53 protein-coding genes, 6 tRNA genes, 1 other RNA gene, 1 pseudogene and 1 riboswitch (2 of these 62 cut by a window edge) are annotated in these 57,671 nt (G+C 42.3%); of the genes and pseudogenes, 23 read left to right on the top strand and 38 right to left on the bottom strand.

Annotated features, from left to right (window positions below; translation table 11 throughout):
• Positions 1-2,350, top strand: partial view of an ATP-binding protein gene (locus GTU69_RS10885; protein ID WP_166170447.1) — the 3' portion only. It extends 482 nt beyond the left edge of the window; only the last 2,350 of its 2,832 coding nucleotides appear in the window; its start codon lies beyond the left edge, outside the window; its stop codon occupies positions 2,348-2,350.
• 51 nt (positions 2,351-2,401) lie between these two features.
• Here GTU69_RS10885 and GTU69_RS10880 read toward each other — a convergent pair whose 3' ends face one another.
• The gene (locus tag GTU69_RS10880) at positions 2,402-5,296 is read right to left on the bottom strand and encodes a valine--tRNA ligase (protein ID WP_166170445.1); all 2,895 of its coding nucleotides are present in this window, start codon (positions 5,294-5,296) and stop codon (positions 2,402-2,404) included.
• Between the two features lie 184 nt (positions 5,297-5,480).
• Here GTU69_RS10880 and GTU69_RS10875 point away from each other — a divergent pair, with 184 nt between their 5' ends.
• Both GTU69_RS10875 and GTU69_RS10870 read left to right on the top strand, forming a co-directional pair.
• A complete protein-coding gene (locus tag GTU69_RS10875; RefSeq protein WP_166170443.1) occupies positions 5,481-6,167 on the top strand; it encodes a hypothetical protein in 687 nt (228 codons plus the stop codon).
• 20 nt (positions 6,168-6,187) lie between these two features.
• The gene (locus GTU69_RS10870; protein ID WP_166170441.1) at positions 6,188-6,994 is read left to right on the top strand and encodes an SDR family oxidoreductase; all 807 of its coding nucleotides are present in this window, start codon (positions 6,188-6,190) and stop codon (positions 6,992-6,994) included.
• Between the two features lie 90 nt (positions 6,995-7,084).
• On the opposite strand, the gene GTU69_RS10865 is transcribed toward GTU69_RS10870, so the two are convergent.
• The 8 genes from GTU69_RS10865 to sdsA all read right to left on the bottom strand — a co-directional run bounded on the left by GTU69_RS10865 (position 7,085) and on the right by sdsA (position 17,759).
• On the bottom strand, positions 7,085-7,519 hold the full coding sequence (locus tag GTU69_RS10865) for a heavy metal-binding domain-containing protein (RefSeq protein WP_166170439.1): 435 nt from the start codon (positions 7,517-7,519) through the stop codon (positions 7,085-7,087).
• A gap of 3 nt (positions 7,520-7,522) precedes the next feature.
• On the bottom strand, positions 7,523-7,879 hold the full coding sequence (locus GTU69_RS10860; protein WP_166170437.1) for a YbjQ family protein: 357 nt from the start codon (positions 7,877-7,879) through the stop codon (positions 7,523-7,525).
• Positions 7,880-7,984: 105 nt separating this feature from the next.
• Entirely contained in the window at positions 7,985-9,445 is a 1,461-nt protein-coding gene (adeK, locus tag GTU69_RS10855; RefSeq protein ID WP_166170487.1) for a multidrug efflux RND transporter AdeIJK outer membrane channel subunit AdeK, read from the bottom strand.
• Positions 9,445-12,627 carry an efflux RND transporter permease subunit gene (locus GTU69_RS10850; RefSeq protein ID WP_166170435.1) on the bottom strand — a complete coding sequence of 1,061 codons (3,183 nt, stop codon included), beginning with the start codon at positions 12,625-12,627 and terminating at the stop codon, positions 9,445-9,447. Before GTU69_RS10850 ends, adeK begins: the two co-directional genes overlap by 1 nt.
• A 12-nt stretch (positions 12,628-12,639) precedes the next feature.
• Positions 12,640-13,908: an efflux RND transporter periplasmic adaptor subunit gene (locus GTU69_RS10845; RefSeq protein WP_166170433.1), complete on the bottom strand. Its 1,269-nt coding sequence runs from the start codon at positions 13,906-13,908 to the stop codon at positions 12,640-12,642.
• Positions 13,909-13,939: 31 nt separating this feature from the next.
• A complete protein-coding gene (locus GTU69_RS10840; RefSeq protein WP_166170431.1) occupies positions 13,940-14,545 on the bottom strand; it encodes a phosphatase PAP2 family protein in 606 nt (201 codons plus the stop codon).
• A gap of 147 nt (positions 14,546-14,692) precedes the next feature.
• Positions 14,693-16,747, bottom strand: coding sequence for a site-specific recombinase (locus tag GTU69_RS10835; protein ID WP_166170429.1), 2,055 nt, complete (start codon positions 16,745-16,747; stop codon positions 14,693-14,695).
• Between the two features lie 34 nt (positions 16,748-16,781).
• The gene (gene sdsA / locus GTU69_RS10830) at positions 16,782-17,759 is read right to left on the bottom strand and encodes an All-trans-nonaprenyl-diphosphate synthase (RefSeq protein ID WP_166170427.1); all 978 of its coding nucleotides are present in this window, start codon (positions 17,757-17,759) and stop codon (positions 16,782-16,784) included.
• A 436-nt stretch (positions 17,760-18,195) separates the two neighbouring features.
• Here sdsA and rplU point away from each other — a divergent pair, with 436 nt between their 5' ends.
• The 7 genes from rplU to GTU69_RS10795 all read left to right on the top strand — a co-directional run bounded on the left by rplU (position 18,196) and on the right by GTU69_RS10795 (position 24,357).
• Positions 18,196-18,507: a 50S ribosomal protein L21 gene (rplU, locus tag GTU69_RS10825; RefSeq protein ID WP_086196864.1), complete on the top strand. Its 312-nt coding sequence runs from the start codon at positions 18,196-18,198 to the stop codon at positions 18,505-18,507.
• Between the two features lie 18 nt (positions 18,508-18,525).
• Positions 18,526-18,783, top strand: coding sequence for a 50S ribosomal protein L27 (gene rpmA, locus GTU69_RS10820; RefSeq protein ID WP_086196863.1), 258 nt, complete (start codon positions 18,526-18,528; stop codon positions 18,781-18,783).
• Between the two features lie 218 nt (positions 18,784-19,001).
• Positions 19,002-19,700, top strand: a complete 699-nt coding sequence (gene lolA / locus GTU69_RS10815) for an outer membrane lipoprotein chaperone LolA (RefSeq protein ID WP_131274099.1) — start codon at positions 19,002-19,004, stop codon at positions 19,698-19,700.
• 493 nt (positions 19,701-20,193) lie between these two features.
• A complete protein-coding gene (locus tag GTU69_RS10810; RefSeq protein ID WP_166170425.1) occupies positions 20,194-20,982 on the top strand; it encodes an RsiV family protein in 789 nt (262 codons plus the stop codon).
• A gap of 119 nt (positions 20,983-21,101) precedes the next feature.
• Positions 21,102-22,373: a serine--tRNA ligase gene (gene serS / locus GTU69_RS10805; RefSeq protein WP_166170423.1), complete on the top strand. Its 1,272-nt coding sequence runs from the start codon at positions 21,102-21,104 to the stop codon at positions 22,371-22,373.
• Between the two features lie 90 nt (positions 22,374-22,463).
• The gene (cysG, locus tag GTU69_RS10800; protein WP_166170421.1) at positions 22,464-23,840 is read left to right on the top strand and encodes a siroheme synthase CysG; all 1,377 of its coding nucleotides are present in this window, start codon (positions 22,464-22,466) and stop codon (positions 23,838-23,840) included.
• A gap of 37 nt (positions 23,841-23,877) precedes the next feature.
• Positions 23,878-24,357 carry a tRNA (cytidine(34)-2'-O)-methyltransferase gene (locus GTU69_RS10795; protein ID WP_166170419.1) on the top strand — a complete coding sequence of 160 codons (480 nt, stop codon included), beginning with the start codon at positions 23,878-23,880 and terminating at the stop codon, positions 24,355-24,357.
• A gap of 58 nt (positions 24,358-24,415) precedes the next feature.
• Here the strand turns inward: GTU69_RS10795 and GTU69_RS10790 are convergent, their stop codons facing one another.
• The 6 genes from GTU69_RS10790 to rpoD all read right to left on the bottom strand — a co-directional run bounded on the left by GTU69_RS10790 (position 24,416) and on the right by rpoD (position 31,000).
• Entirely contained in the window at positions 24,416-25,810 is a 1,395-nt protein-coding gene (locus GTU69_RS10790) for an APC family permease (RefSeq protein ID WP_166170417.1), read from the bottom strand.
• 267 nt (positions 25,811-26,077) lie between these two features.
• Positions 26,078-27,262 (bottom strand): iron-containing alcohol dehydrogenase, encoded by a 1,185-nt coding sequence (locus tag GTU69_RS10785; protein ID WP_166170415.1) that lies wholly within the window; start codon positions 27,260-27,262, stop codon positions 26,078-26,080.
• A 1-nt stretch (position 27,263) separates the two neighbouring features.
• A complete protein-coding gene (locus GTU69_RS10780; RefSeq protein ID WP_166170413.1) occupies positions 27,264-27,797 on the bottom strand; it encodes a hypothetical protein in 534 nt (177 codons plus the stop codon).
• Between the two features lie 77 nt (positions 27,798-27,874).
• Positions 27,875-28,534 (bottom strand): lipoyl(octanoyl) transferase LipB, encoded by a 660-nt coding sequence (gene lipB / locus GTU69_RS10775; RefSeq protein ID WP_166170411.1) that lies wholly within the window; start codon positions 28,532-28,534, stop codon positions 27,875-27,877.
• Positions 28,535-28,696: 162 nt separating this feature from the next.
• Positions 28,697-28,984, bottom strand: a complete 288-nt coding sequence (locus tag GTU69_RS10770) for a DUF493 domain-containing protein (protein WP_086196931.1) — start codon at positions 28,982-28,984, stop codon at positions 28,697-28,699.
• Between the two features lie 117 nt (positions 28,985-29,101).
• Complete coding sequence (rpoD, locus tag GTU69_RS10765) at positions 29,102-31,000, bottom strand: RNA polymerase sigma factor RpoD (protein ID WP_166170409.1); 1,899 nt, start codon at positions 30,998-31,000, stop codon at positions 29,102-29,104.
• Between the two features lie 369 nt (positions 31,001-31,369).
• On the opposite strand from rpoD, the gene GTU69_RS10760 reads away from it, so the two are divergent.
• Positions 31,370-31,579 carry a hypothetical protein gene (locus tag GTU69_RS10760; protein ID WP_086176283.1) on the top strand — a complete coding sequence of 70 codons (210 nt, stop codon included), beginning with the start codon at positions 31,370-31,372 and terminating at the stop codon, positions 31,577-31,579.
• A 69-nt stretch (positions 31,580-31,648) separates the two neighbouring features.
• Positions 31,649-32,173, top strand: a complete 525-nt coding sequence (locus tag GTU69_RS10755) for a YecA family protein (RefSeq protein WP_166170407.1) — start codon at positions 31,649-31,651, stop codon at positions 32,171-32,173.
• 105 nt (positions 32,174-32,278) lie between these two features.
• Here GTU69_RS10755 and GTU69_RS10750 read toward each other — a convergent pair whose 3' ends face one another.
• The 4 genes from GTU69_RS10750 to GTU69_RS10735 all read right to left on the bottom strand — a co-directional run bounded on the left by GTU69_RS10750 (position 32,279) and on the right by GTU69_RS10735 (position 35,151).
• Positions 32,279-32,698 carry an ABZJ_00895 family protein gene (locus GTU69_RS10750; RefSeq protein ID WP_166170405.1) on the bottom strand — a complete coding sequence of 140 codons (420 nt, stop codon included), beginning with the start codon at positions 32,696-32,698 and terminating at the stop codon, positions 32,279-32,281.
• 21 nt (positions 32,699-32,719) lie between these two features.
• Entirely contained in the window at positions 32,720-33,334 is a 615-nt protein-coding gene (locus tag GTU69_RS10745; protein WP_166170403.1) for a DedA family protein, read from the bottom strand.
• A gap of 85 nt (positions 33,335-33,419) precedes the next feature.
• Entirely contained in the window at positions 33,420-33,704 is a 285-nt protein-coding gene (locus GTU69_RS10740; protein ID WP_166170401.1) for an FUSC family protein, read from the bottom strand.
• Positions 33,705-34,218: 514 nt separating this feature from the next.
• Positions 34,219-35,151, bottom strand: coding sequence for a rhodanese-related sulfurtransferase (locus GTU69_RS10735; RefSeq protein WP_166170399.1), 933 nt, complete (start codon positions 35,149-35,151; stop codon positions 34,219-34,221).
• Positions 35,152-35,357: 206 nt separating this feature from the next.
• Between GTU69_RS10735 and GTU69_RS10730 the strand changes: the two genes are divergently transcribed.
• Entirely contained in the window at positions 35,358-35,846 is a 489-nt protein-coding gene (locus GTU69_RS10730; protein ID WP_166170397.1) for a DUF1289 domain-containing protein, read from the top strand.
• Positions 35,847-35,985: 139 nt separating this feature from the next.
• Here the strand turns inward: GTU69_RS10730 and ribB are convergent, their stop codons facing one another.
• From ribB to GTU69_RS10670, 12 genes are all read right to left on the bottom strand, one after another.
• Complete coding sequence (gene ribB, locus GTU69_RS10725; protein WP_166170395.1) at positions 35,986-36,645, bottom strand: 3,4-dihydroxy-2-butanone-4-phosphate synthase; 660 nt, start codon at positions 36,643-36,645, stop codon at positions 35,986-35,988.
• A gap of 94 nt (positions 36,646-36,739) precedes the next feature.
• Positions 36,740-36,900: riboswitch (FMN riboswitch) on the bottom strand.
• A gap of 175 nt (positions 36,901-37,075) precedes the next feature.
• Entirely contained in the window at positions 37,076-37,456 is a 381-nt protein-coding gene (gene panD, locus GTU69_RS10720) for an aspartate 1-decarboxylase (protein WP_086196843.1), read from the bottom strand.
• A 143-nt stretch (positions 37,457-37,599) separates the two neighbouring features.
• A complete protein-coding gene (pth, locus tag GTU69_RS10715) occupies positions 37,600-38,181 on the bottom strand; it encodes an aminoacyl-tRNA hydrolase (RefSeq protein WP_166170393.1) in 582 nt (193 codons plus the stop codon).
• Between the two features lie 19 nt (positions 38,182-38,200).
• Complete coding sequence (gene rplY, locus GTU69_RS10710; RefSeq protein WP_086196841.1) at positions 38,201-38,497, bottom strand: 50S ribosomal protein L25; 297 nt, start codon at positions 38,495-38,497, stop codon at positions 38,201-38,203.
• A 100-nt stretch (positions 38,498-38,597) separates the two neighbouring features.
• Entirely contained in the window at positions 38,598-39,551 is a 954-nt protein-coding gene (locus tag GTU69_RS10705; RefSeq protein WP_086196840.1) for a ribose-phosphate pyrophosphokinase, read from the bottom strand.
• Between the two features lie 36 nt (positions 39,552-39,587).
• Positions 39,588-39,662: transfer RNA gene (locus GTU69_RS10700), tRNA-Gln, on the bottom strand.
• 91 nt (positions 39,663-39,753) lie between these two features.
• Positions 39,754-39,828 (bottom strand) — tRNA-Gln (locus GTU69_RS10695).
• Positions 39,829-39,869: 41 nt separating this feature from the next.
• A tRNA-Gln gene (locus GTU69_RS10690) sits at positions 39,870-39,944 on the bottom strand.
• Positions 39,945-39,971: 27 nt separating this feature from the next.
• Positions 39,972-40,046, bottom strand: a tRNA-Gln gene (locus GTU69_RS10685).
• Between the two features lies 1 nt (position 40,047).
• Positions 40,048-40,878, bottom strand: a complete 831-nt coding sequence (gene ispE, locus GTU69_RS10680; RefSeq protein ID WP_166170391.1) for a 4-(cytidine 5'-diphospho)-2-C-methyl-D-erythritol kinase — start codon at positions 40,876-40,878, stop codon at positions 40,048-40,050.
• 24 nt (positions 40,879-40,902) lie between these two features.
• A complete protein-coding gene (lolB, locus tag GTU69_RS10675; protein WP_166170389.1) occupies positions 40,903-41,484 on the bottom strand; it encodes a lipoprotein insertase outer membrane protein LolB in 582 nt (193 codons plus the stop codon).
• An 8-nt stretch (positions 41,485-41,492) separates the two neighbouring features.
• On the bottom strand, positions 41,493-43,205 hold the full coding sequence (locus tag GTU69_RS10670) for a tetratricopeptide repeat protein (protein WP_166170387.1): 1,713 nt from the start codon (positions 43,203-43,205) through the stop codon (positions 41,493-41,495).
• Between the two features lie 78 nt (positions 43,206-43,283).
• Here GTU69_RS10670 and hemA point away from each other — a divergent pair, with 78 nt between their 5' ends.
• Positions 43,284-44,573, top strand: a complete 1,290-nt coding sequence (gene hemA / locus GTU69_RS10665) for a glutamyl-tRNA reductase (protein ID WP_166170385.1) — start codon at positions 43,284-43,286, stop codon at positions 44,571-44,573.
• A 22-nt stretch (positions 44,574-44,595) separates the two neighbouring features.
• Here the strand turns inward: hemA and GTU69_RS10660 are convergent, their stop codons facing one another.
• Positions 44,596-46,503 (bottom strand): CHC2 zinc finger domain-containing protein, encoded by a 1,908-nt coding sequence (locus GTU69_RS10660; RefSeq protein WP_166170383.1) that lies wholly within the window; start codon positions 46,501-46,503, stop codon positions 44,596-44,598.
• Between the two features lie 241 nt (positions 46,504-46,744).
• Positions 46,745-47,734, bottom strand: a complete 990-nt coding sequence (locus GTU69_RS10655; RefSeq protein WP_166170381.1) for an outer membrane protein assembly factor BamD — start codon at positions 47,732-47,734, stop codon at positions 46,745-46,747.
• Positions 47,735-47,805: 71 nt separating this feature from the next.
• On the opposite strand from GTU69_RS10655, the gene rluD reads away from it, so the two are divergent.
• Genes rluD through GTU69_RS10640 form a run of 3 tightly spaced genes read left to right on the top strand, consistent with a single transcriptional unit; the run spans position 47,806 to position 50,241 of the window.
• Entirely contained in the window at positions 47,806-48,858 is a 1,053-nt protein-coding gene (gene rluD / locus GTU69_RS10650) for a 23S rRNA pseudouridine(1911/1915/1917) synthase RluD (RefSeq protein ID WP_166170379.1), read from the top strand.
• Positions 48,859-48,906: 48 nt separating this feature from the next.
• Entirely contained in the window at positions 48,907-49,647 is a 741-nt protein-coding gene (gene pgeF, locus GTU69_RS10645; protein ID WP_166170377.1) for a peptidoglycan editing factor PgeF, read from the top strand.
• Between the two features lie 42 nt (positions 49,648-49,689).
• Entirely contained in the window at positions 49,690-50,241 is a 552-nt protein-coding gene (locus GTU69_RS10640; RefSeq protein WP_166170375.1) for a flavodoxin family protein, read from the top strand.
• Positions 50,242-50,303: 62 nt separating this feature from the next.
• On the opposite strand, the gene smpB is transcribed toward GTU69_RS10640, so the two are convergent.
• Complete coding sequence (gene smpB, locus GTU69_RS10635) at positions 50,304-50,780, bottom strand: SsrA-binding protein SmpB (protein ID WP_086196831.1); 477 nt, start codon at positions 50,778-50,780, stop codon at positions 50,304-50,306.
• A 140-nt stretch (positions 50,781-50,920) separates the two neighbouring features.
• Here smpB and coaD point away from each other — a divergent pair, with 140 nt between their 5' ends.
• The 4 genes from coaD (at position 50,921) to GTU69_RS10615 (ending at position 52,236) form a co-directional block, all read left to right on the top strand.
• The gene (gene coaD, locus GTU69_RS10630) at positions 50,921-51,412 is read left to right on the top strand and encodes a pantetheine-phosphate adenylyltransferase (protein WP_086196830.1); all 492 of its coding nucleotides are present in this window, start codon (positions 50,921-50,923) and stop codon (positions 51,410-51,412) included.
• A 1-nt stretch (position 51,413) separates the two neighbouring features.
• Entirely contained in the window at positions 51,414-51,677 is a 264-nt protein-coding gene (locus GTU69_RS10625) for a YfhL family 4Fe-4S dicluster ferredoxin (protein ID WP_166170373.1), read from the top strand.
• Positions 51,678-51,703: 26 nt separating this feature from the next.
• An RNA gene (gene rnpB, locus GTU69_RS10620) (RNase P RNA component class A) lies at positions 51,704-52,087 on the top strand.
• Positions 52,088-52,159: 72 nt separating this feature from the next.
• A tRNA-Met gene (locus tag GTU69_RS10615) sits at positions 52,160-52,236 on the top strand.
• A gap of 98 nt (positions 52,237-52,334) precedes the next feature.
• Here GTU69_RS10615 and GTU69_RS10610 read toward each other — a convergent pair.
• Complete coding sequence (locus GTU69_RS10610; RefSeq protein WP_240921622.1) at positions 52,335-52,598, bottom strand: hypothetical protein; 264 nt, start codon at positions 52,596-52,598, stop codon at positions 52,335-52,337.
• A gap of 285 nt (positions 52,599-52,883) precedes the next feature.
• On the opposite strand from GTU69_RS10610, the gene GTU69_RS10605 reads away from it, so the two are divergent.
• Positions 52,884-52,960: transfer RNA gene (locus GTU69_RS10605), tRNA-Met, on the top strand.
• 129 nt (positions 52,961-53,089) lie between these two features.
• Here the strand turns inward: GTU69_RS10605 and GTU69_RS10600 are convergent.
• The 3 genes from GTU69_RS10600 to GTU69_RS17195 all read right to left on the bottom strand — a co-directional run bounded on the left by GTU69_RS10600 (position 53,090) and on the right by GTU69_RS17195 (position 56,864).
• Positions 53,090-54,115 (bottom strand): hypothetical protein, encoded by a 1,026-nt coding sequence (locus tag GTU69_RS10600; RefSeq protein ID WP_346764483.1) that lies wholly within the window; start codon positions 54,113-54,115, stop codon positions 53,090-53,092.
• Complete coding sequence (locus GTU69_RS10595) at positions 54,108-55,733, bottom strand: NAD+ synthase (RefSeq protein ID WP_166170369.1); 1,626 nt, start codon at positions 55,731-55,733, stop codon at positions 54,108-54,110. The genes GTU69_RS10600 and GTU69_RS10595 overlap by 8 nt, the downstream gene beginning before the upstream one ends.
• 657 nt (positions 55,734-56,390) lie before the next feature.
• Positions 56,391-56,864 carry a hypothetical protein gene (locus GTU69_RS17195; RefSeq protein WP_240921625.1) on the bottom strand — a complete coding sequence of 158 codons (474 nt, stop codon included), beginning with the start codon at positions 56,862-56,864 and terminating at the stop codon, positions 56,391-56,393.
• A 435-nt stretch (positions 56,865-57,299) separates the two neighbouring features.
• Between GTU69_RS17195 and GTU69_RS10590 the strand changes: the two are divergent.
• Positions 57,300-57,671: pseudogene (locus GTU69_RS10590) on the top strand (transposase); it runs 299 nt beyond the window's last position.

Raw genomic sequence — 57,671 nt, 5'->3', positions numbered from 1 at the left:
TATTCAGTTACTTGCAGAGTGGTATCGTAGAAAGCATCCAGAAAACTCTGCCAAAATTGTTCAAAATCCATTACAAGAAATAGGTTTAGATTCTCCGCGTAATGAATTACTACCTAATAGATTATTTCGTGTTGTAGCTAATATTTGTCGTGCGCATGGCGACAGTTTTGATGATGTAATGAAATTGCCTCATGCAGAAGCAGGAATGGCTTCGGAAGATTGTCACCCGAGATATGTAGCTTGTTTAATTAGAATGGGTGATTTATTAGATGTAGATGATAATAGATTTTGTCCTGTAATGATGAATATGTGTGGGAGTCATATGCCACATTTAAGTCATATACACAATGAAAAACACCAATCGATTAGGCATTTACGTTTAGATTCAGAAAGAATTGAAGTTGATTCAGTATGTCCTAATCCTGATGCTTATGAGGTAACACATGATTGGTTTGTATGGTTGCAACAGGAATACCATAATCAAACCCAAAGATGGAATGAAATTGTACCGAGTAAAGAGTTAGGTAGACTACCTACACTAACTACACCAAAAGTTGATATAGAAGAGCCATACTTAATTTTAGAAAAAGGGAAAAAACCTAACTTCAAGATTAATCAGGATGCTGTGTTAGATATCCTTCGTAGTACAGGATTGTATACATCCAAAGTAGATAGTATTCGCGAAATTTTGCAAAATGGTGTAGATGCAACCCTACAAAGAATTTGGTTAGAAGATTCCAAAATTGTTAATGAAGCGCAAAGCCCATTAGAATCATCAATTCAAAATTTATATGCAAAATATCCTATTGAAATAAATTTTGAACATAAAAAAGATGATATATGGACTTTAGAGGTGACTGATCATGGTATTGGTATTGATTTTGACACTTTAAAATTTATGCTTGAGGTTGGGGGGTCAAGAAAGAATAAGAAAAAATTGGAAATTATTAAAGATATGCCGGAATGGTTTAGACCTTCAGGTATGTTTGGGATTGGTTTACAAAGTGCTTATTTATTAGCTGATAAATTTTCAATAATTACAAAATCTATAGTCAATAAAGAAACTCTAAAGATAAAGTTTAATAAAAATAAAGGTAGTGTTATTATAAAAAAAGTTAATCAAAATATACTGTCTGATTATGGAACACGTTTTATTATTGATATGAAAATAAAAGATTTTCCACAAAGAATTTCTTTACCTTTTGGAGAGACTGAAATCTCAACAAAGCTTAATGGCTATGATTTTACTAAATCAGGATCAAATTTACGTGATTATGAGGTTTTAAGTATAAAAAATAGTTTTATAAATTTTTTTATGGAAAGTCCTATTGGTAGTAATTTATTAAGTAAAAATAATAATCAAGGTTCATATTATTATGATAAAGAAACAGGTATTCTAATTTCAAAAATTAGATTTGGTGATTTTAATTATGGTAATTTTAATACATTTTTTAGGGGACAATCTTTTAAAGAATTAAATTTATATAATGATTTAAGTTTCTGTAGCGCAGTTATAGATTTTTATGGTGAAAGAGCTGATAATTTTTTGACCTATAATCGAGAGAAAATTTTAAATGAAGCAAAAGGTAAGGCAAAAAGTAAGGTTAAAATAGCTGTTAGAAATTATATAAAAACAAAATATGAAGAAATTTTGGATGATGAAAAACCTTATGCTGTGGCTTGCTTTACAGCACTTTATAATTTCGAGAAAATAGGTGAAATAATGCGTTCTGATTTAAATAATTTAAAAGTATTAATAAATCAGATTGAGTTTAAGTTAGAGGATTTAGTTGAAAAGATAAGAGAAAATGAAATATCTGAATTATCATTGGTTGAGGCTCAAAGAGAAGATTTATCAGAATATAAAATTATTAGAAATAAATCTAATAGAGATATTTTAGATTTAGTACTTTTTTTGATAACTAAAGAAAACATTTATTATCAAATTGATTTGATTGACTCTTCTTTGAGTAAATATAGTTTTTCAAAGGAAGATATTCAGCCAATTTCAGATAATTATTTCAAAAAAGTACTGGAGCTTAAAATAGGTTCTGGGTTCTATGAAATTGGATGTAGGAAAATTTTCCCTGCTTGGGGCGAATTTAGGAAATTAAGTTTTAAAGCTACTATACAATGGCCTGATCGTTTTCACTACCAAGATAGTAGAGGAGATGTATTGGTATTACCTTATTTATTTAATCAAAACATAGAGTTGAAAGATCGTTTTGATAATAGTGAGGAATTTATTCAGTGGATTTATGATAATAGGAAAGATGAACAGGTAACACTTAATGAAATTCGTGAGCTTAACTCTAAATTAATTAGCCATTTACAAAGTATTTTAAAATGATTCAAAAAAATCCCCTCATTCGAGGGGATTTTTTTGAATCAAACTACAGTATTAAAGCGCCGCAATCTGCTCCATATTCGCTTTAATCTTCGCTAGCTGATCAGCAAACTCAGCAAGTTTCACTTTCTCGCCTTCAACCACAGCAGCAGGTGCTTTTGCTACAAAACCTTCATTCGAAAGTTTGTTAGCAATCTGATCATGTTGCTTTTGAACCTTGTCCAAGTCTTTTTGTAGACGCCCCAATTCCGCTTTAGGGTCAATTAAGCCCTTCATTGGAACGTATACAGACACGTGACCGACTACAGATGAAGAAGATAATGGTGGTTGCTCGCCATCCGCCAAGAAGGTGATGCTTTCAACTTTCGCCAATGCTTTAAACAATGCTTCAATACGAGTGATCTGTGCTTTTTCAGCTTCAGTAGTATTTTGCAGAAGAACAGGCAACAAACGTGCATTACCTAAGCCCATCTCGCCACGGATGTTACGAACCGCACCAATCAAACCTTGCAGCCATTGCATATCTGCTTCAGCCTGGTCATTCATCAACGCTTCGTCAGCCGTTGGGTACTGCGCCAGCATAATCGTTTCGCCAGAGATGCCAAGTTTCGGCGCAAGCGTTTGCCAGATTTCTTCAGTCAGGTAAGGCATTAACGGATGAGCAAGACGTAAAGATGCTTCCATTACCGCAAGCAACACACGACGAACTTCAGCTTTACGCTCTTCAGATACGTTTTCATCGTTTAATACAGGCTTGGTTAATTCAACATACCAGTCACAGTATTCATTCCAGATGAACTCGTAAATCGCTTGTGCAGCCAAGTCTAAACGATAGGTCGCAAATGCAGTTTGTACCGCAGCAGTCGCTTTTTGTAGACGGCTGACGATCCATTGTTCAGGCAATTCCCAAAGATCAGGACGCGCTGTTTGACCAACGGTTTGACCTTCCACGTTCATCATTACGAAACGTGTACCGTTCCAGATTTTGTTGGCAAAGTTACGGTAGCCTTCAACACGTTTCATATCGAACTTGATGTCACGACCGGTGTTGGCAAGCGCACAGAATGTGAAACGAACTGCATCCGTACCGTAAGCCTGAATACCTTCAGGGAATTCTTTACGGGTTGATTTTTCAATCTTCGAAGCCTGTTTCGGGTTCATCAGACCTGTGGTACGTTTTTGTACTAGGGTTTCAAGATCTACACCGTCAATCAAATCTAATGGGTCAAGCACGTTACCCTTAGATTTCGACATCTTCTGACCTTCGCCATCACGTACCAGACCGTGAACGTACACCGTTTTGAACGGCACTTGAGGCGTACCATCTTCATTTTTCATGAAATGCATGGTCATCATGATCATGCGGGCTACCCAGAAGAAGATGATGTCAAAGCCAGTCACCAAGACATCAGTCGGGTGGAAAGTATTTAAGAAATAGTTTTCCGCATCTTTCTTGGCATCGCCAGTCCAGCCTAAGGTTGAGAATGTCCAAAGACCTGAAGAGAACCAGGTATCCAATACATCTTCGTCTTGGTTTAACTCAATATCGGCAGGGATGTTGTTTTTCGCACGCACTTCAGCTTCGTCACGACCAACGTAAACATTGCCTTCAGCGTCGTACCAAGCAGGGATACGGTGACCCCACCACAATTGACGAGAGATACACCAGTCTTGGATGTTGTTCATCCATGCCATGTACATGTTGCTGTATTGTTCAGGAACAAACTTAATACGACCGTCTTGAACTGCTTCAATCGCAGGTTTCGCCAGTGGTGCAATTTTCACATACCATTGGTCTGTCAATAGCGGCTCAACGATCACGCCTGAACGGTCACCGCGAGGTGGCTTAAGCGTATACGGTTGAATTTGGTCTAACCAGCCTTCAGCTTCCGCTTGCTCAACCAGTTTTTTACGTGCTTCAAAACGCTCTAAACCAATATAGTCTGCAGGTGCAGGGATGGTTTTAGAAATTTGTTCGCCCGCTTTTGCGATGTATTCAAATTCAGCAAGAACTTCAGCATTTTTGTTGAAGATGTTGATGATTGGCAATTCGCAGCGCTTACCCACTTCATAGTCATTGAAGTCATGCGCAGGGGTGATTTTTACACAGCCTGTACCGAATTCTTTGTCTACATATTCATCTTTAACAATAGGAACCGCACGACCGGTAATTGGCAGGATGATATTTTTGCCCACTAAGTCTGCATAGCGTTCATCATCCAGTGCCACCGCAACTGCGGTATCGCCTAATAACGTTTCAGGACGAGTAGTGGCTACGACGATGTAATCTTTACCATCGTGCGTGCGCAGGGATTTATCTTCAAAGAAATATTTGAAGTGCCACAGAGAACCTGCTTCTTCTTTATCAGACTCAACTTCCAGGTCAGAAAGGGCAGTTTGTAATTTTGGATCCCAGTTAACCAGGCGTTTACCACGGTAGATCAAACCTTCTTCGTGAAGTTTTACAAACACTTCTTTTACTGCGTTTGAAAGACCTTCATCCATAGTGAAGCGTTCACGAGACCAGTCAACCGAAGAACCTAGGCGACGGATTTGACGGGTAATGTTACCGCCAGACTGTTCTTTCCATTCCCATACTTTTTCGATGAACTTTTCACGGCCCAGGTCATGACGGCTAATACCTTGTGCACCCAACTGACGCTCTACCACCATTTGCGTTGCAATACCGGCGTGGTCCGTACCCGGTTGCCATAAGGTATTTTTGCCTGACATACGGTTAAAACGAGTCAGAGCATCCATGATGGCATTGTTAAAACCATGACCCATGTGCAAGCTACCGGTGACGTTTGGTGGCGGAATCATGATACAGAATGATTCGCCTTTTTCAGACGGCTTGAAGTAACCGCGCTCTTCCCAAGTTTGGTACCATTTTTTCTCGATCTCGGTAGGATCGTAGGTCGTAGCAATATTTTGCGCAGAATCAGTCATAGTGAAAACAGATCAAAAGTGAATAAAAAATTGCAGTTATTGTAGCAAAAAAAATGACAGATGAGACAGCTAAAGAAAATGCAAAAATAAGCGATTAGCACATACACAATTCGGTTCTATGATGAGAGTATTATAAAAACAGCGCAGATGATCGCAGAACAATACTAAAAAGGAGATGATCACCATGAATTATATGATTTCTTTAAAATTAAAATCAGAAACACATCAACGGTTCCAGCAGATTCATCAGCAACTCAATCAGGGCAAAAGCGAAAGTCTGGCGAAACCGCTGGGTGAAGTGCTGGCGGATATCTCCTGTGAAATTGTTGATCAGGTGTTTGGTGAAATTGCCCGTTTATCTACCTCCAGTGACCGGGAATCTGAAAAAGTGGTGCAACAGATTTTAGATACGGTACGTAAATATATGCCGTGGTCGGTGTCATTTTTTGGTAATGACCGCCTCACTCCAATGGTCAATTATTTGATTGAAATGGCACATGAAAAAAATGATCAATACTATATTTCCTATCGGGTTGATCATGTGCTGGTGGTGGAACTGTTAGGTTGTGTGGAACAAGTCAAGAGTGGAAATAGCCAATATGTTTCGCCTGCCTTGAAAGCTTTTACCGAAATGGTCGATCAAGGCGTGACCTATTTGCTACGTGAGCCTAAAAAAATGTTGAAATTCAATTTGGTGGTTGATAAAACCCTGAATGGTGTGATTCATTTGACCACGCAAATGGGCTATAAACGTTTGGAAAAAATTGGAACTTATTATGATGCTCAAGATACTCATCGTTATCTTGATCATTTTCTGATGTTTTTGAACCCAGAGCCTAAAACTGGCAGATCAAACAATTCTGAAACCTAATTTAAAACAGGAAGCATAACATGGCGCAGCAGGACAGTTTAAACAACAAAGTGGTATGGATTACCGGTGCATCTTCAGGGTTAGGCAAGGCTCTTGCTCAGGAGTGTGCTTTGCAGGGTGCACAGGTGGTACTGACTGCACGCCGTATCGATGAACTGGAAAACGTCCGTTTAAGCTTACCTCATCCTGATCGGCATATTTGTGTCGCTGCCGATATTACTGATGAAAATCAGGTTCGTCATGCTTATGAGCAAGTGCTAAGTCAGAAAGGGCGTATCGACTGGTTAATCAATAATGCCGGTTTAAGCCAGCGTGCCCTGATTGCCGACACCACCATGCAAACTGAACGCGCGATTATGGAAGTGGATTATTTTTCGCAAGTATTTCTGACCAAAACGGTTTTACCGACTTTCCTGCAACAAAAGTCGGGCCGGATTATCTTCGTTTCTAGCGTGGCGGGTTTATTGGGGACCCAGTACCGTGCCAGCTATTCGGCGGCAAAAGCGGCTATTCACATGTGGGCGAATAGCTTGCGCGCCGAGGTGGCACAAGAGGGTGTTCATGTCAGTGTGGTGTTCCCGGGTTTTGTCAAAACCAATGTGTCTTTCAACGCCTTGAATGGTGCCGGCAAACCGCAAGGACATCAGGATGACGCGATTGAAAATGGTTTAGAGCCAGAAGTGTTTGCCAAAACCGTGGTCAGTGCATTGCTGAACGGTGATGAATACATTGTGGTGGGTGGAACCAAAGAAAAGCTGGGGGTATGGATGTCACGCTTATCGCCAAGTACACTGTATAAAATGATCCGCAAGGCTAAGGTGAAATAATTAAAGCTCCTTCTATTTTAAAAGAAAAAGCTTTAAAGTCCCCCTTTGCAAAAGGGGGATTTAGGGGGATTCAAACCTTATTTAATTTACTTAACCCCGAACCGCCGTCCCATAAGCAAACACTTCTACCATCCCGCCTTGCATGCCCAGCTCTGTGGTACTGAGACGTAAGCCCATAATGTGAGTTGCGCCCATTTTTTCAGCTTCCAGTTTCAAGCGGACAATCGCTTCACGGCGGGCACGTTCCACCACACTTTCATAACTGGTCAGACGGCCACCGAAAAAGTTCTGGATATTGGCAATCACATATTTAAAGTAATCATGCGAAATGACTACATTGCTGCTCACCAGTTGCCCCGGATGTGAAGATGTTTTAAAACGGCTGTTATCCAAAGTGATATAGGCCAAACGTTGTTCATTTTCCGCCAGTGAATCCAGGTGCTTGCGTTCATTGTATCTGCCAAAACCAAAACCGAGTGCAAATAAAATGGCAAAAACAGCAATTTGAAGAATCAGGCCATCCATCACTTAGACCTGCGCTTGAAATGGATCGGGAAGTTTGGGAATGTTTGGCTCCACCACAACTGCTGTGCCATACACAAAAAGTTCCGAAGCACCTTGGGCAATATTGGAGGTTGAAAAACGGATGCCAACCACGGCATTGGCGCCCATCAATCTTGCCTTTTCAATCATGCGGTTCATGGCTTCCTGACGCGACTCTTCCAGCAGTTCGGTATAGGCCGTGAGTTCACCACCGACAATATTTTTTAAGCCAGCAAGCAGGTCACGTCCGACATGCTTACTGCGTACAGTGCTGCCATAGACCACATCAATTTGTCGGCTAATGGTATGACCCGGAACAGATTCTAAATTACTCAGCAGCATGTTTTGATATTCAAATAAAATGGGATTTATTGAAGATAGGAAATCATGTTTAAAAAAGCAATAAAAAAGCCCGCATGGCGCAGGCTTTTTTATCATATTTGAACATTACTGAGCGCTGTTTGCCGCTTTACGTTCAGCCGAAGAAGGAGTCTGTTGAACGGCATCACCGGTGTTGGCTTTCAGACCACCACCGAGTGTTTTGTACAATTCAACCTGGTTATTCATGTTGGCTTGTTCAAGCAACAATAAACCTTGTTCAGCAGCATAAGAGGCACGTTGTGCATCCAGTACAGTCAGGTAGCTGTCAATACCTGCACGGAAGCGGGCATTTGACAATCGGTAAGTTGTATTGGTTGCATCTACCAGACGGCGCTGCGCTGCCAAACGGTCACCAATATTTTGACGCACGGCCAAGGCATCATTCACTTCGCGGAAAGCGGACTGAATGGATTTTTCATAATCAGATAAGGCAATTTTCTGGTCTGTTTCTGAAATCTTGATGTTAGCTTTACGTGTGCCCCAATCGAAGATTGGCAGGTCGATACTTGGACCAATTGACCAGACAAATCCACCCGATTTAAACAGGTCGCTCAAGCTGGTTGAGGCATAGCCTGCGTTGCCAGTCAAACTGATGGTCGGGAACATGCGTGCTTTGGCTGCCCCAATATTGGCACCCGCCGCAGACAGTTTATATTCCGCAGCACGAATGTCAGGACGATTATTTAACAAGTCACTTGGTAAACCGGCACCAATGGCATTGCTTTGACTGATACGTGTGACACGTTGAGTCGGCAGCAAATTGGCAGGAACCGCCTGACCAACCAGCAAATTAAGCAGGTTTTGTGCTTGCGCAATTTGGGTCTTGTAATTGGCAACATCGTTACGGGCCGTTTCGACAGAAATTTGTGCCTGACGCACAGGAACTTCACTGTCGATGCCGACATCGAAACGTTTTTTATTGAGGTTATAAGACTCAAGCTGGGCTTTCAGCGTTTGCTCGGCAAGTTTTAAATTGGCATTGGCAAACGAATAATTTAACCAGGCTTGTGCAACCTGACCTATCAATGCAATTTGAGTGGCATCACGCGCACTTGAAGTCGCTAAATACGTATCTAGAGCATTGTCTTTCAAGCTGCGCACGCGGCCCCAGAAATCTAGCTCATAGGCAGTCACACCTAAGCCGACATTGTAGCTGGTCATCGCACCCTTGGTGTTCATTGTGTCCTGACGAAGTACACTACCACTGGCACCAATGGTTGGCAGCTGGTTGTTCTGGGTAATCTGGTACTGTTGCTGTGCACGCTGAATATTCAACGTTGAAGTACGCAAATCACGGTTATTGGCTAATGCCAGATCAAGCACTTGAAGCAAGCGTGGATCGGCAAAAAAGTCTTTATAACCTTGTTCAGCAATTGAAGGTCCAGAACTTGCGGTTAAATAACCCTGTTCCGGAATATTTGCTTGAGCTACGGGCTCTGGGCCACGCATGCTTTGACAGGCTGTCAAAGCAAGCGCAAGTGCAGATACCGCAATGCTACGACCTGAAATAGACCATACCTTTTGCATCACGATGCTTGCTCCTGATTATTTTGGTTTTTAGGTTTGTATTTAAAGATACTTCGAATCCAGACGTAGAACACCGGAATAAAGAAGATACCCAATAAAGTCGAACTGATTACGCCACCCAGTACACCATATCCGACTGAATGTTGGCTACCTGCACCCGCACCTGCAGCCAGGGCAAGCGGAAGTACACCAAAACCGAAGGCAAGGGTGGTCATAATAATTGGACGTAATCGCATTTTCGCTGCATGAAGCGTCGCTTCAAGTAGCGGCTCGCCTTTATCTTCTTGCAGCTCCTTGGCGAATTCTACAATCAGGATCGCATTTTTCGCGGCCAAACCAATGACGGCGATAATTGCGACCTGGAAGTAAATGTTATTCGACAAGTTTGGATCTTTCAGTACGATCATGCCGAGGAAGGTTAAGCCAATTGCACCGACAATACCTAAAGGAATCACCAACAGTACCGAGAATGGAATAGACCAGCTTTCATACAATGCAGCAAGACACAGGAACACGATTAACATAGAAAGCCCGTATAGACCCGCAGTTTGCGAACCTGCTTCACGTTCTTCTAAAGATAAACCTGTCCATTCATAGTCAAAACCGCTCATGCCCATTTGTGGCAGTTTGGCAATGATTTCTTCCATGGCGAGCATTGCATCACCAGAGCTGACGCCCGGTGCAGGAGTACCCTGAATATTCACCGATGCAATACCGTTATAACGTTCAAGACGTGGCGAACCATAGCTCCATTCACCGGTTGCAAAGGCAGAGAACGGTACCATTTGTCCCAGGTTGTTACGTACGTACCACTTGTTTAAATCTTCTGGCATCATACGCGCATCGGGTACGGCCTGAACATAGACTTTTTTCACGCGACCGCGGTCAATAAAGTCATTAATGTATGAACCACCCCAAGCAATACTCATGGTACTGTTGATTTCAGAAATACTGACGCCCATAGCGCTGGCTTTTTCATTATCAACATAAATTTTGTATTGCGGCGTATCTTCCTGGCCGTTCGGACGCACACCGACAAGACGTTTGTCTTGCGCAGCCATACCCAGAATCATGTTACGGGCAGTAATCAGTTTTTCGTGACCACTACCTGCAGCATCTTTCAACTGCAAGTTAAAGCCGGCAGAAACACCCAGTTCCGGCATTGCAGGAAGCTGCAAAGGCATTACGTAAGAGGCATCTTTGGCAATCACGTTCAGGGCCATACCACGCTGGATGATGGCACCGATTTGAGATTCAGGTGTTGTACGCTCACTCCAGTCTTTTAACTTAATGAAGGCTAAACCGGCATTCTGACCGATACCCGTGAATGAGAAGCCCGCAACGCTGAAGATAGAATCGACATTGGCCTTTTCACCTTCCATAAAGAAACCATTCATTTGATCAATCACTTTTTCGGTACGATCAAGTGTGGCATTCGGTGGAAGCTGAACCAGCGTCATTACTACACCCTGGTCTTCATTTGGCAGGAATGAACTTGGCAGGTTCTTAAACATGAACAGCAAACCAGCGATGACCACAGCATAAATGGCACCCGCAATGATTTTATGAATTAGCAGTTTGCCTACCCATTTCTGGTAACCGACTGATAAGCGGTCAAAGCCATGGTTAAACCAGCGGAAAAAGCGAGCGAACACACCATTGCTTTCCGGCTTGTCTTTATCATGCTGTTTCAGCAAGGTTGCACAAAGTGCAGGAGTGAAGGTCAGGGCAATGGCCAGGGATAAAATCATCGCGGTCACAAGTGTGATCGAGAACTGGCGATAAATTACACCGGTCGTACCACTAAAGAATGCCATCGGTACGAATACTGCGGTTAATACTGTCGTAATACCGATTAGGGCACCCGAAATCTGTTGCATCGACTTTTCAGTCGCCGTAACCGGATCGAGATGTTCTTCCTGCATCACTCGTTCTACGTTCTCGACCACAACAATCGCATCATCCACCAGCAAACCAATTGCAAGAACCATGGCAAACATGGTGAGGGTGTTAATCGAGAAGCCAAACAGGTTGATGATGGCAAAAGTACCCAACACCACTACAGGCACGGCCATGGTTGGAATCAGGGTGGCACGCCAGTTCTGCAAGAACAGGAACATCACCAGGAATACCAGCACAATCGCTTCAATTAAGGTGTGAACCACACTTTCAATCGAAAGTTTGATAAACGGCGTGGTATCAAATGCCAATTGGTCTTTCAAACCACTTGGATAGTTTTTGCGGAGTTGTTGCAAGCGCTCTTCTACAGCAGTTGCCGTGTCGAGTGCATTTGCACCGGTAGCTAGTTTAATTGCTACACCGCCAGCAGGCTTGCCGTTGAATTTAGACCGGAACTGATAGGTGTCAGAGCCTAATTCAACTTTAGCCACATCACCCACAGTCACTTTTGCACCGGAACCGGCATTTTTCAAGAAAATGGCACGGAACTGTTCAGGTGTTTGCAACAGGCTTTGTGCATTTACAGTGGCATTTAGTACCTGGCCTTCAACAGCAGGTGCACCACCGAGTTGACCTACCGCAACCTGTGCGTTCTGGGTGCGCAGTGCAGTAACAACATCACTTGGGGTCAGCTGGTAACTGCTGAGTTTTGCTGGGTCGAGCCAGATACGCATGGCATAAGAACCACCAAAAACCTGCACTTCACCTACACCCGCTACACGGCTTAGCGGTTCAGAAATATTCGAGTTGACGTAGTCTTTGATGTCGGCATCAGAGAGTGAACCATCTGGCGAGTAGAATGCAACGACCTGCAGGAAGCTGGCACCCGATTTGGTCACCTTGAGGCCCTGACGCTGTACATCTTCAGGCAGTAGGGCAGTTGCGGACTGTAATTTGTTTTGTACTTGAACTTGTGCAATATCAGGATCAATGCCTTGTTCAAAGTTCAATGCAATAGATGCCTGACCGTTACCAGCACTGTTGGACGAAATATAGCGTAAGCCATCCAGACCGTTCATTTGCTGTTCAATAATTTGGGTCACTGTATTTTCTACAGTTTCAGCAGATGCACCTGGATAGGTCGCAGCAATGGTTACCGTTGGCGGTGCAATGGTCGGATATTGTGCAATGGGCATTTTGCTGAGGGTTAAAATACCCGCCAGCATAATCACCAATGCAATCACCCAGGCAAAAATCGGGCGATGAATAAAAAAGTGAGCCATTCAGTCTACCCCTTATGCATTTGAAGTAGCTTTTTGTTCAGTTTTAGGTTGTGCTTGGCCAGCAGGTTGGCCTGCTTTATTTGCATCTGCCGTAGGCTGACCTGCACCCTGAGGTGCCGCAGCTTGAGGCTGGTAAGGTTTGGCAACCACGGTTGCGCCTTCTTTCACCTTGGCAATACCATCAACAATGACTTTTTCACCCATTTGCAAGCCTTTGGTCACAATCCAGTCTTTGCCTTGCACACCGGCAGTTTCAACCGGACGTGTTTCAACCGCACCTTTGGCATTCACGATCATGGCAATCGCCTGACCTGTTGGGGTACGGGTAATCGCTGCCTGAGGAATCAGCATGGCATTCGGAATAACACCTTGCACGATTTGAGCCGTTGCATACATGCCTGGAAGCAGTAAATGGTTCGGGTTCTGGAACACAGCACGCAGCGTTACCGTACCGGTTTCCGGATTCACACTGGCATCGGAAAATGCAAGACGACCTTCAATCGGGTAATAGCTACCATCTTCAAGCTTAAGCTTCACTTTAGTATTGTTGCTGCTACCCAAATTGCCTTGGCTCAACTGTTGACGTAAACGCAGCAGCTCGGCACTCGACTGGTTAATGTCGACATAAATTGGATCCAGGCGTTGCACGGTCACTAAAGGTGCTTCCTGGCTTGCGGTAACTAGGGCACCTACAGTGACGCTTGAACGGTTGGTTTGACCTGAAATAGGTGAACGAACGGTAGAATAACCGAGGTTGATTTCTGCATTTTTAAGTTCAGCCTGGGTTGCCGCGACATCCGCTTCAGCCAGTTTTACTTGTGCCGCAATATCATCATATTCTTGTTTTGAAATGGCATTGGTGCCGACAAGTTGACGGTAACGTCCTTCTTTCACGCGTAATAGGTTTAAGTTAGCCTGCTGACGGTTGAGCGCAGCACGTGCACTGGCGACAGTTTCACGGTTGGTTCGCGAGTCAATTTCATACAGTGCCTGTCCTTGACGTACATAACTTCCTTCAGTAAACAGACGTTTAAGAATGACACCACTGGTTTGTGGACGGACTTCAGAAATTTCAAATGCCGTCATACGGCCAGAAAGTTCTACCGATTGCTCTACGCTTTGGGGTTGAGCAACAATGACACCGACTTCAGCCGGTGGCATTTTTTGGGCTGCTGCAGCTTGCTGCGCATCCTTGGGATCTTTGCTACAACCAACAAGTGCAATACTTGTTGCTAATGCGCAAGCGGTAAGGGCGGGTGCCCATAGCTTTGCAGACATCATTGTTCCACCTCGATTAGATTCTTCTCTAAAACTAATTTCTTTTTTCTCTACTTAATTTGGCATACAGCAGATAAAGTAGTGTGATCCAAATAAAACTTATGCTCCAACCCGCCAAGACATCAGAGGGGAAATGCACGCCCAGATAAACCCTGGAAATTCCCATAACAAACAGCCAGATAAAAGCACATATACAAATCAATATGTGCCGGGGATGTTTTTGACTGAGATAAATTGCAAGACAACCCAAAGTCGCGGCATAAAGGCTATGCGCACTGGGAAATGCAGCACCATAGCTTGCAACCAGATGATACATTTCAGGTGGGCGAGGTCTTGAAATTACATATTTAAGTAGCCAAACCGTGGCAGTACTTCCGATCAGCCCCATGCCAATAAAAACAACATTTGTAAATTTTTTATACCATGCCTGCTGTAAACACCAGACTGTGGTTAAAAATAACACAAATGGCATACCGCCTATAGTCGAAAGTGTGATGAATATTCTATTTAGTGGCACGCTACGATGCTGGCTCAACCATTCAATCACTACCCAGTCGAAGTGATTCAAGAATGGCGTAACCAACATTAATATGCTGAAAATAAATAAGAAAAATCCTACACCAAGCAACAGATAAGGCATGTAAGCAACCTTTGTTATCTTAGTCGATTGAAGCATGACTAATGAATGGTTAAAGTGTACTCATCAGTACACTTTATTTCAAGTATGTGTAAATTATGCTTTTCTTTTTACCGATTTTTTAACATGAAGTAAAACAAAAATAGCAAATTACTTGAGTGCCGATTTTTGCGGTGTTGAAAATTCATCTACTTCTAATGGAGTTTTTGGCGGCCAAAAAAAGTCACTTGGTCGGGTCAGGAAGTGGGTGAGTACCAGCTTGGCCAACGGCTTCCATTGTTCAAAGCGAACGCGGCGAGCACGTAGCGCGACAATAATTGTTAAAGTAAAACTCACAAACAGGTTGGTCAAACCAATTAACAATACACCTAAAAATGACACAATAATCAAGCCAATTTCAGGACTGCCATTAATACAAATCAAACCCTGAATAAAGTTGGCTGAAGCAAAGGCAATGTGGCGAATATCCAGAGGCAGCCCTAAAATAAAACCGATGGTGCCCATACTGCCAAGCATGATCCCGAACAGGAAGTTGCCCGCCAATGCGCCTAAATTGCGTTCTATATAGGCGGCAAATTTATTCAGCCGTTCTTGCCCCAATAACATTTTTAATTTTGCATGGGCCTGTAAACGTGGACCCACCTTACGGTATACCGCCATGTTGTCAAAATAGCCGGCAATCAGTCCTGAAAAGAATAGACACACCCCGGCAATCGCTGCATGAGGAATGGCCAGTGAGGTAAATGGATTGAGGGAATGTAAAGTTTTGGTGGCTTTGACATGAGTTAAAAGCGGTTCATCCATGCCGTACTGCCAGAGCAGGGTAATGATTGCTGCGGTCGGAATGGCAATGGAAATATTACCTAGAATGGCAATGAACTGGGTGCGGATGATGTTAATGATCAGTGCGGCAAGTTCAGCAATCTGTGTGGTTTTAGAGCCTTTGGTCTGTTGTACCGTTGCTGCAAGTGCCGCGGCAGTCATGGCGGGCTGTTTGGTGGCAACGGTAAAATGCAAGACATGAATCAGCATAAACCCGAATGAATAATTCATGCTAAAGACCAAGGCCTGCATGATGGGTGCCATAGCCATTCGCGCAGCCAATATTTTCAAGCTGGCCATGGTGGCAATAATGACACCGGCACCCGCAGCCGATTTATACATAGACCAAAAACCTTGCTTGTCGGTACTTACATAGTGTTCACCGGTTTTACTGGCATTCTCGGTGACCTGTAATGCAATCAGTTCGCTATTGGCGGCTAAAAGTGACCGCACACTGCGCTCGCTATAAATGGCATGGGTGATATCGACCAGCAATAAGCCTAAAGATTCATAGCGAAGCTGGTCTTCATCCATAATCAGATTAAGTAACAGTTCAATACGGTCCAGACATTGTTCCAGTAATGACAGCAGATAGGTCAGGCTTAAACTCACGCCAATTCTTTTGGTGGCACGACGAATTTTTAATACCACATCCCGACATTGCTCAATCATGACCAAAGCTTGAGATGCGTCCGGAGGAACAATTAAGGCCATCGGATCGGTGTTTTGATGCAGTGCCTTGTAATGCTGGATAAATTCATTGATTTCCCGGTTTTGTACCAGGAAAGGCGATTCATATTCGGTAAGTTCCGGATGGGCGTTAATAAATTCCGGATACAGCCCAATGCCACTAATCCGGTAAGATAAAACGGTAATGGCCTTGATCAGCTCGCTTTTAATTTTAAGCTTGTCTTGCTGATTACTGTGCCCCTGATTGATCAAAGAAAAGAGTTTTTGCCAGTCTGCATCGACAATGCTATCCAGCCAGTATTTGTCACTACGCTGATAAAAAACACGCCGTACCAAATCTTGCAGCTGGCTTTGATCATTAATCAGGGGAAGAAAATGCGCACCCAGCCGCTGAGCGAGCTGATTCCAGAAACCATCCAAAGACAAAATGCCAGTATCGGCATATAAACTGGTTTGTTTGTATTGGTTAATAAGTTTTAAGATAAAATTTTGAAAGGTAGTAACAGCGTGGGGTGTAAGCAGCAGTGCCTGGATGAAAGCCTGGAATTTATGGTTAATTTCGTCAAGATTGGTCGAGTCATCTGGGCGAATCCGGTTCACCAGCTCAATCAGCAGTGAATCATCAAGAACAGCCTGACTGGATTCAAGCTGCTCCTGCATTTTTAAAAATAGATCATTAAAATTTATATGCATAGGCGAGGGTTAAAACTATATTTTTCAAATCCCGTTATTGAATCCGGTTGAGGGCAAGCTGGGCCAAATTAATCAGTGCCTGGCGATATTCACTCTCAGGAAGAGCATCTAATGCGTTCAGTGCAAATTGAGTTTCTTCAGTGGCACGTTGGCGGCAATAATCCAGAGCACCACAGCTTTGCACAATCTCGATTACCCGTTCCAGCTGGTTAAGACCGCCGGTGGCAATACTACGACGAACAATTTCATGTTCTTCATCGGTGGTTTTTTGCAAGGCAGAGATTAATGGCAAAGTCGGTTTACCTTCCATTAAATCATCACCAATATTTTTACCTAATGTTTCGGCATCGGAAGTATAGTCTAAAATATCGTCAATAATCTGGAATGCATTGCCAAAGTGACCGGCAAAAATTCGTAATGGCTCACGGTATTGCGGTGTACCCGATAAAATGGCAGCACCTTCAGTAGCCAGCTCAAACAAACGTGAAGTTTTACCGTGAATAATATCGAGGTAAGTCTGTTCTGTGGTTTCAGGCTGATGTTGTGCTTGAAGTTGTAGAACTTCACCTTCAGCAATTTCACATGTTCCTGTCGAGAAATCTTTGAGTAAGGTCATATCGTTTAAATCGACCAATAAGTCAAAAGCACGCGAAATCAGGAAGTCACCGACTAAAACCGCAGTCTGGTTATTCCAGGTGGCATTCGCGGTTGGACGACCACGACGCAAGCCTGATTCATCCACTACATCATCATGGACCAGCGTTGCGGTATGCAGCATTTCAATAATCGCTGCCAGTTTACGCTGGCGTTCGATATCTTCTGCGCCGCAGGCTTTGGCTGCCAATAGGCACATGATTGGGCGCATACGTTTGCCGCCTGCTTCAACCACGTGTTTACTTACTGCCATCACCAAGGCAACTTTTGAAGTGATTCCTTCATTGATAAATGTGTCCATCGCAGCAAAGTCTGAAGCAACAGGAGCGAGAATGTCTTGCTTAAAATCGATGGCCATATGAAGAGAAACCTCTAAAAATTGAATTGCTTATTTATAGTTTAACAACTATAGCTGATATAAGGCGAAGATCTTAATATAGTTGTTTAAAACCTGACTAGGCAAATGGTTTTAAATTTAACCGTATTATTATTATCCAGCCAGATGTGTGATGGAACTGGCACTCGGGTTTTTATACTAGCGAATTGAGTTTAAAAATCTATTACATTGACAAAACGTCAGCTCTACATACATAGCTAAAGGGTCATTTTTTAATACGCTTTGATCGTTTATAAAATAAACTGCGGACAAAGTGCAAAAAAACGCTGAAATGGCTTGTTGTTTGATTTATTATCACTTAATATGTTTGCCCTTATATATCCCCCCAGTGGCGTTCGTATTAAGATCGATATATTCCTTTATCGGCACGACGACACGGGCATGTTTGGAGTACATTATGTACGCAGTAATCCAAAGCGGTGGTAAACAACACCGTGTGGTTGAGGGTGAAACCCTTAAAGTAGAATTGTTGAAAGCTGAAACTGGTACAACTATTACGTTTGATGACGTATTAATGCTTGTAAACGGCGAAAGCATTCAAATTGGTGCTCCAGTTGTTGCTGGTGCTACAGTAACTGCTGAAGTAGTTAGCCACGGTCGTCACGACAAAATCCGTATTGTTAAAATGCGTCGTCGTAAACATTACCGTAAACAACAAGGTCACCGTCAATGGTTTACCGAGTTGAAAATTACTGCTATTTCAGGCTAATTACGAGGATTATGAAACATGGCTACTAAAAAGGCTGGTGGATCGACACGTAACGGTCGTGACTCGAACCCTAAAATGCTAGGTGTTAAAATGTACGGTGGTCAATCTGTGACTGCGGGTAATATTATCGTTCGTCAACGTGGTACAGAATTCCACGCTGGTGCAAACGTAGGTATGGGCCGTGACCATACTTTATTTGCTACGGCTGATGGCGTGATCAAATTTGAAGTGAAAGGTCAATTTGGCCGTCGCTATGTATCTGTTGAAACTGCATAAGTTTTAATGGTACGAAAAACCCACATTTGATGTGGGTTTTTTTATGGCTGAAATTCGCCAAAAACATCTAGGGGTCTCCATCATGATGTAGAAATGGCTACATTGGCTATTAATAACAATACAAAACTTCTTATTTTCTCAATTATTAGAAATAAAAATTGGTTTAAGATGGACGCATTGAACAAATTGCGATACTGCAAATAAAAAAAGGTGATGATATGAAAATGCTTCGTAAAACTCTGTGTGCGATGACCTTGGGTGCTGCAACGCTTGCACCGGTAATGAGTACAACTGTTTTTGCTGCCCCTGTAGCAGCATCGGAGCAGCAAGCAACCAACAATCTGGTCAAGCAGTTAAGTAATATTCGCACATTGTCTGCTAACTTTGAACAAACCACAAAAGCGACTTCTGCTGGTAAAGCCCCGCAGAAAAAAGGCTTGACTGGACAACACATGAATCAAACCTTTAAAGGGGTGATGAAAGTTGCGCGTCCGGGTAAATTCTTCTGGGAAACCACCAGTCCATCCAAACAGACCATTGTGACTTCGGGTAAAACCGTATGGATTTATGACCCTGATTTACAACAAGCCGTCCGTCAAAGTTTAGATGAACAGGTGGCAAATACGCCTGCGTTATTATTGTCGGGGAATACCAGTCAGATTATGAAGTCTTATCGAGTGACTCAGCCCGATAAAGGCAAGACCTATTACACTTTGTACCCTAAAGTGAAAGACAGTGCATTCCAAAGCCTGACCATTAGTTTTGGCGCGAACAAGGCCCCAAGTTTGATGATTTTGCAGGATTCATTGGGGCAAACCACCTATGTGCGCTTTAATAATGTGAAATTGAATCCATCGATTGCTTCTTCAACCTTCAATTTTACACCGCCAAAAGGTACCGATATTATTGATCAATAATATATTGATTTATAATATTTAATTATGAGTTCGTCATAAACTGCAAAGCAGTCCTGTGTGGCTGCTTTTTTATTGGATATGCTGTTAAAAATGAGGGAAATTTTTATTCACCCAGCACCACCCTACAAGAATATGTTCAAGCTCGAACCTAAACATCATAATGCACAATATTTCAAAATCAGCGGATGCGCAGAGGGCTAGGGCTATCTGTTATCTTATCTCTATCATATCCATACAGAATCTTCCAAAGTGTTGATTCTCAAGGTGTAAGATTTAACACTTCAGTCTCAGGCAGGAATTATCCTGGGTGTGCATGTGCCCTTGAGTTTTCACGATAACTGGGTTGAGCTATCTTAAAATCAGGCAATTTTTTATACAAATGCCTCATTATTCAGCTAAACAGGGTTAAAGATACATATTTTAAATGTTATTCAGGGATCTGGCTTTGTATAGTGAAGCCGCATGATCAAAGGCACTAGGTTGTTAAGATAAGATGAAAATACGCACGAATCAACAATGGCTCTGGGCTGTTCCGGTTTCTTTGGCAGCACTCGTTATGGCAGGTTGTCAGGAGCGACCTGCACCGCAAAAGGAACAGGTTAAGGTAGAAAAACAGGAAGCTTCTTCTACAATTCCATTAATTCAAGCCAAGGTTGTTCCTGTGAAATTAAGCAAACCGGAAGCCTGTGATGCGGAAGGTTGTACCCAGTATGAGATTCAGACGGTAAAGAGCAACTTGAAATGGGTGGATGACTATTTTATCGATCGGGTGAAAAAAGCCGATCCGATTGCATTTTCTACCACGCCCAATGAAAAGATCAATACTGCCGAAGGAGCGAGTCCCAATTTAAGTCAAAGCTCGACCTATATCCGTTTTGTCAGTCAGCAGTATGACCGGGCAACCTTTGCCATTCAAACTTATACCTATTCATCCGGTGCTGCGCATGGCATGTATCATCAGGAATTTGTCAATTTTGACTTGAAAAACAAAAAGCGTCTGGCACTGCAAGATATTATGGTCAAAGGTGCAGAACAGCAATTATTGAATACTTTATATGATTCAAACAGCATCTGGCTGGAACAGCACAGTATAGATAGAGAAAAACTGAAATTAAGTGATAATTTTTACTATGGTGCCAATGGTATTGTCTTTGTTTATCCCTTGTATGAGCTGGCTTCCTATGCAGAAGGCATGACTGAACTGACCTTGCCTTATTCTGCACTCACTAAACTGATTAAAGCTGAATATCTGCCAGCTTTACCCAAGTATCCATCGTCCTAATTTAAGCTTAATTCGGGTAAATTTGCTTTAATAAGCCACAGCTGTCCGCTCGATCACTGTCTTTTTTAGTGTTTAGCGCTTACACTATAGCCAGTTTTTTTCTTTGCAAAAGATTGGCTATGATCGACCCGAAATTAATCCGAAATAATATTGAGGCTGTAAATTTAGCCTTGGCAAAACGTGGTGTACAGCTGAATGTCGAAGAGTGGGCTTCACTGGAAGCTCGCCGTAAAGAGCTTCAATCGAAAACTGAAGCTTTACAAGCAGAGCGTAATTCGGGTGCTAAACAAGTTGGCCAAATTAAAAAATCTGGTGGCGATGCATCTGAAATAATGGCACGTATGGCTGCCATTGGTGATGAAATTAAAGCTGCTGAAGTTGCACTTGCTGAATTGCAAACTGAAATTGAAACCAAGTCTTTAAGCATTCCCAACATGCCGCATGAATCTGTACCTGAGGGTAAAGATGAAGACGACAACGTTGAAATTTTAAAATGGGGCACACCGCGTCAATTTGATTTTGAAATCAAAGATCATACTGACCTGGGTGAATGGATGGGCGGTTTGGAGTTTGAAACTGCAACCAAATTGACCGGTACACGTTTTAGTGTTCTGAAAGGCCCATTGGCGCGTTTACAACGTGCGCTGACCCAGTTCATGCTAGATACCCATACCCTGAAAAATGGTTATACTGAAGCCTATGTGCCTTATCTGGTTAATGCAGATTCATTGCGCGGTACAGGTCAATTGCCTAAATTTGAAGAAGATTTATTCAAATTGCAGGGTGAAAAAGAATATTACCTGATCCCGACTGCGGAAGTACCGGTCACTAACTTTGTACGTGACGAAATTATTGATCCTGAACGTTTGCCATTGAAATATGCCGCACATACGCCATGTTTCCGCAGCGAAGCAGGCTCATATGGTCGCGATACCCGTGGTTTAATCCGTCAACACCAGTTCGACAAAGTTGAGATGGTGCAAATTGTAAAACCTGAAGATTCGATGCAGGCTTTGGAAGAACTGACCGGGCATGCTGAAGGTATTTTGCAGGCACTTGGTCTACCATACCGTAAAATTATCCTGTGCGGTGGCGATATGGGCTTTGGTTCAACCAAGACCTATGACCTTGAAGTTTGGGTACCGAGCCAAAATACCTACCGTGAAATTTCTTCATGTTCAAATATGGGCGATTTCCAGGCCCGCCGTATGAAAGCACGCTACCGTGTAGACCAGAAGAAAACCGAATTCGTGCATACTCTGAACGGTTCTGGTTTGGCGGTTGGCCGTACCTTGCTTGCAGTGATGGAAAACTACCAGCGTGCAGACGGTTCAATTGAAATTCCTGAAGCGCTTCGTCCATATATGGGTGGTGCAGAATTTATTGATTAATCTTTGGATGGATCGGTAAGTTAATACTTAGCACAGTTTTGTGCATGAAAATTGCTTAAGACAGTCAGATTTAAAATATTGAGGTAGTGTGTGGATATCTTTCCAATCTCTTTAAAGTTGCAACAGCAACCTTGTCTGATTGTCGGTGGTGGGCGCATTGCCTATCGTAAGGCCGTACTTTTGGCAAAAGCAGGGGCAGTCATTGATGTGATTGCGCCTGAAATCGAAACTGATTTACTAGAGATTGTTCGTGCCAGCCAAGGGCAATATGTCCAAGCATCTTTTAGTCCAGATATTCCATTACGCCCTTACCGGTTGGTGATTGCGGCTACCAATGACAAAGCGACCAACATACAGGTTTTTGAAGCTTGCGAAGCTGAAAAAATTCTGGTGAATAGTGTGGATGATCTACCGCATTGCCGTTTTATGGTGCCTGCCATTATCGACCGTTCTCCTTTGGTGGTTTCGATTGCCACCAATGGCAAATCACCAGTTTTATCCCGTCAAATCCGAACCCAACTGGAAGCCAGTATTCCGCATGGCATGGGCAAGCTGGCAGAGTTTTCTGGAAAATGGCGTGCTGCAGTCAAAGCCAAAATTGAAAATCCAGAAGAGCGCCGTATTTTTTGGGAAGACCTGTATGCCAGTCCCCTCAAAGAACAGGTGTTTAATGACAATATCGCTGAAGCGGACCATTTAATTGAACAAGCTTTAATGGAATGGAAAGCGCCAAAAGGTGAAGTCTATCTGGTGGGTGCAGGACCTGGTGATCCTGAACTGTTGACCTTAAAAGCACTGCGTTTAATGCAGCAGGCAGATGTGGTTATTTACGACCGTTTAGTATCGCCTGCGATTATGGACTTGTGCCGCCGTGATGCGGAAAAGGTTTATGTGGGTAAAGCCCGCTCCAATCATAGTGTGCCGCAAGAAGGAATTAATGCACTATTGGTGGAATATGCTGCAAAAGGTAAACGTGTCTGCCGTTTAAAAGGTGGTGATCCGTTTATTTTTGGTCGTGGGGGGGAAGAGATTCAGGAACTGTTTGCTGCAGGTGTGGCTTTTCAGGTAGTGCCTGGGATTACCGCGGCTTCAGGTTGTTCAGCCTATGCCGGTATTCCTTTAACCCATCGTGACTATGCACAAAGTGTACGCTTCCTGACTGGACATTTAAAAGAAGGTTCACCAGAGTTACCTTGGAGTGAGCTGGTGTATGAAAACCAGACCTTAGTACTATATATGGGCTTGGTAGGTCTGGAAAAAATCTGTGCCCAGCTGATTGCCCGTGGCCAACGTCCAGACATGCCGGTTGCACTTATTTCCAAAGGGACTACCCCTGACCAGAAAGTGGTGGTTGGAACCTTGGCCGATATTGCTTCAAAAGTGTCAGAACATCAAATTCAAGCGCCAACCCTGACCATTATTGGGGAAGTGGTAAAATTGCGCGAACAATTACAGTGGCAAGGCTAATTCGAGTCTTGTTACATTGAAAGAGTAGAGAAATCCTGTGATCCACGTTGTTTTATACGAGCCTGAAATTCCTGCCAACACCGGGAATATCATCCGTTTATGTGCCAATACCGGTGCGCAATTGCATCTGGTAAAACCGCTGGGTTTTGAGCTGGATGATAAAAAGCTGAGACGTGCAGGTCTGGACTATCATGAGTGGGCGCATATGAAAGTGTGGGAAAACTTTGCAGAATGTATGGCGCATTTAAAAGAACAGGGAATTGAGAATGATGCCATCTATCCCTTAACCACCAAAGGTTCTGAAACTCCGCATACCTCAAATTTAAACCGTCCAGTGGCGTTGTTGATGGGACCTGAAACACGTGGTTTGCCTGAAAATGTGCGTATGATGTTTCCGGAAAAACACTGGATTCGTTTACCCATGGCTGCTAATTCACGTAGTTTAAATTTGTCTAATGCTACAGCAGTTATTCTGTACGAAGCATGGCGTCAGCAAGGTTTTAAAGAACTGGTTTAATTTCAGAGCATAAAAAAAGACGCATTGAGCGTCTTTTTTTATGCATGAAATCAAAATATTAATGCGTATCATCAAACTCGTTGTGCTGCGGAGCGGGGTGTTTGAAGCCTTTGGTTTTATAACCCAGATACAAAATACCGAACATTGCCCACCATAAACCGAATTTTAATGCAGTATCTTCAATCTCTAGCCACATCGCAAAAATGCTCAGGAAGCCAAGTAAAGGAATGACCACAAAGCTGAGAATGTCTTTGATGCTTTTGGTGCGACCATCTCGTAAGGCATAACGTGAAATAACAGACAGATTTACAAAGGTAAAGGCAGTGAGGGCACCAAAACTGATCATTGAAATCACGATGTCCAAGTCCATGAAACCAGCAGTTAAAGCCACGCCACCAACAATCAGGATGTTGTAAACAGGTGTGTAGCTTTTTGGGCTAATATGACCAAAAATTTTCTTATTGATCACGCCATCACGGCCCATCACATACATTAAGCGTGAAACACCTGCATGTGCAGAAATACCGGATGCCATTACCGTAACGATTGCAAAGTAAAGTACCACAGTTTTGAACGCTACTCCCCCAACGGCTTGAAGAATGTCCGGCTGAGTTGCAGCAACATCTTCAAAATATGTCTTTGGATCGTTCGGGAAGTAAATTTGCATGAAATAGGTACTGATAATGAAGATAATACCTGCGATGAGTGCCGTAAGGAAAATTGCTTTAGGTAGAGTCTTTTCAGTCTCTTTGGTTTCTTCTGCCAGTGAGCTGAGTGAGTCAAAACCGGTAAAAGAGAAACAAAGCAATGTTGCACCGGTAATGAGTGGACCCAAAGCTGTCATTTCATTCCAGAACGGTTCCAGACTCCATAACTGGTATTTGGCATTCGCTAATGTACCATCGGCATTGATCCCACCTGCGAGTAGAGAGTAAACCATCCAGGTGAAGTATGCGATGACTACCAGCTGAATCAATACAATCAGGCCGTTGAAGTTGGCAACAAATCTGGCACCACGCAAGTTTACGCCAGTCATAAATGCGGTCAGTACAACAACCCAAACCCAATGATTCACTTCAGGAAACAAGGCTTCCAGATAAATGACTGCCAAAATGATGTTGACCATGGGTGACAGTAGATAATCCAGCCATGATGACCAGCCCACCATAAAACCGACATTAGGGTGAATCGATTTTTGTGCATAAGTATATGCCGACCCTGATGATGGATAACGACGGATCATGTGTCCATAACTAATAGATGTAAACAGAATTGCAATCAGGGCAATAATGTAGGAAGTTGGCACGTGGTAATGGCTTTCTTCAGAAACCAGACCGAAGGTATCAAATAATGTCATTGGCTGAATATAAGCTAAACCAATAATAATGATGTGCCAGAGTCCAAGCGTTTTTTGCAGTTTAGCTGTCGATTGAGTCCCAGAGATATTTGTCAACGGCGTTATCCTCTTATCGTTGATCAAGGATCAGTCATGTTTACAAGGATCGTTTGAGACGAACGATCCCCCCTAAATGAATAAAACAAAAGTGCGCCAATCTACTCTAGTTTGGTACGTTTTGCCAATATCTTTGTGAGTTTTTAATGCAGAAAATTTGCCACTTGATATAAAAGACTCGCTTTAATTTTCTATATAAAAGTAAAAGCCTGATGCTTAAAAAAACATCAGGCTAATTTTTAGCTATATTCGCTTAATTTTCAATATTTACCAAGCTTTTTCTAAAATCGCTTTTAAATCATTCAAGGTAGCTTCTTTAGGATTGTAAATAATGGAACCATCATTTAATGCTTTGTCTGCGACTTCATCCAATTGTGCTTCTGAAATCTTGCCGGTTTCACGTAAAGTACGTGGCAATTTCGTCAGTGCATACAAGCGATCACGTATGGTCAGAATCGTAGCAATGGTTTTATCGGCACGTAGATGGGCAGGGGTTTGCGCATAAATGTCTGGACCTGCTAAAGGTAGCAATAATTCTGCAATCTTGTCACCATTCACTTCTTTATTGTACTCAAGCACATAAGGCAGAAATAAGTTCATGCATAAACCATGGGGAAGATGCGCAACGGCACCTAGGGCATGTCCTAATGAATGCACCAGGCCTACCATGGAATTGGAGAACGCAATACCAGCCATGGTGGAAGCTTGGGCTAATTCCAGACGGCCAAACTCATCAGCTGGATTATCTAACACATTGAACAGGCTGTTGCTCACTTTTTTGATAGCAGCTGTCGCATACGCATCACTGATCGGATTGGCTGCCATACAGGTGTAGGCCTCCACTGCATGGGTTAGTGCATCCATGGCTGTCATGGCAGTTAAATGTGGTGGCAAAGTCTGGGTCATGCGCGGATCCAGAATTGCCGCATGCGGCATCAGGTAATAGGATGCAAACGGCATTTTGACATTTTTTTCAAGATCGGATACCACAGCCACCATGGTCACTTCTGAACCCGTACCCGATGTGGTAGGAATCACAAAAAATGGTTTTAACGGTTTTGGCAGGTTATGTGCACCTGAATATTTAAGCAGGTCATCGCCGCCTTCGGTTACCAGAATATTGGTTGCCTTGGAAGTATCAATTACTGAACCGCCACCGACAGCAATAATCGCATCACAACTATTATCACGATAAGCTTTCGCTGCATTTCGGACGGTTTGTACGCTTGAATCAGGTGGAATATCATCAAAAATATAACCAATGACTGCATCGGTAGATTCAAAAGCTGCTTCAATTGGTGCAAGCAGGTTGTTGCTGCGTACACCTTTGTCAGTAATGATCAGAGGACGTTTGGCACCTAAAGTAGCAAGTTCAAACGGAATATGTTCTAAGGCAGCATGACCTGCAATGACTTTGACCGGACAGAAAAATTCGTAATAAGGCTTAGCCATGTTATGCACTCCGTTTAAAATAGGATTGAGCTACTTTCAGATAAATATTTGCAGCTCCAGTCAGTTTTTCTTTTAGGCTTAATTCGGTTGGGTATTGTTTTACAGCAAGCTCAGCAAGGAGTTTAGGTAAAATAAGCGCTTCCATTTTGTTTAAGCAGCGGACCAGACGAATGGCAAATGCAATATCTCCATCGGCTATCATACGGTCATGGGCAAAGGCCTGTGCGGTACTTTCCTGAAAGGAAAATACTAAAAAGGCATGGCTTAAGTGCTTAAAAGTAATGGTGAGGTCCGGTTTGCTGTCTACAGATTGCAGTAATTGTAATTGATGGTCTTGCGTGACTTTTGCAATAAAAGCCGGTCCATGGGGAAATACTTTCATTGATAGAACGAAACCCACCGGGAATTTTGCAACTTCCTGTTTGACTTCGGCATCGACTTGACTCGCCATTACCAGACCTCTGCCAATCACATCCATCATGAGTTTGACATAGGTCAGTTGTAAAGCGGGCTTAACGGATTTGGTTGAAATCACTCGCGTATCCCTTATCTAAAGAATATTTTATTTGTTTAGAGTAAATACTCTAATTTATTTTTATGTCAAAAGCAAAATTATTGTTGCATGATTTGAACTTCACTAAAGTAACCGCTGTTGTTTAAAGTTTCAATGATATCGAAGCATAACTTCTCGAATTTTGGATAATCTTCAACTAAATCCTCAATGCGTACCATCTCTAGGCCAGCATAACCACAGGGGTTAATGGTGTGGAAACCAGACAGGTCACAATCAATATTTAGGGCCAGTCCATGATAGCTGCGTCCTTTGCGGATTTTAAAACCCAGCGAACCAATCTTGCGCTCATTGACATAAACGCCCGGTGCATCTGGTTTGGCATAGGCTTCAATGCCATATTTATTCAGCAGTTCAATCATTAAATTTTCAGCATAAGATACCAGCGTGCGTACATTCCAGCCCAAGCGGTTTAGGTCAAACATAAAGTAGGCTACCAGTTGGCCTGGGCCATGCCAGGTCACTTGTCCACCGCGATCCGTTTGTACCACTGGAATATTGCTGGGTATCAGAATATGTTCCGGTTTGCCAGCTTGACCTTGAGTTAAAACCTCATGGTGTTGCAGAATCCACAGCTCATCCGGCGTGTTTTCATCACGGTTTTCAGTCAGGTTTTTCATCTCCTGAAAACGGTCGAGATAAGGTGTGAGCTGGTTAAATTGACGAATAATCAGTTTGGGTTTTAGAACAGCATCAGTCATGTGAAGTGCGTCCTTAAAAATTTTCAACAGGATGCAAGGATTATAATGAAATCATGCCAAGATGGGGGATGATCACTGCACGATTTAAAGCTTTTCGTAGTATTGATAATATTTTTATTGGCTTATAAATAAAAAAACACGCATGACGCGTGTTTTTTACTCTTAAAGTGCAGTTTTAATCAATGGGCAGGCTGCCAAGTCAGCATATAAAGCATGTACCTGTTCCAGTTCGACAAAAACGATTTGGGCAGTTAAAGAGTGATATTTTCCAGTACGTGAAGGTTGTACCTTGATGCTGTTACCATCAAATTCCGGAAAATGTTTTACCAAAATATCTACAACAGCAATATGTAATTCTTCACAGGCTTCACCAATCAGTTTGATTGGATAATCCATAGGGAAAACCCATAGATGTTCCTGAAGTTCGCGAGATGGTGTACGGTCTAACATGGTCATAGTAGTCCCACTTATATATCAAACGCCTGCATAGAGGCAGGCGTTATGTGTTGCTGAATACTAGATGGGGGTGTTGGATAACTTTTCAATCCCCATCCGTATCACTATGTCTTAGTCATTTTCCAGGAATGAACGTAAGTGTTCAGAACGGGAAGGATGACGTAATTTGCGTAGTGCTTTGGCTTCAATCTGACGGATACGTTCACGGGTAACGTCAAACTGTTTACCGACTTCTTCCAGAGTGTGGTCAGTCGGCATGTCGATACCAAAACGCATTTTCAAGACTTTCGCTTCACGTTCAGTCAGGTTTTCCAGTACTTCACGGGTTGCTTCTTTCAGGCCTTCTGAAGTTGCCGCATCAATTGGAGAAGTGATGTTGCCATCTTCAATAAAGTCACCCAAATGCGAATCTTCATCATCACCAATTGGCGTTTCCATGGAAATCGGCTCTTTGGCAATTTTAAGTACTTTACGGACTTTAACTTCATCCATTTCCAGACGTTCGCCCAATTCTTCCGGGGTTGGTTCACGGCCCATTTCTTGAAGTAATTGACGAGATACCCGGTTGATCTTGTTGATGGTTTCAATCATGTGTACCGGGATACGAATGGTACGTGCCTGATCGGCAATCGAACGGGTAATTGCCTGACGAATCCACCAGGTGGCATAAGTCGAGAATTTATAACCGCGACGGTATTCAAACTTGTCTACCGCTTTCATCAAGCCGATGTTTCCTTCTTGAATCAGGTCAAGGAATTGCAAACCACGGTTGGTATATTTTTTCGCAATTGAAATTACCAGACGCAAGTTGGCTTCGACCATTTCCTTTTTCGCACGACGGGCTTTTGCTTCACCTACTGCCATACGTTTAGAAATATCTTTGATTTCCTTAACATTCAAACCCAATTCTTTTTCGATGTCGGCAATCTTTTGCTGGAATGCCAGTACATCGGGACGTACTTTTTCTAAATAAGTTTTTTGTTCAGCTGGCGCTTTGGCAATTTGCTCATTTAACCAGGCTGGATTTGATTCCTGCCCCGGGAAAGACGTACGGAATTGAGTACGGTCCATACGGCCACGGCGGACTGCATAACGCATTACTTCACGTTCAGACGTGCGGATCTGTTCATGGGTGCCACGAATCATTTCAGAAATGATGTCAAATAGACGCGGAGTGAATTTGAACATCATAAACACGGTTGCCAGTGCTTGGAGCGCTTCATCTGCCTGTTTGCTGTTACGACCGTGTTTTTCAATGACAGCTTTGGTTACTTTCCAGGCTTCTTCCAGTTCAGCAAAACGCACACGTGCAATTTCTGGATCAGGACCGGACTCACCTTCAGAATCATCCTCAGTTTCAGTTTCAGTTTCAGATTCTTCTTCTTCGTCATCGTCCAGTTTTACATCTTTGGTCGATTTAGATGTTGATTCTTCATCCTCATCGATATCCGCTTCATCTTCTAAAACTTCTGGAATTTCTTCATCAGATTCCGGGTCTAAATAGCCCGATAAAATATCAGCAAGACGACGTTCACCTTCGGTAACATCATTATATTCTTTTAATACAACTTCAACGGCATTTGGCCAGTAGGCAATCGAGTGCAGAACGTCACGGATACCTTCTTCAATGCGTTTGGCAATGCTAATTTCGCCTTCACGTGTTAAGAGTTCAACCGTTCCCATTTCACGCATGTACATACGTACGGGATCTGTGGTGCGACCAGGTTCGTTTTCAACAGAAGCAAGTACGGCTGCCGCTTCTTCTTCGGCAACTTCATCGGTCGCTTCTGCACTGGTGCCATCGAACATGGTGTCATCAGATTCAGGTGCACGTTCATGAACAGGAATACCGACATCCTGAAGCATCTGAATGATGTCTTCAATCTGTTCGCTTTCCGTGATCGAGTCTGGGAGATGATCGTTAACCTCAGCGTAAGTTAAGTAACCTTGCTCTTTGCCTCGGCTAATCAGAGCCGCTACTTGCGAAGTAGGGGAAGTCATATCGCTCATCTTTGCTTACTCTTCGTTGAATCTGTGGCAGTGAAAAACCGTGTATGATAGCACAATTTGCTTAAAATTGTTTTGAATATTGATTGCTCAAGTTTCATTTAAAAATATAAATTTGATTTAACAGCTGTTTTCAATATTGGGCTGAAACTTTTTTTTTCAAGTCCATAGAGTGGATCACTCAAATTATGTTGAGTTTTTATTGGTCCATGCTGGAAATTCCAGGAACTAATAAATACACAATTTTTAGGGAGAAAAACAAGATTAAACCCGGTTTGCGGGAGAAAAAAATAAAAATACTTGACAAGAGTGCGTAAGCAGGATAAATAGCGCCTAGACCCATTCACTTTTTTTCACCATGAGGTAGTTTTAGTGTCTTCTACAGATTTTGAACTAGATGATAGCTACAGTGATGATGATGTTAGTTTTGATGAAGTATCAAGCAAAATTAGTGCTAAAGAGTCGTTAGAAAAACGTCGTCTGATTGATGACCTTCTTGCACAGCGTCGTTTAGAGCGTGAGCTGAAAGATTTTGACTATGATCTGGATGATGACGACGATTTTGATGATGAAGAAGACTAAAATAGGATTCTGCATAGCGGGCTAAAATGCTATGCTATGTCGCAGTTATTTTACAAACCTGGATTTTAAATGAGTGCTTTAGATTTAGACCTTTTGAGCGAATATCTAGATGGCGACCAGAATGAATATGGTCTAGATTTTCCGGCTACTCATGGCTTTTTATGTGCAATTGCGGTTGGTCCGAAATTCGATAAATGGCTGGACGAACTTTTTGATAACAATCACAAGAAAGTGCCTGCTGAAATCATTGCTCAAGTAAAAGCCTGGTTAGAATCAATTCGTCAAAGCTTGGCGAATGAAGAAGGAATTGAGTTTCCTTTTGAAATTGAAGAAGCAGAAGTGGATTCAAGTTTAGGTGACTGGAGTGTCGGCTTTGTCGACGCCATGTTCTTAAACGAAGATGCCTGGTTCACTCCTGAACATGAAGAACAATTGGTTGATTTAACTTTGCCAATGATGGTGTTCAGTGGTGTGGATGAAGAAGATCCGCAAATGGAATCTTTCCGTCGCAATGGTCAGTTGATGGATGAAATTGCTGAAGAAATTCCGGATAATTTAAATGAATTATATTTGATGTACCATACGCCAGCTTGATGTGACATCTTGTGCTGTTCTAATCGCAGCTTATGTATGTATTTATCCCAAATTAATTTGTTAATCAAAAAGCACCATAAGGTGCTTTTTGATTTGTTCAACTGGCTATTTTCTGGATTTTAATTTCAAGAAGAGTAGACTCATCCACTGATAGGCAATAAAGAATAAAGCAAAATGTATTGCAACGATGAGTAACATAAATACGGCATAACCTGCTAGACCCATTTTTTCAGCAGATTGAATAATTTGTTCAGCATTCGGGTTCATCATGACCAAAAAGAATATAATAAAACACTCCAAAGTAATTGCAATCGCGGTATTTCCCCAGACCAAGATATTGCGTTCTTGTGCAGTCGGCAAGCGTTGTTCTTTTTGCAGGAATTTAATTACATGACGAATCATGGTAACCAAAAAAATAGCAACGAAGAGCATTAAGCCAAGATTGGCAACAAACAATAAAAACAAAACGCTGAGAATTAAAACCACGCCATAATCGATAGCAAAACTTTTTAGATATTGTTGCATTTAAGCCCCTGATAAAATCAATTAGTTCTTCATTTTGCGTAGTTGTCTACGGTATAGGAGGATGGCGATAATCACCAGGATAATGAGGATAATACCATGGCTGACTTGGCTAAATATTCGCTGCATGAGCTGTTGGTTTTCACCAAAGTAAAAACCAACACAAGCCAGAAATGTAGTCCAGATGATGGTCCCTAAGCCACTGTAAAACATAAATTTCCAAAAAGGCATGTGGCTCATGCCAGCAGGAATACTAATCAGTGAGCGAACTGCCGGAATCATACGACCAAAGAATACGATGCGATGTCCATAATGCTCAAACCAGTCCAGAGACTTTTTAACATCACTAGATTTTATAAACATATATCTGCCATAACGGTCAACGAAACGGAAAATACTGTCATGGTTAAACTTATAGCCAATCCAATACAGTAAAGCAGCTGCAAGCAATGAACCGAAACAACCGGCAATGATGACGCCAAATAAAGTCAGCTGGCCTTGTGATGCAGAATAGCCAGCCGAGGGCATGATGATTTCAGAAGGAATAGGCGGGAATACGTTGTCAAGAAACATCAGTAGGGCAATACCGAGATAGCCCAATTGTTCCATGATGGAGATAATCCATTCTGTCAGATTCATAAAGTGATAAAAATAATCGTGATATTTACACCATCCTAAAGTTTATTAGATTTAGGGTAAAGTGTAGCCAGGTAATCAGTCTGGATTATTCCTGGCTATGAATCAGAGTATGGATATAAACTTTTCTCAAACTATAGGCGAGAGCAAAAGGAATCACACTGAGTAGGGCATATTCTATAAAATTAGGTGTAAGGTGATATGCAATAAATATGGAAAAAATGCTGCCAATAATAGCACCCATCATCACAATAAAAAGATGGGATTCCTGCTCTAGAGTTTGTTTAATGTGTTTGACTTTTTGTAGATTTCTTTCGCGTGCAAGGTAAAAGCGTCGAGTATAATTGGCGGAACGACTAATTGCTCTTGACATAATTTAACTCCTTTTCACGTTATAAATTAATATGTTGTGGGATTATTGTAATTTTTATCTCAGACTATCAGATTGTTTGTGACTTGACACACATTAATAGTAAAAATTGGTGATATTTTTTTATTTATTGTTAATTTTAGGTAAATAAAAGTCCTCTTGTGATTAATGCTGATCAGTTAAGGAATTTAAAAATAGACTCTTAAATTTTTGGCTTCATGACGGAGTCTGGGTATTTTAAATCAGATACTTGCAGACCATTTTTTACTTTGGTTTCGCCCTGAGAAGCATTGCTTCCTCAGATCAAAGCTATTTGTTATCCGCAAAACTCATCAGCCACTATCAATTCGCAAATTTATTGCAGAAAGAATCATTTTTTAATGTAGTGCTGTTTCAACAGGCTGTGGATGAATTTTCCAAATATTAAATATAATCATGAATTAAAAAAAGAAAATGCCAGTCAATTGTTTAACTGACTGGCATTACTTTTGTGAGTACTTTTATTGGAGGCGTTCGATTACAGACGTTTGCGTTTAGCGGCTGCAATTTGTGACTGACGCATACGGAAACCGGCTTTTTGCTTCTCGCTGGTTTTGTCGATGCAGTATTTACATGATACGCCATGTTCATAGCTTGGAAGTTCTACTTCTTCAGGAAGTAAAGGCCAGCCACAAGCATGACACTTGGTGTTCTGGCCTTCTTCTACACCATGAGTTACGGCTGTACGGCCATCAAACACGAAACATTCACCTTCCCACATACTTTCATCAGCAGGAGTTTCTTCCAGGTATTTTAAAATACCGCCTTTCAAGTGATAGACCTCATTAAAGCCTTCTTGCAGCAATAATGATGTTGATTTTTCACAGCGAATACCACCCGTACAGAACATGGCAATTTTCTTGTCTTTATGCTGTTCCAGCTGTTTTTTTACATATTCCGGGAATTCACGGAAGGTTTCAGTTTTAGGATCAATTGCGCCTTTAAACGTACCGGCTTTATATTCGTAGTCGTTACGCGTATCAATCAAGATCACGTCGTCACGTGCAATCAGTTCGTTCCATTCTTTCGGATCAAGATAGTGACCGACTAAATCGCGAGGTTTGACTTCAACGCCTAAAGTCACAATTTCTTTTTTCAGTTTAATTTTCATTTTACGGAATGGCTTGTCAGAGCTGTGTGACTCTTTATATTCCATTGCGTTAAAACCTTCATCCAGAAGAAACTGGTGGATGGTATCAATTGCTGCACGGTCACCTGCTACAGTACCGTTAATGCCTTCTCCTGCAACAATAAGAGTTCCACAAAGATTGATGGTTTTTACCAAATCAAGAAGACGTTGCTGCAGATCGGCCGGATCTTGAACTTCTTTAAATTGATATAGTGCCGCAACAACCCAGTCAGTGGTCGCTTGCTGTTCTACAGGTGCAAGCTGTTCTACAGTAGCGTTCATGGAAAACTCCAAATGTATTAAGGTAAGACAAAATTTAAGCCGCATATTCTAACGTGAATTGGCACAATTAGCGATAAAACCTAGTATGAAATATGGTTTTTCATTTGCTGCTGTGGGATGTATGATGCCTGTGCTGATGGTTTATCAAATCAGAAAAGCGGTCTGAATTTTCCAGATGTGAACATTGTTGAATTTCGGAGTTTATTTTGAGTACTGATCGTCGAATTGCTTCTTTGACCCCATGTGCAGGGCGTTGCTCTACGGTGTTTGGTGATTCGGTCTGTCGGGGGTGCCGTCGTTTTAATCATGAAGTGATTAAATGGAATACCTATACAGCAGAGCAGCATACAGCTATTTGGCGTCGATTAGATTCGCAACTTGATCAGATTTTGATTCCAATGTTGCCTATGGCGGATATCACCCATGTTGAAGGTTTTGTTTTATCCAAGCGTGTTCGTTTGCGTCCTGATGCGAGCAAAGGGCGCAAGCTGTACCATGCATTAAAGTTGTGTGAGAAAAATCGCCATTTCACCGATGATAGTGGGTTAGGTATTCACTATAAAGATGTTCGTCCTTTGTGGGATGAATTTGAGCGACGTATATTGGCACTTGCCACAGCCAGTTATGATTTGGCCTTTTTACGCGCTGATGGCATCAGTATGCATTTGCTGCAAAGTCTGGAAGAAGAGGATTAAGTCCTCTTTTTAAACTTAAAATTTATAAAAAAAATTCTTATTGTCGTGTGCATTGAAATCATTTTGCATTAAAAAATCATCAGACTTGACCAGGAAGCCTGATGATTTTCATTTTTTGTGGCAAGCTTTGTTGTCTCGTTTAAAGATTATGCTGCAAACGGTACTGTACAATTTCTTCAATGGTAATCACGGTTAAATGATGAGTCTGTGCATAGGACAGAACCTGAATACCAGATGCCATCGTACCGTCAGGATTGGTCAGTTCACATAATACACCAGCGGGTTTCAAGCCAGCCAAACGTGCCAGATCAATGGTGCCTTCAGTATGGCCACGACGCGTCAGTACCCCACCTTCGCGCGCGCGTAAAGGGAAGACATGACCAGGTCGGTTGAGATCACTTGCCACAGCACCATCTTTAATTGCCGCTTTTACTGTGCTGGTACGGTCTTTTGCCGAAACGCCTGTAGTGACACCTTCTGCTGCTTCAATGGTCACGGTAAAAGCTGTTTTAAAATGGCTGGAGTTATCTGTCACCATTGGGGGAAGTTCCAGATGGTTAGCGAGTTCATCAGTCAAACAAAGACAGACAATGCCTGAGCCATCGCGAATCATACGGGCCATGGTGTCTACAGTTAAGGTTTCTGCAGCCACGATCAGGTCGGCTTCATTTTCACGGTCAAAGTCATCCATGACTAAAACGGGTTTGCCTTGGCGGATATCTTCTAAAGCTTTCTGGATGCGTTGTTCAGCAGGAGGAAGGGCAGAAAAGAAAATTTCGGGTTGAATCAAACTAGACATTGAAACGCTCTCGTAAAATAAACATACGGTTGAACATTTCAGGACTGATGCAGAAATGGGGTCGCAGCGATATATCACATATCAATATCGGTTACGTCGTCTTCTTTCATCCGGACTATACCGTCGGCTTTGGTTTTTCACCAAATCTGCGAGTAAACTTTAACCAGTTTGCAGGCTCGTGGGCTGATTAAATCCTATAGCAATATAGTTTTAATTTACCACCGGTGGGGAATTGCACCCCGCCCTGAAGCGATGTGTCATAAGTATAGACCTGTTTTTAACAGTGGGTACAAATTTCTATAGATGAATCAGTCATATCCATAGTCAAACTAAGAATAACTTTAGAATAAGTTTATAATTATGAATATGTAGGGTATAAAAAAGCCCGCAGAAGCGAGCTTTTTGAATATTTTGATCTGAACTGATCAGTTTAGGCAACCTGTACAGGAATACAGTTGGCGGTATGGTTCACTGTATTGTCCGGGTTAGCATATACCAGACGAGGTTTATGGGCATTCGCTTCAGCTTCGGTGAAATCGCCAAATGTTGCGATAATCATTAAATCGCCCACATCAGCCTGCAGGGCAGCACCACCATTGACTGAAATAATGCCAGAATTTTCTTCACCACGGATGGCATAAGTGGTAAAACGCTTACCATTAGTCACGTTCCACATATGAATTTCTTCATATTCACGGATACCGGCTAAATCCATTAACACGCCGTCAATTGCACAAGAACCTTCATAATGTAATTCTGCTTGTGTCACGACACAACGGTGGATTTTAGCTTTTAATAAACGAGAAAGCATGGCTAGCGTCTCCTTAGTCGACCTAAGATTTTATCTTAGTTAAATCAAATCACTTCTTACTGGATCAGTAATCCGCAGAAAGCGCATTTTGCTCCGAAAAAAGCAACATGGCAAGAAGGAAAATTCAATTATTTGTAGAATGATCAGTTCGGTTTGTACGCGTTAATTTGATTCATGGTTGTCTGAATGTCACCGTTTACCAGCAATTTAATGCGAGATAAAGCATGTGCAATGGCATCATCCATTAAACCTTGTTCGCTGCTTGGTGCTTTGCTCAGGACATGACCTGATACGCGTTCTTTGGAACCTGGGTGACCGATACCGATACGTAAACGATGGAAATTGGGACCTGTATGCGGAACGATATCACGTAAACCGTTATGCCCACCATGACCACCACCTGTTTTCAGGCGAATGACACCGGGATTCATATCCAGTTCGTCATGTGCGATGAGCATGGCTTCAGGAGCAACTTGATAGAATTTGGCGAAGGGTACAACACTTTTGCCGGAGGCATTCATAAAGGTTGTGGGTAACAGCAGACGAACGTCTTGACCTTCGATGTTACCTCGACCACTGATTCCGTGGAATTTAGGATCGGCTTTGAGAGAGATGCCATATTGTTCTGCAAGGCGTTCAACGAACCAGAAGCCTGCATTATGGCGGGTTTGGGCATATTCCTTACCAGGATTGCCCAAACCAACAATTAGCGAAAGTTTTGACACTAATTTACACCGTTAACACTTATGCGCGTTTAAAGTCAGCGTGCATTGGAGTGTTTTTAGCTGGGTGACGTTGTAAAGCTTGGATTTTAACGCTTTCAACTTTGTCACCAACTTTGATTTCAACAACTTCTTCAAAGAAAGCGTTGTCTTCAAGTGCTTTAACAAGTTCACGAAGTTCTAAAGTAACCGCTACAGGTTCAGCAGCACCACCGTAGATGATTGCTGGTACTTTGCTTTGAAGACGAAGGCGGCGGCTCGAACCTTTCCCTTGAACTGCTTCTTCACGTGCTGCTGCGTTTAATACGAAGTTTGCCATGATAGACATTCCTAATTTAAGTTTAATTAAGCTGAGTTTTCGACCAGCTCAGCGATAGAAAACCCTGCCAAAGGCAGGGTTTTGAAAATTTAGCGCTATATTATAGATAAGAATCAAACATTGCGCTAATAGATTCTTCGTTGTTAATACGACGAATTGTTTCAGCAACCATGCTGGCGACTGAAACTTGGCGAATCTTACCAAGTTCTTGAGCTTCTTGAGAAAGAGGAATGGTATCCGTAACAACGAGCTCGTCGATTACAGAGTTTTTCAAGTTCTCAATTGCTTTACCAGAAAGTACTGGGTGAGTTGCATAGGCAACTACACGGCGCGCACCAAACTGTTTCAGTGCATCAGCAGCTTTACACAAGGTACCTGCTGTATCCACCATGTCATCCACGATGACGCAGTCACGATCTTTTACATCACCAATCAAATGCATCACTTGTGATTCATTGGCTTTTTGACGACGTTTATCGATGATTGCAAGATCGATATCACCCATTTGTTTCGCTACAGCACGTGCGCGAACTACACCACCAACGTCTGGAGAAACAACCATTAGGTTATGGTGTTGCTGTTGACGAAGATCAGCAAGTAATGCAGGAGTACCGTAGATGTTGTCTACAGGGATATCGAAGAAACCTTGAATCTGGTCAGCATGAAGGTCGATCATTACTACGCGGTCAATACCGACAGTTGTCAGCATGTCTGCGACAACTTTTGCGGTGATTGGCACACGGCTTGAACGAGGACGACGGTCTTGACGAGCATATCCGAAGTAAGGGATGACAGCAGTAATACGACCTGCACTTGCACGACGCAAAGCATCAGCCATAACAAGGACTTCCATCAGGTTGTCATTTGTTGGGGCACAAGTAGGTTGTACTAGGAATACGTCTTTACCACGAACATTTTCAGTAATTTCGACAGCGATTTCACCGTCAGAAAATTGACCTACAGATGCTGCACCTAAAGGGATGTGCAGATGGCTTACGACTTTTTGGGCGAATTGTGGATGTGCAGTTCCACTAAAAACGACAAGATTGGGCATGAAGCACCCTTGGCGGTTGGAATGTTTGAAAGTAGATGGCAGGGGCGGCTGGATTCGAACCAACGGATGCCGAGATCAAAACCCGGTGCCTTACCACTTGGCGACGCCCCTAATGCGGCAGAACTTTAATATTTTTGCGGTTCTGTGTCAAGGTGAATTAACAAATGAACATGCAAATACTATTCTGTCTTTTTTGAGAAAATGGCAGGGGCGGCTGGATTCGAACCAACGGATGCCGAGATCAAAACCCGGTGCCTTACCACTTGGCGACGCCCCTAAATTTGATTGCTGTATTGTGATTTAAACCATAAGTTTAAATGGCAGGGGCGGCTGGATTCGAACCAACGGATGCCGAGATCAAAACCCGGTGCCTTACCACTTGGCGACGCCCCTAATACAGTAATCTACAGATGAATATGATGGCAGGGGCGGCTGGATTCGAACCAACGGATGCCGAGATCAAAACCCGGTGCCTTACCACTTGGCGACGCCCCTATCATATAACCTTGAAATGACGTAATGGTGATTCATTTAAACTATTGACCAAGTAAGCTTTACAAGGTGAATGAGCTAAAATCTCATCAATATTCATGTCAGCGGTTACTTCAGTAAAAACACAAGCACCTGTACCTGTAAGTTTTGCAATACCGAACTGGTCTAAATACTGCATCGCTTCATTTACTTCAGGATATAGGCTTTTTGCCAAAGGCTCAAAGTTATTTCCAAAGTTAAATGGCTTTAACTGATAGGCGCAAAATTTAGTAGGCTTCGTGTCTCTTGTCAACGTTTTTTGTGAAAAAAGCAATTGAGTGCTGATAAAACAATCAGGTTTAAGCACAATGTATTGTTTTTGATCTAAGTCTATGAATGTTAAGTGTTCACCAATACCTTCCGCCCAGGCATTGCGGCCATGGACAAAAACTGGAACATCGGCACCTAACTTGAGTCCCAGTTCGGCCAACTGTTCAATACTTAAGCCACATTGCCATAACTGATTGACCACAATGAGGGTAGTGGCTGCATTGGATGACCCCCCACCAAGTCCAGCACCCATAGGAATATTTTTTTCAATGCGGATATTTAAGCCTGAATATGCTTTTGCATACGGCTTTAAAATCTGTATTGCCTTGAAAATCAGGTTCTGTTCCAAATCAACACTATTTAATCCATTAATACTAATTTCAGGACTTGCTGTTTGGCTGAACTCCAGCCAGTCATACAGGTCAATGAGCTGAAAAATGCTTTGCAATTCATGGTAGCCGTCGTCACGACGGCCGGTGATATGCAAAAAAAGATTAAGCTTGGCAGGAGCGGGAACACGAATCATAGAATTTTAAACTTTTGAATAGGCTTAACGGTTTTGAATGAGCATTGTAATACGGTTTTCCTGACCGGATTCAAGCATATGTTTTAGAACTAGCTTGTTCGGTAACTGGGCTTGCTCGTTATAACTGAGATCTACTATCCAGCCATCTTCCAAGAACTGGATGGGGCGGTTTTGCTCATCTTTACTGATTTTTGCCAGCATGGTTGCCGGTTTGGCCTGAACCCAATCGACTAAATGAGTAATCGGGGCTTGCCAGCCTGTGGCACGCTCGAGTAACTCTTCCGGACTATCTGCTGTAATCAACCCGGTTTTTGCACTATTGAGGGTGACATTACCCGGTTGGCCTGAAATCTGGGTTTTACCCACTCCCAAAATTCCGCTTAATTCGATGTCGAATGCATCCTGCTGTTGTACCCAGGTAAAAAAGGCACTGCCAGATTGTCCCGGAGTTCTTACCCCAATTTTACCTTGCAGATTAAAATTCTTCGCAGCTTCTGGAATTTGAGCAACATTCGGTGCTTGAGGCTGGGTGTATTGTTGGCAACCGCTCAGGATTAGCGTGCTTGCTGCAATCAGGCTTAAACTGAATTTTGAAAAAATGTGCATACAGATAGTTAACTCTTTTTCATTTGTTGCGGTAACAGTAACGATTTCAATTGCTCTAATTGCGGATCATTCGGATGATTTTTTTGTAATTGTTGTAACACTTCATTAAATTTTGTCAGTTCACCTTGCATGTATAAAGATTTGGCATAACGTACACCAATTTTCACATTTTGACTTAATTGGTAGGCTTGCTCTAACACTTGAGCTGAAGTTTTAAAGTCATTTTGTAAATAAGTGATATAGCCTAAAGTATCTAAAATAGAGGCCTGTTCCGGAGCAAATTCCAGAGCATGTTCAACATACTTGCGGGCTTCATCTAAACGCCGGTTTTGCAGGGCAAGCGTATAGGCATAGGCATTTAAGTAAGTTGGGCTATTTGGCTCAATTTCCAGCAATTTTTTCAATAATTTATCCAGTTTATCTTTGTCTTGAAAAGCATCAAGTAGTAACACTTCGGAGTAAATTAGTTCCGGGTCATCCTGGACGTTTTTAATGGCTTCATCGAGCAGGCGTATTGCTGCTTTTTTATTGTCCATGCGTTTTAAAATATCGGCCTGAGCCTGATAGAGGAAACTGGCATATTGTGGGTAATTGACCCGTTCTTGGGTGAGGAAGCGCAGTGCATCGGTGGGCTGGTTCTGGGCGGAAAAAATATTAATCATGTTGCGGCGCGAAACTGTGTACAGGCTGCCATCAACCAGACGGTAATAGGCTTTTGCAGTTTCAAAATGTTGTTTACGCTCGGCATTGACTGCTAGATAATAATAGGCCTCATTTTGATATTGCGTGGAATATCGCAGCTCAACTAAATATTTTTCAGCTTTTTCATATTGTTCTAAGTCAATACTGGTTAAACCGGCAATAAACAATGCTTCTTCTTCATGGGGCCATTTTTTTAACAGGGCTTCAAGTTTATTGAGAGCTTCTTCTGACTTATTTAATTTAATCAGATATTTAATTTCCGCTAAGCGAACTTCGATATTGTTTTTATGTTTGCGGCTGGCTTTATCGTACCATTTTAGGGTTGCTTCATCATCCCCCAAGGCACTGAGTAAATTGGCCTTCATTAAAATAAAGCCGGTCACATTGGCACGCTTTTTTAATGCACGACTAATGGTGGTCAGGGCCTGCTCCAGTTGCCCGTTTTGAGCTTCCAAGCCTGCAATCAGCACCAGTACAGAAGGATTGTCCCGTTCTTTACTTTTACGCAAGGCATCAATCAGAAAATCCCGATCTTCAGGGTCTTCAGGGGCAATTCCGGCCAGAATTTTTTCCAGGTCTGCATTGGGGTCAATATTTAAAATTTTGTCCAGCGTTTCTGCGGCCAGTTCATATTCATGGGCTTTTAAGGCAATATGTGAAAGATAAAATAAAGCCGGCACATCGGTCGGTTCTTGCACCACCCAATGGGTGGCAATATCCAGGGCTGCTTTTAGATCATTCTGTTCAATCGCAACATTTAAGGCGCGCTGTTTAACCGTGGTGGAATTGCTTTTAATTGCAAGCACGGTGTAGTTGTGTAATGCTGTGGGAATGTCTTGATAGGTCAGTGCAAATTCAGCAATCATGCTTTGTTTTATGGCATTATAATTTGAATTGGCATGATAAATTTCTCCAGATGCTCTAATATGAGCACTGTAAGCCATGCTACCCACAAGTAAGAATGTGGTAGAATATTGCTTAATTGTCGCGCCGTTTATCCGGCTATTTGTTTGACGCAATTTTTCTTGATCCAAGTAATGCTTTTTATGACACCAATACTGCACAATAGCATAAATTTAGCGAAATGATGATCTGATATGTCTTTCTTTGCATTGGGTGTCAACCATCAAACCGCCTCTGTAGAGCTGCGTGAGCAGATTGCATTTAATCCTGAAAAATTAATGCACCTGCTTGCCCTGCAAAGCCAAAACCATGACCTGAATGATATGGTGGTGGTCTCTACATGTAACCGCACCGAAGTTTATGCCATGTCTGAAAATGCGGACATGGTAATGAATTGGCTCGCCGAAGCAAATGGCCTAGATGTTAAACAATTGTTTAATCATGTATATCGTTACGAAAATGCGCAGGCAGTGACCCATTTAATGCGGGTAGCCAGTGGTCTGGATTCACTGATGCTAGGTGAACCGCAAATTTTGGGACAGGTGAAATCTGCATTGTCTCTGGCTAAAGATGCACATACCGTTTCGCTGGATTTAAACCGAATTTTTGAATACGCCTTTTATGCAGCCAAACGTGTGCGCTCGGAAACAGCAGTGGGGAGTCATGCTGTTTCGATGGGCTATGCCGTTGCCCAGCTGGCCCTGCAGGTGTTTAGCAAACCTGAAAAACTGACCGTGATGGTGGTGGCTGCTGGGGAAATGAACAGTCTGGTGGCGAAGCATTTAGCGGAAATGGGAGTGGGGAAAGTCCTGATTTGCAACCGTACCCGTGCGCGTGCAGAAAGTTTGGCACAAGAAATTGCCCATCGCGTTGATGTGGAAATTATTGAATTCTCTGATTTGGCTGCAAATTTACACCGTGCAGACGTCATTTCAAGCTGTACCGGAAGTCTGCATCAGGTTATTTCATATCAAGATGTTAAAACAGCGTTGAAAAAGCGTCGTTATCAGCAAATGTTGCTGGTCGATTTGGCCGTTCCGCGCGATATTGATCCCAAAGTGGAATCTCTGGATGGCGTTTATTTATATGGGGTGGACGACCTGCAAAGTGTGATTGACGACAATCTTGCCCAACGTCGCCAGGCTGCGGTTGAAGCCGAGGTGATGGTCAATCAGTTAGCTACAGAAATGCTGACCCAGGAAAAAATCAAAAAAGCTGGCAGTACCATTCAAGCTTATCGTGAACAGGGTGAAGTACTCAGGCAAGAAGAACTGGCTTTGGCAATCTCACGTCTGGCTAGTGGTGACAATCCTGAGCAGATTTTGCAGGAATTATCGTATCGCCTGACACAAAAACTACTGCATCCGACTTCAATCTTGTTGCGACAGGCAGCCAAGGCTGAAGATCCGGCTTGTTTTGAATCGATGCGTGATCAATTAGAAGATGTATTTGCTAAACGGCGTAATATCAAGCATAAATCATAAATACTAAATTATAGCCGCTCGCTTAGTCTTCCAGCAGGGTAAGCGAGCGCTTTTTATCAATCTCGTAAATTTTCTGTTTCAGGTTGCGCATTTCGGCAATGCTGGTGAACTTTTTAGATTTGAGTTTTTGTTGCAAACATTGATATTGCAGTTTGATGGAAAAATCTTCTGCCAGTTTATCGGCCTGCTCAGGTGATGAGGTGTAATCACTGACATTGGCATGTAGCAAAATATTTTGCAGATCATGGTGATAAGGCGCACAGGCACCTAAGACATAATACTGCGACAGCTCGGTATCATCAGGTAAATCCTCAAAAATGATATTGAAGATATCAAGAATTTTAAACAGCAGTTGATCGTGTGAAATCAAGGCGCGTAGCGGTTCAAAATGAATATACAGATAGGGGTGATTCATTAAAATCGCAATGACATATTCTTCTGCATCAATCTTGGTGCTAAAGCTTAAGGATGCATCATTGTTGACCTGAGGTTGCCATTTGCGGTTAAAGCCCAGTTTTTCTCTAAAGAACTGCTGTAATAAGTAACGGTACGAACCCTGTTTTGGCAACAGTTCGGTCAGTTGACGTAATTCACCCATGACCTGACTTTTACCTTCTGGCTTGGTCACATCATGATTCTGGGTAAGATGCGCAAAGACAAAATCGGAGAGTAATGGCGCTTGCTGTAACAGACGGTGAAAGTTTTCAATACCTTCACGGCGAATCAGCGAGTCTGGATCGTGATCATTGGGTAACACAAAAAACTTGAGTTCACGGCCATCATTGAGTAGCGGCAGGGCAATTTCGAGTGTACGGCGGGCGGCTTTTTGTCCGGCAGCATCACCATCGAAAGCAATGGTAATACGGTTGTTTTGTTTGAATAAAATATTCAGGTGTTCGGTATTACTTGCTGTTCCCAAGGTCGCCACAGCCCCGGAGATGCCATATTGCTGCAAGGCAATAACATCCATATAACCTTCAACCATCAGCCAGTCTTGGGCTTTCTGTTTGCGACCTTCATATAAACCATACAGTAACTGGTTTTTATGAAATACTTCGGAGTCAGGCGAGTTGATGTACTTGGGTTTGATTTCGTCATTTAAGGCACGACCACCAAAACCAACGACGCGACCTTTAGCATCACGAATCGGGAAAATCACCCGATCACGCAGCAGGTCAAAATCGCGTCCATTGTTACTGGTACGGATCAGCCCCAGTAGTTTTAAGCCTTCAATATCCTGTGGAAAAGCTTTTTCCAGATGTTGCCAATCTTCTGGCGCATAGCCTAAACGCCAATAGTCAATGGTCTCTGCACTTAAGCCACGTTGCTTGAAATATTGCTGGGCACTGGTACTTTGTGGTAACTGGCGCTGGTAATACTGGGCGATGTTTTCCAGTAGATCAAACAGGTTGCCGTCTTGTACGGTTTCTTCCATTGGCATCTGTTCAAAAGATGCAAATGGATCATCATAGTATTCGGTTTCTTGCGCCTGAAATTCTGCAAAAGGATCAAAGTGTGCTACAGGCGCTGCATTCGGTGTTTGATCGGTGGTGTTTTTCGGTTGTTCTTGCAGCTGTGTTGCTGCGGCAGGTTTTATGGATTCACGTTTATATTTGATTTTATTACTGTCGTTATTGTCTTTTGGTAGTTCAATACCAGTACGGCTCGATAGATCCTTCATCACATCAATAAAGTTACGACCGTCAATATCCATTAAAAAGCGGATTGCATTGCCGTTGGCCTGACAGCCAAAACAGTGAAAATATTGCTTGTCACGATAGACATGGAAAGATGGCGATTTTTCCTGATGAAAAGGGCAGCAACCTGAATAGGTGCGACCAGTTTTCTTGAGTTTCACGCGCTGACCAATCAGATCGACAATATCGGTACGATCCAGGATTTGATCAATCGTGTGTTGAGGAATAGCCATAGGTATGCAATCGGGTGGTAATTTATCTAAATGGCTGACAAATAAGCTGTCAGAATTTCCGCATATTAAAATTGCGGCATCGGTTAAAAGTTAATTTGTATACCTTTTGCGCAAAATGATCAATATGATGCATTGAAATGACAAAAGGGCAAGTATGATAACTTGCCCTTCATGAAAATGCGACCGATAAGCCAAGCTTATTCTGATCTTGGCATCCCAGTTGCTGCCTCTGCTTGTGATATTATTGCTCTGGTGCAGGAGGAATGCTGCTTTCAGTTTTAGGACGATCCAGCAAGCCAAAACTGATGCGATTGGTGAAACTGCGTTTTTCACTCTGCGCTGCATTTTGCTGTTGCTCTGCTTCGGTCGAGCTTTGCGCTTCGCGACCAAAAATACCTAGAGTGGCGCGGTTAAACCAGCTGCCTTCACCATGTGCAGCACGCATGTTCACGCTACCATCAGCTTTAACCAGATGCGGATAATTCAGCTTTAACACTTCAATGTACTGCTGTGAAGTCTGCTGATCGCCCAACTTGTCATACCCGTAAGCCATGGTGGCTAAAGCTTCAGGAACTTGCGGGGTTTGTGGATAATGTTCGACTACCCATTGTGAACGTTCAACGGCAGCAAGCCATGCTTTACGCTTAATATTAAAGCGCGCCGCGTTCATTTCACTTTCAGCCAGCTCCGTGCCAATGAACTTCATACGCTGTGCCGCATCGACAGCATAAGTACTTGATGGGAAGCGACGGATGAAATCGACAAAATTCTGATAAGCCAATTTTAAATAGCTGACATCACGGTGTGACTGTTTTAATGAGGTATAACGCAATAGGCCATCATAGTTTTGTTCCATGTTCGCGACACCACGAACATAGTAGGCATAGTCCACATTCGGATGTTGCGGGTTTAAACGGATAAAACGCTCAGCCAGGGCAACTGCGCCTTCATAATCTTTTTGTTGAAATTTAACGTATAACAATTCTAGCTGTGCCTGCTGGGCATAGTCACCTGTTGGATAGTAGGTATCTATGGCTTCAAGGTGCTTGGCTGCATCGGTATATTGACCACGTTCAAGGGCTTTTTCAGCTTTTTGAATATAAACTTGTTCGCTAGATTGTGGTCCTGTGTCTACCACTTCTTTCTTTGGATTACTGCTACAGCCCACTATTGCCGACGCAACGCCTAAAGATAAAGCAAGCATTGTCATTTTATAACGTGGTAACGACATAAAAATTCCTCTGTTAATACGGGCAATGAGCTACAATTGCACTATTAAACCACTTTTGTCTGAATGAGCAAATGAGTCAAGCACAATCTTCTAATTCTAATGTCCCTGAAACTGATTTCAATTTACTTGAAGATTCTGAGGATGCAGATAACCATACTTCAGACTCAACTGCAACACGTTTATCGTTGCAATTTCAATTGGATGAAAGTTATTTAGGGCAACGTATCGATCAGGTTGCAGCGTTAGTCTGGAGCGATTTTTCTCGTGAAAAATTGAAGCAGTGGCTGAAAGATGGCCATTTGTTGGTAAATGGTAACACTGTCAAACCTAAGTATAAATGTGAAGGCAATGAGCTGCTTACGCTGGATGTAGAGCTGGAAGTTCAAACCAAAAGCCTGCCGGAAAATATTCCCCTCAATGTGGTGTATGAAGATGACGATATTATTGTCATTAACAAACCGGTTGGTATGGTGGTTCATCCAGGTGCGGGAAATACAAGCGGTACACTGGTAAACGCCTTGCTTTATCATTATCCAAAATCTGCCGAACTGGCTCGTGCCGGTCTGGTACACCGTATTGATAAAGACACCAGCGGTTTGCTGGTGGTAGCGAAAAATCTGGAAGCCCAGTTTTCTTTAAGCAAGCAATTGGCGAAGAAATCGGTATATCGTCTCTATGATCTGGTGGTGTACGGTAACATTATTGCCGGTGGTACGATTGATGAGCCAATCAAGCGTCATCCGGTCGATCGAGTAAAAATGGCCGTGTTGCCGGGTGGTCGAGATGCAGTGACCCATTACAACGTGAAAGAACGCTTTCAGCATTTCACCCGTGTGCAGGCACGTCTGGAAACCGGCCGTACCCATCAGATTCGTGTGCATTTTAGTTATCTGGGCTTTGGTCTGGTCGGTGATTCGGTGTATATGAGTCGTGTCCGTGTACCGGCAGGTGCTTCAGAATTACTGGCCGATACTTTACGCGGCTTTAAACGTCAGGCCTTGCATGCAACCAAACTTGGACTGATTCATCCGCACAGTGGTGAAGAAATGATGTTTGAGGCACCATGGGCAGATGACTTTGCGCAGTTGATTGAGGTATTGCGCAGTGAAAATAAAGCCTACTAAGTGGTTTTATGGCTGGTGAATCATAAGGAAAAGCACAAGGAAATAGACATGCAATTTGTTCAAGGGCTTCCGGAAGGTGTATGTGTGGGGCAGACGCGAGTGCATCATGAAAAAATTCAGCCTTTAGCTCAACCTGAACTTGCAGGATTTAACCTGGCCTTGCATGTGGGGGATGATGCAAAGCGTGTACAGCAGCATCGTATGGCTTTACTGGCGGAGTTTACTGAATTCGGGGTCGATAAAGTGACCTGGATGACTCAAACCCATAGCACCATTTGTCATACCATCAATGAAGAAATCCCTTTTCAGGCCCTGGAAGGGGATGGATTGGTGACCCAGCGTAAAGCACATGCCTTAATGATGATGACTGCTGATTGTTTGCCTGTGGTGCTCGGCAATGCAGATGGGACGGAGATAGCGAATTTGCATGCCGGCTGGCGAGGTCTGGCAAATGGTATTGTTGAAAATACCATTGCTGCCATGCAAACCCAGCCAACTTGGGCATGGTTGGGCGCTGCGATTAGTCAGCCCTGTTTTGAAATTGGAGCAGAAGTCAAACAGGCTTTCTGTTCCAAATACCCTGAACTGGAAGATGCTTTTAAAGCGGGTGAAAAAGCAGATAAGTTTTATGCTGACTTATATGCGATTGCACGATTTATCTTAAAGCAACATGGGGTTGAAGTTGTGCTGGGCGGTGACCAATGTTCCTATACACAGGCAGAAGAATATTTTTCCTATCGCCGTGCAGCCAAAACCGGTCGTATGGCAACATTCGTGTTTATGATTTGAAACTGTTAAACTTGTTGATTAAAACTTACTGCTTTTATTGATATGCTTTTATCCACTAAATCTCTTGCTATCGTTTATCACAGCCCCTATGGACATACTGCAAAGGTCGCTTCTTTCATTGCTCAAGGGGCCAAGCAAACCGGTATTCAGGTACATTGCATGAATATCGAGCATGTGGATTGGGATGTTTTGGATCAGGCTGATGCTATTATATTCGGTTGTCCGACCTATATGGGCAGTATTACTTCAGCCTTGAAGCTATTTATGGAGCAGTCATCCAAACGCTGGCTGGCACGGACCTGGCAAGGTAAAATTGCAGCGGGTTTTACCAATGGCGGCGGATTGAGTGGTGATAAACTGGCAGTATTGCAGCAGATCAATCTGTTTGCCATGCAGCACGGCATGCTGTGGGCAGGTTTGCCGCTGATGCCGACTGGGCGTGGTTCGCAGGACCTGAACCGGATGTCGGGCTTTTTGGGATTGATGACCCAGTCGGATAATGCCCCGGTAGAGGTGACACCACCACAAGGTGACCTGGATACGGCTATCTGGTTTGGTGAATATCTGGCATTGTTAGCAAACAGATTCAAGTAAGTTCAGATTTTTTCAGAAATTTAAAAACCTCCAGCTGGAGGTTTTTTTAATTCAGGTAAAAATTATTTGTGGAAAATCCGGGCCTTGTCACGCTGCCAGTCCCGGTCTTTTTCAGTCGCACGTTTATCGTGTAACTGTTTACCTTTAACCAGGGCAATTTCCAGTTTGGCTAATGGACCTTTCCAGTAGCAGGCCAAAGGTACACAGGCATAACCTTTCTGATTCACTGCACCCAAAAGTTTTTCAATTTCGCGGCGTGAAAGCAGCAATTTGCGTGTGCGGGTGGCTTCAGGCACCACATGTGTTGAAGCAGATAACAGGGGCTGGATTTGTGCACCAAATAAAAACGCTTCATTGTTCTTGAACAGAATATAACTTTCGGTAATGGTCATCCGCCCGGCACGCAAGGACTTGACTTCCCAGCCTTGTAAAGACAACCCGGCTTCGAATTTATCTTCAATAAAATAATCATGGCGAGCACGCTTGTTCTGCGCAATAGTGCCACCAGTATTTTTTTTAACTACGATTGATTTCGACATAATACGCATATTCCAAGATTAGTTCTATTTTGCCTCAAACTCGCTCTGAGGTGAAGTTTTTTCAAAAGTAAGGAGATTGTTCACTAAAAAAAGAAGTTTTTGTTAAAATAGGGCTCTACTAAAAACTAGAGTAAAAATGGATGACTAAATCTCGCGTCATTTATCCAGGCACTTTCGATCCAATTACCAATGGACATATCGATTTGGTGTCACGTGCAGCGAAAATGTTTGATGAAGTTGTGGTTGCTATTGCCATTGGTCATCACAAAAATCCAGTCTTTAGTTTGGAAGAGCGAGTGGAACTAGCAAAAAAATCGCTCAGTCATTTGCCTAATGTAGAATTTGTCGGCTTTGATGGTCTGTTGGTCAATTTTTTCCGTGAACAGAAAGCAACAGCTGTGCTGCGTGGATTACGCGCCGTATCTGACTTTGAGTACGAATTTCAACTGGCCAACATGAACCGCCGCCTGGATGCAAGTTTTGAGGCGGTATTTCTAACCCCTTCAGAGCAATATTCTTTTATTTCATCTACTTTAGTACGTGAAATAGCACGCTTAAATGGTGATGTCGCGCAGTTTGTACCGCAAGCTGTAGTTGAAGCCTTTAAGCGGAAACAACAGCAAGGTTGGTAAAGTGTCTTTATATATTACCGATGAATGCATCAATTGTGATGTCTGTGAGCCGGTGTGCCCGAATGAGGCGATATTCATGGGTGAGGTCATTTATGAAATTCACCCGGATTTATGTACCGAATGCGTTGGGCATTTTGATCAACCGCAGTGTCAATTGTTCTGTCCGGTCGACTGTATTCCGCATGATCCCCAGCATGTGGAATCACAAGATGACCTGATGGAAAAATATAAAAAGCTGATTGCACAAAAAAGCACCAGTAATTAGTGCTGAAATTTGTTAGCATACGCCCCGAAGTGAGCCAGACGATCGCTGCTGTGGAGATCTCCGTGATTGAAGCAGGGGAGGAAAGTCCGGGCTTCGTAGGGCAGGGTGCCAGGTAACGCCTGGGCGGTGAAAGCCGACGGCAAGTGCAGCAGAGAGTAGACCGCCATCTTTGCAATTTCCCTTCGGGGAGACCAAGAGAGATGGTAAGGGTGAAAGGGTGCGGTAAGAGCGCACCGCGTGTCTGGTAACAGTTCACGGCAAGGTAAACCCCACCAGAAGCAAGACCAAATAGGAATCCTTCAGGCACGGCCCGTGCTGGATTCGGGTAGGTCGCTTGAGCGTACGAGTGATTGTACGCCTAGAGGAATGATCGTTCACGACAGAACCCGGCTTATCGGCTCACTTCACCAATTTTTTTACAATTATTGCATGATATTTCTTGACATGAAGTTCCCTGAAATAGATAATACGCGCACAGTTTTGGCTATGTAGCTCAGTTGGTTAGAGCACCGCACTCATAATGCGGGGGTCACAGGTTCAAGTCCCGTCATAGCCACCATTTTCATAGACCACGTTTATAAAAGCGTGGTCTTTTTTTATGTCTAAAATTTATCTTAAAAAATCATTATTCACATTGAATTGAACTGGCATCGAGTTTTACTTTAGGAAATTTTTGCTTATATTTTCCAGAATTTTTGGCTTTTTATCTTTTCCAAACATGATCTGTTGCAATTGATCGATTTTATTTTTAGTAAGATGAAACTGTGCATAGTGCAAAGCAATCTGGTTTTGCGTAGCAATCGTTAATTTCTTATCTTCTGCAATATGCTCAATACGATAGAGTTTTTGCTGTGCTTGAATGCGTTGTGCCGGGGGGTGCGCTTTTGCTACATGGTCAAAAGCTGTTGATTGTTGATCCATCACCAATCCTACAGACTCCATTGTAATTGACGAATATGGGTGAAACTAACTGGCAGAGGAGCCACTCATTAGGGGGATTAAGCTGATGGCGATGAATTTGAGATGCATTTTATTTCAATATTTCAGTGCTTTAATTTTAAGGTTTAAGTAGGAGATAGCTGGAATAAATCGCTGTTTTGTTTAAATATTAACTGAAAAAAAATAAAACGCTCAAACTCTGAACACTCATAAAATAAAGGGCTTGACGCTAGTTGTCGAAATCTAGATAATGCGCACACAGTTTATGGCTATGTAGCTCAGTTGGTTAGAGCACCGCACTCATAATGCGGGGGTCACAGGTTCAAGTCCCGTCATAGCCACCATTTTTATAGACCGTGCTCTCAGCATGGTCTCTTTTTTTATGGTTCAAAAAAGTCAGGTCGATTCTCAGAAGCAGAAAAAGGTCTGTTAACTATCCATTAATAAAATGCCAACAGAGCTTGTATAAGAAATTAAAACTTTTCTTGAAGATATTGCTCAATAAATTGATGAGTAGTTTCGCTGGCATAAAAAGGTGAAATCAGCGCCTGAATAATCCCGTCTAGCAATCCTTGTTGTTCTAGGGCTTGAAGAGTGTAGGGTATAAAACGGTGGGCTTCCTGATGTAAGTCTTCTTCATCTAGTCCGACAGATTGCAACAGTTCCTGTAAGCTGTAGTTGGCGAAATAGTCATAAAAGCCAGCCACCACATCCAAAACTACCTGTTGCAGGTATTCTGTTTGTCTTAACTGTCGCCAGGTTTCATAGACCAGAATAAAGAACTCTTCAAAGTCTATGGGCTGGAATTGGGAAAAAGTTTCCCGCAAGGTTCTTTGTTTAATATCTTCCCATAAATGCAGGCTGATGTCTGCTAGCTCTTCATTCGGCAGTAAAAACAGGTTTGCAAGTTGTTTGACCAGAGCGTGAGCAAGTTGCTGCTCCAGCTTGAGTTCAATAGCCTGTTGCTGGTCTTGAATAAAACTGAGTATCTTGGAACCCAAACCTTGTTGATGGGTATTGAGCTTGCGTAGATGATCCAGCCAAGGCGTATTACTTTCAAGAATCTGGTTCGCTAGCTGTAAACTGACATGTTCGACTTGCGGATTGTGCTGCAAATTATCATGGATGTAGTGACGCAACTGATCCAGTTCGAGAATCTTGTACATCCATAATTCAAAAGTTTCATCAGACAGCAACGCGTTGATTTGAGTCTGGCTGTTCATTGCCAGCTGATGAATTCTTTGAGAAACAGCCCCGATGAACTCTAAAATTTCAGCACCTAGATTCAATTCAAAGGCATATTTTTGAACCACCTCTTGTAGCGATTCAAGTTGAATAATCTGTTTTAAAGCAATCTGATCTGAAGAAATATAAATATGATGAACAAATTTTTCGATATAAGGATTATGTTGTTCTGCTAATAATTGTTTTTTTATAAAGCGGGTTTGCTCAAGCATAAGCGCTTGAGCAAACTGTTGGGCTAGGTGTTTCTTAGACACCTGGTGCCCATCCATTCATAATTGGATAACGGCGTTCACGGGTAAATGCGCGTGAGCTGATACGCGGGCCAATCGCACCTTGACGACGTTTATATTCATTACGATCTACCAGGCGAATGACTTTTTCCACCACTGCTTTATCAAAGCCTTTGGCGATAATGTCATCCTGACTCATATCTTCTTCAATATAAGAATAAAGAATGGCATCCAGTACTTCATAGGCAGGTAAAGAGTCTTGGTCTTTCTGGTCTGGACGCAGTTCTGCAGAAGGTGGGCGAGTAATGACACGCTCTGGAATGACTGGAGTCTCTGAAATGCTGTTACGGTATTTCGCCAGTTCAAACACAATGGTTTTATACACGTCTTTCAGCACTGCATAACCGCCAACCATATCGCCATACAGGGTGCAGTAACCTACAGAAAGTTCAGACTTGTTGCCGGTAGATAAAACCAGATTACCAAACTTGTTCGACAAGCCCATCAGTAAGGTACCACGAGCACGGGCTTGCAGATTTTCTTCAGTGGCATCTGCAGGGCTGTTACCAAAGAATGGATACAGGGTTTGCATGAAGCTGTTCACGATTGGATTGATTTCAGCAATACCGAAAGTTACACCCATGGTTTTGGCCTGTGCAGCGGCATCTTCTACACTGATTTGAGCGGTGTAAGTATAAGGCATCATCACGGCCTGAACTTTATCTGCACCAATCGCATCAACCGCGATTGCCAGTGTTAATGCTGAGTCAATGCCGCCCGATAAACCAAGAATCACGCCAGGAAAACCAGAACGCTGAACATAATCACGAGTTGCTAAAACCAGACCTTGATAGATTTCAGCCAAGGTATCTAAAGCAGGTGTTACTGTTCCGACTTTATAGGCTTTTTGTTCGGCTTCATATTCGGCGTAATAAAGATCTTCTTTAAAACTTGCTGCCTGTAAGACAATATTGCCATCTTTATTGATCACAAAGCTGGTGCCATCAAAAATCAGGTCATCTTGACCACCAATCTGGTTGGTATAGACCAGATTAATATTCAACTGTTTAGCCAGTTGACTCATGGTGGTGACACGATGTTGCGGTTTACCTACTTCATAAGGTGAAGCATTTAAGACCAAAGCTGTTTCAACATTCAGTTGAGATAACTGATGCACGGTACTGAGTGACCAGATATCTTCGCAAATCAGCACACCAAACTTATGACCTAAATATTCAAAAACCAGGTGTTGATGGCCTTCGCTGAAATAACGCTTTTCATCAAATACACTGTAGTTTGGCAAGTTCTGTTTGTTGTAAACACCCAGCACTTGTCCATCTTTCATTACGGCTGCAGAGTTGTAGCGGTGACCCTCTTCACTCTGATTGACAAAACCAAAAACCATCACAATGTCTTTGACTTGACTGAGCAGCTCAAAAGCTTTTTGTGTGCGTTTTGCCAAGCTAGGACGGAGTAATAGATCTTCTGCAGGGTAGCCTATAGTTGAAAGCTCCGGGAAGAGAATTAAATCAGCTTTTTGTTTTTTGGCTTCATTTATCTGTTCAAGCATCTTTTGAGTGTTTGCTTCGATATTGCCAATATGCGGAGAGAATTGTGCAAGGGCAATTTTAAAACTTTTCATTCCAACTTAATCCTATTACCTATAGGGATGTATACACAGACTTAGATTTATTATGATTATGCGTTCAATGCTGTGTACGTGACGACAAATAAAATAGAAGTATTAATCAATAATTAGCAATTCGATACTATATACGAATTGCATCGTTTATAGAGAAAAAAACAAAAAAAATCTGAATTTAGACAAAAAAATACAGCAGGGATGCGAAAATAGACATATTGCAAATGGATTGTGGTGATTGGATGAGATAACCTGCTAGATGCAATTTCTATTAAATGTTTTAAATCAAATGTTTGAGGTGGAATTCTACATTTTGTCTACGCGTGCACAAGCACTTGCCATGTTATGGTTTGAGAGGCAGTTGTAGTTAAAAGTTATACACACTGTTGTCTAAACATTAGTTACCAAAAAGTATGCCATTCACTTCAAGCCTACTTATGAATCGCTACCTGTTCTATAAACAGCTTTAAGTTTGCTCACCTGGAAAATTCACCAGATTCTGTTCAGCAGAATGATCTCGACAATACTGAAAAGAGGGACTCGAACGATGAAATCGAACTATTAAAAAATTAAAAAAGATGATCGGATGGAAAATTATGAGGCATTATTGAAATTTATTCATTCCAAGAATTAAGTTAAAAATTGAACCTGCAAGAATTACTGTATGAGGTGTTCATTATTTAAGATAATGTTGGGGATATTTTTAAAGAATATGTCCCGGGCAATCTCTCCTTGTTGTTCAATGTTGTATGTATGAAACGGTTTGCCCGCAATAAAGTGGTATTTATAAGGATTATATTTTTTAAAACTCAAAAAATATTTGGACTGCAGTATAGCACCGTGTAACAGAACATTGAGATTAGACTGATATTGATAAATATGGGTCATCTCATGTATGAACAAACCTTGCATTTGTTTGGATCGCCGAGAGAAATCTTCACAAAAATTTTCGTTATTCATAAAAATGTTGCCATTGGGAGCCATATACATATTTATGGGTTGCCAAGGAAGATATTTGATATTCAATATTTGAACTTCATTGTAATTGATTAAATTACCGAAAACTTGCCGTGCAAGATTTATCTCACCAGTGGTCAACTGCCGAAAACGAAAGTTATGAATATCAAACATTAAATAAAGTTTGAACCATAACCAGAACCTAAATTTTTTGAACATAAAGTTTCATTTTACTGTTTGTAGGATAAATTCTATTCACAAAGTAAGGCGAGAGTAAATGTCAAGGAAGGGAAATTTGTTCAATTCTTTGATTTGATATTGTAACGATGCTGAAGAAAATTTGAATTCTTATTACCCGTGATGGATAAGAAGTTAGATACAAGTTTAACAATAGAATTTAAAGATCAATTCAAAATGAATTTACTGAGGAGTTTAAATCTGGAAAAAATCTATTTAGGGATTTATTCCTTTGATATTTATATAAAAGTATAGGTAAGCCTGAAAATATATTGTTTAACTTAAGAAAATCTGAATCGCGCATAAGAAATAGACTTGAAAAAAAAGGCGGCTAAAAATCATGAGGGAGTTACCACATAACCTACGTCTTCAATGACCATGTTCGATGGCTTTTTTTAGAAATTTGAAGCAAGCTATTGGGAATTTTAAAAATATAGCAACAAGCGTTTGAGAATACTGTCTACTCAATTGAAATTTTCAGAAATCGTGTTCATTGCCATTTGGTATAAGTATTCTTATTTCAATAACTTCAAAGCCTTCTTCTTTTTATTAAGGCAAAATCAAGGTCAACTCTTTCGATATTTACCATGTTACCAGCGGATGGTTCATCTCATCAGAGCTCATTAATTGGCGCTGCATGTTTTACATTTTTTCTGGATGAAAGATTGTTAAAGTCATTATTTATAGATTGATTCAACTACGCTAACTGTATGCAAAAATCAGCGGATTCAACGCATAAATCCC

This window comes from Acinetobacter sp. SA01, assembly GCF_011319235.1.
GTDB lineage: Bacteria > Pseudomonadota > Gammaproteobacteria > Pseudomonadales > Moraxellaceae > Acinetobacter.
This window is presented reverse-complemented; position numbering and strand designations above follow the sequence as displayed.

Bases quoted from the DNA above. Each gene is read 5' to 3' on its own strand.
- GTU69_RS10850 (WP_166170435.1), bottom strand. From the start codon at position 12,627: ATGGCTCACTTTTTTATTCATCGCCCGATTTTTGCCTGGGTGATTGCA.
- rpoD (WP_166170409.1), bottom strand. From the start codon at position 31,000: ATGAGCGATATGACTTCCCCTACTTCGCAAGTAGCGGCTCTGATTAGC.
- rpmA (WP_086196863.1), top strand. From the start codon at position 18,526: ATGGCTACTAAAAAGGCTGGTGGATCGACACGTAACGGTCGTGACTCG.
- ribB (WP_166170395.1), bottom strand. From the start codon at position 36,645: ATGTCTAGTTTGATTCAACCCGAAATTTTCTTTTCTGCCCTTCCTCCT.
- GTU69_RS10655 (WP_166170381.1), bottom strand. From the start codon at position 47,734: ATGTCGTTACCACGTTATAAAATGACAATGCTTGCTTTATCTTTAGGC.
- coaD (WP_086196830.1), top strand. From the start codon at position 50,921: ATGACTAAATCTCGCGTCATTTATCCAGGCACTTTCGATCCAATTACC.
- hemA (WP_166170385.1), top strand. From the start codon at position 43,284: ATGTCTTTCTTTGCATTGGGTGTCAACCATCAAACCGCCTCTGTAGAG.
- panD (WP_086196843.1), bottom strand. From the start codon at position 37,456: ATGCTTTCTCGTTTATTAAAAGCTAAAATCCACCGTTGTGTCGTGACA.
- GTU69_RS10750 (WP_166170405.1), bottom strand. From the start codon at position 32,698: ATGCAACAATATCTAAAAAGTTTTGCTATCGATTATGGCGTGGTTTTA.
- smpB (WP_086196831.1), bottom strand. From the start codon at position 50,780: ATGTCGAAATCAATCGTAGTTAAAAAAAATACTGGTGGCACTATTGCG.
- rplU (WP_086196864.1), top strand. From the start codon at position 18,196: ATGTACGCAGTAATCCAAAGCGGTGGTAAACAACACCGTGTGGTTGAG.
- GTU69_RS10845 (WP_166170433.1), bottom strand. From the start codon at position 13,908: ATGATGTCTGCAAAGCTATGGGCACCCGCCCTTACCGCTTGCGCATTA.
- GTU69_RS10785 (WP_166170415.1), bottom strand. From the start codon at position 27,262: ATGGCTAAGCCTTATTACGAATTTTTCTGTCCGGTCAAAGTCATTGCA.
- GTU69_RS10735 (WP_166170399.1), bottom strand. From the start codon at position 35,151: ATGAACGCTACTGTAGAACAGCTTGCACCTGTAGAACAGCAAGCGACC.
- GTU69_RS10595 (WP_166170369.1), bottom strand. From the start codon at position 55,733: ATGAAAAGTTTTAAAATTGCCCTTGCACAATTCTCTCCGCATATTGGC.
- GTU69_RS10840 (WP_166170431.1), bottom strand. From the start codon at position 14,545: ATGCCTTATCTGTTGCTTGGTGTAGGATTTTTCTTATTTATTTTCAGC.
- GTU69_RS10860 (WP_166170437.1), bottom strand. From the start codon at position 7,879: ATGCTGCTGAGTAATTTAGAATCTGTTCCGGGTCATACCATTAGCCGA.
- GTU69_RS10740 (WP_166170401.1), bottom strand. From the start codon at position 33,704: ATGTCAAGAGCAATTAGTCGTTCCGCCAATTATACTCGACGCTTTTAC.
- rplY (WP_086196841.1), bottom strand. From the start codon at position 38,497: ATGGCAAACTTCGTATTAAACGCAGCAGCACGTGAAGAAGCAGTTCAA.
- GTU69_RS10610 (WP_240921622.1), bottom strand. From the start codon at position 52,598: ATGGATCAACAATCAACAGCTTTTGACCATGTAGCAAAAGCGCACCCC.
- lolA (WP_131274099.1), top strand. From the start codon at position 19,002: ATGAAAATGCTTCGTAAAACTCTGTGTGCGATGACCTTGGGTGCTGCA.
- lipB (WP_166170411.1), bottom strand. From the start codon at position 28,534: ATGACTGATGCTGTTCTAAAACCCAAACTGATTATTCGTCAATTTAAC.
- GTU69_RS10835 (WP_166170429.1), bottom strand. From the start codon at position 16,747: ATGCATATAAATTTTAATGATCTATTTTTAAAAATGCAGGAGCAGCTT.
- GTU69_RS10810 (WP_166170425.1), top strand. From the start codon at position 20,194: ATGAAAATACGCACGAATCAACAATGGCTCTGGGCTGTTCCGGTTTCT.
- GTU69_RS10755 (WP_166170407.1), top strand. From the start codon at position 31,649: ATGAGTGCTTTAGATTTAGACCTTTTGAGCGAATATCTAGATGGCGAC.
- lolB (WP_166170389.1), bottom strand. From the start codon at position 41,484: ATGCACATTTTTTCAAAATTCAGTTTAAGCCTGATTGCAGCAAGCACG.
- sdsA (WP_166170427.1), bottom strand. From the start codon at position 17,759: ATGGCCATCGATTTTAAGCAAGACATTCTCGCTCCTGTTGCTTCAGAC.
- GTU69_RS17195 (WP_240921625.1), bottom strand. From the start codon at position 56,864: ATGTTTGATATTCATAACTTTCGTTTTCGGCAGTTGACCACTGGTGAG.
- GTU69_RS10770 (WP_086196931.1), bottom strand. From the start codon at position 28,984: ATGTTAGACCGTACACCATCTCGCGAACTTCAGGAACATCTATGGGTT.
- GTU69_RS10660 (WP_166170383.1), bottom strand. From the start codon at position 46,503: ATGGCTATTCCTCAACACACGATTGATCAAATCCTGGATCGTACCGAT.
- GTU69_RS10745 (WP_166170403.1), bottom strand. From the start codon at position 33,334: ATGAATCTGACAGAATGGATTATCTCCATCATGGAACAATTGGGCTAT.
- GTU69_RS10875 (WP_166170443.1), top strand. From the start codon at position 5,481: ATGAATTATATGATTTCTTTAAAATTAAAATCAGAAACACATCAACGG.
- GTU69_RS10870 (WP_166170441.1), top strand. From the start codon at position 6,188: ATGGCGCAGCAGGACAGTTTAAACAACAAAGTGGTATGGATTACCGGT.
- GTU69_RS10705 (WP_086196840.1), bottom strand. From the start codon at position 39,551: ATGCCCAATCTTGTCGTTTTTAGTGGAACTGCACATCCACAATTCGCC.
- GTU69_RS10640 (WP_166170375.1), top strand. From the start codon at position 49,690: ATGCTTTTATCCACTAAATCTCTTGCTATCGTTTATCACAGCCCCTAT.
- ispE (WP_166170391.1), bottom strand. From the start codon at position 40,878: ATGATTCGTGTTCCCGCTCCTGCCAAGCTTAATCTTTTTTTGCATATC.
- rluD (WP_166170379.1), top strand. From the start codon at position 47,806: ATGAGTCAAGCACAATCTTCTAATTCTAATGTCCCTGAAACTGATTTC.
- adeK (WP_166170487.1), bottom strand. From the start codon at position 9,445: ATGCAAAAGGTATGGTCTATTTCAGGTCGTAGCATTGCGGTATCTGCA.
- GTU69_RS10865 (WP_166170439.1), bottom strand. From the start codon at position 7,519: ATGGATGGCCTGATTCTTCAAATTGCTGTTTTTGCCATTTTATTTGCA.
- serS (WP_166170423.1), top strand. From the start codon at position 21,102: ATGATCGACCCGAAATTAATCCGAAATAATATTGAGGCTGTAAATTTA.
- GTU69_RS10880 (WP_166170445.1), bottom strand. From the start codon at position 5,296: ATGACTGATTCTGCGCAAAATATTGCTACGACCTACGATCCTACCGAG.
- pgeF (WP_166170377.1), top strand. From the start codon at position 48,907: ATGCAATTTGTTCAAGGGCTTCCGGAAGGTGTATGTGTGGGGCAGACG.